Origin of the sequence: Streptomyces tardus (genome assembly GCF_018101125.2) — a bacterium.
Lineage (GTDB): Bacteria > Actinomycetota > Actinomycetes > Streptomycetales > Streptomycetaceae > Streptomyces > Streptomyces tardus.
In genome coordinates this window covers 1,636,235-1,693,905 of the sequence record NZ_JAELVF020000001.1, presented here as the reverse complement: position 1 = coordinate 1,693,905, position 57,671 = coordinate 1,636,235, and the positions used below count along the sequence as shown (strand labels likewise).

42 protein-coding genes, 5 pseudogenes and 1 riboswitch (2 of these 48 running past the window's edge) are annotated in these 57,671 nt (G+C 70.9%); of the genes and pseudogenes, 29 read left to right on the top strand and 18 right to left on the bottom strand.

Annotation, left to right across the window (positions count from 1 at the left end; genetic code table 11):
• The 6 genes and pseudogenes from JGS22_RS07270 to JGS22_RS07245 all read left to right on the top strand — a co-directional run.
• Positions 1–2,400, top strand: the 3' portion of a protein-coding gene (locus JGS22_RS07270) for a nitrate- and nitrite sensing domain-containing protein (protein ID WP_236073067.1). Its footprint begins 339 nt before the window's first position; 2,400 of the gene's 2,739 nt are visible here — the last part of the coding sequence; its start codon lies off the left edge, out of view; the stop codon is at positions 2,398–2,400.
• A complete protein-coding gene (locus JGS22_RS07265; protein ID WP_211041615.1) occupies positions 2,397–2,801 on the top strand; it encodes a roadblock/LC7 domain-containing protein in 405 nt (134 codons plus the stop codon). Before JGS22_RS07270 ends, JGS22_RS07265 begins: the two co-directional genes overlap by 4 nt.
• Before the next feature lie 125 nt (positions 2,802–2,926).
• The gene (locus JGS22_RS07260) at positions 2,927–4,141 is read left to right on the top strand and encodes an ABC transporter substrate-binding protein (protein ID WP_211041614.1); all 1,215 of its coding nucleotides are present in this window, start codon (positions 2,927–2,929) and stop codon (positions 4,139–4,141) included.
• Between the two features lies 1 nt (position 4,142).
• The gene (locus JGS22_RS07255; RefSeq protein WP_211041613.1) at positions 4,143–6,230 is read left to right on the top strand and encodes an ABC transporter permease; all 2,088 of its coding nucleotides are present in this window, start codon (positions 4,143–4,145) and stop codon (positions 6,228–6,230) included.
• Positions 6,227–7,054, top strand: coding sequence for an ABC transporter ATP-binding protein (locus JGS22_RS07250; RefSeq protein WP_211041612.1), 828 nt, complete (start codon positions 6,227–6,229; stop codon positions 7,052–7,054). The genes JGS22_RS07255 and JGS22_RS07250 overlap by 4 nt, the downstream gene beginning before the upstream one ends.
• An 8-nt stretch (positions 7,055–7,062) precedes the next feature.
• A pseudogene (locus JGS22_RS07245) lies at positions 7,063–7,749 on the top strand (ABC transporter ATP-binding protein); the annotation flags it as partial.
• Positions 7,750–7,958: 209 nt separating this feature from the next.
• On the opposite strand, the gene JGS22_RS07240 reads toward JGS22_RS07245, so the two are convergent.
• The 7 genes from JGS22_RS07240 to JGS22_RS07210 all read right to left on the bottom strand — a co-directional run bounded on the left by JGS22_RS07240 (position 7,959) and on the right by JGS22_RS07210 (position 16,586).
• Entirely contained in the window at positions 7,959–9,176 is a 1,218-nt protein-coding gene (locus JGS22_RS07240; protein ID WP_211041634.1) for an FAD-dependent monooxygenase, read from the bottom strand.
• Positions 9,177–9,405: 229 nt separating this feature from the next.
• Entirely contained in the window at positions 9,406–10,434 is a 1,029-nt protein-coding gene (locus JGS22_RS07235) for an alpha/beta hydrolase (protein ID WP_236073066.1), read from the bottom strand.
• A gap of 683 nt (positions 10,435–11,117) precedes the next feature.
• Complete coding sequence (locus JGS22_RS07230; RefSeq protein ID WP_211041633.1) at positions 11,118–11,756, bottom strand: SMI1/KNR4 family protein; 639 nt, start codon at positions 11,754–11,756, stop codon at positions 11,118–11,120.
• Between the two features lie 56 nt (positions 11,757–11,812).
• Positions 11,813–12,295 (bottom strand): hypothetical protein, encoded by a 483-nt coding sequence (locus JGS22_RS07225; RefSeq protein ID WP_211041632.1) that lies wholly within the window; start codon positions 12,293–12,295, stop codon positions 11,813–11,815.
• Positions 12,296–12,647: 352 nt separating this feature from the next.
• Positions 12,648–13,832, bottom strand: a complete 1,185-nt coding sequence (locus JGS22_RS07220) for a baeRF2 domain-containing protein (RefSeq protein ID WP_211041631.1) — start codon at positions 13,830–13,832, stop codon at positions 12,648–12,650.
• A gap of 79 nt (positions 13,833–13,911) precedes the next feature.
• Positions 13,912–15,855, bottom strand: coding sequence for a transketolase (locus JGS22_RS07215; protein ID WP_211041630.1), 1,944 nt, complete (start codon positions 15,853–15,855; stop codon positions 13,912–13,914).
• A gap of 179 nt (positions 15,856–16,034) precedes the next feature.
• A complete protein-coding gene (locus tag JGS22_RS07210; RefSeq protein WP_211041629.1) occupies positions 16,035–16,586 on the bottom strand; it encodes a type 1 glutamine amidotransferase domain-containing protein in 552 nt (183 codons plus the stop codon).
• Between the two features lie 643 nt (positions 16,587–17,229).
• On the opposite strand from JGS22_RS07210, the gene JGS22_RS07205 reads away from it, so the two are divergent.
• Both JGS22_RS07205 and JGS22_RS07200 read left to right on the top strand, forming a co-directional pair.
• The gene (locus JGS22_RS07205) at positions 17,230–19,227 is read left to right on the top strand and encodes an ABC transporter ATP-binding protein (RefSeq protein ID WP_211041628.1); all 1,998 of its coding nucleotides are present in this window, start codon (positions 17,230–17,232) and stop codon (positions 19,225–19,227) included.
• Positions 19,224–21,062, top strand: a pseudogene (locus tag JGS22_RS07200) (ABC transporter ATP-binding protein); the annotation flags it as partial. The gene JGS22_RS07205 and the pseudogene JGS22_RS07200, both read left to right, overlap by 4 nt.
• A 196-nt stretch (positions 21,063–21,258) precedes the next feature.
• Here the strand turns inward: JGS22_RS07200 and JGS22_RS07195 are convergent.
• The gene (locus tag JGS22_RS07195) at positions 21,259–21,972 is read right to left on the bottom strand and encodes an ABC transporter ATP-binding protein (protein WP_211041627.1); all 714 of its coding nucleotides are present in this window, start codon (positions 21,970–21,972) and stop codon (positions 21,259–21,261) included.
• Positions 21,969–23,066, bottom strand: coding sequence for an ABC transporter permease (locus JGS22_RS07190; protein WP_211041626.1), 1,098 nt, complete (start codon positions 23,064–23,066; stop codon positions 21,969–21,971). The genes JGS22_RS07195 and JGS22_RS07190 overlap by 4 nt, the downstream gene beginning before the upstream one ends.
• Before the next feature lie 293 nt (positions 23,067–23,359).
• On the opposite strand from JGS22_RS07190, the pseudogene JGS22_RS07185 reads away from it, so the two are divergent.
• The 3 genes and pseudogenes from JGS22_RS07185 to JGS22_RS07175 all read left to right on the top strand — a co-directional run.
• Positions 23,360–24,562, top strand: a pseudogene (locus tag JGS22_RS07185) (sensor histidine kinase); the annotation flags it as partial.
• Between the two features lie 214 nt (positions 24,563–24,776).
• Positions 24,777–25,445 (top strand): response regulator, encoded by a 669-nt coding sequence (locus JGS22_RS07180; RefSeq protein ID WP_211041624.1) that lies wholly within the window; start codon positions 24,777–24,779, stop codon positions 25,443–25,445.
• Between the two features lie 299 nt (positions 25,446–25,744).
• Positions 25,745–25,889, top strand: a riboswitch (cyclic di-AMP (ydaO/yuaA leader).
• 11 nt (positions 25,890–25,900) lie between these two features.
• Positions 25,901–26,944 carry a M23 family metallopeptidase gene (locus tag JGS22_RS07175; RefSeq protein ID WP_308405556.1) on the top strand — a complete coding sequence of 348 codons (1,044 nt, stop codon included), beginning with the start codon at positions 25,901–25,903 and terminating at the stop codon, positions 26,942–26,944.
• A 230-nt stretch (positions 26,945–27,174) separates the two neighbouring features.
• Here the strand turns inward: JGS22_RS07175 and JGS22_RS07170 are convergent, their stop codons facing one another.
• Positions 27,175–28,566, bottom strand: a complete 1,392-nt coding sequence (locus tag JGS22_RS07170; RefSeq protein WP_505011416.1) for a PucR family transcriptional regulator — start codon at positions 28,564–28,566, stop codon at positions 27,175–27,177.
• A gap of 96 nt (positions 28,567–28,662) precedes the next feature.
• On the opposite strand from JGS22_RS07170, the gene JGS22_RS07165 reads away from it, so the two are divergent.
• The 5 genes and pseudogenes from JGS22_RS07165 (at position 28,663) to JGS22_RS07145 (ending at position 34,672) form a co-directional block, all read left to right on the top strand.
• Complete coding sequence (locus tag JGS22_RS07165; protein ID WP_211041623.1) at positions 28,663–29,805, top strand: ferredoxin reductase; 1,143 nt, start codon at positions 28,663–28,665, stop codon at positions 29,803–29,805.
• Positions 29,806–29,934: 129 nt separating this feature from the next.
• A pseudogene (locus JGS22_RS07160) lies at positions 29,935–31,008 on the top strand (fatty acid desaturase family protein); the annotation flags it as partial.
• Positions 31,009–31,475: 467 nt separating this feature from the next.
• On the top strand, positions 31,476–32,456 hold the full coding sequence (locus tag JGS22_RS07155; RefSeq protein ID WP_211042626.1) for a PRC and DUF2382 domain-containing protein: 981 nt from the start codon (positions 31,476–31,478) through the stop codon (positions 32,454–32,456).
• A gap of 489 nt (positions 32,457–32,945) precedes the next feature.
• Positions 32,946–33,773: a DUF1707 SHOCT-like domain-containing protein gene (locus tag JGS22_RS07150; RefSeq protein ID WP_211042627.1), complete on the top strand. Its 828-nt coding sequence runs from the start codon at positions 32,946–32,948 to the stop codon at positions 33,771–33,773.
• A 92-nt stretch (positions 33,774–33,865) separates the two neighbouring features.
• The gene (locus JGS22_RS07145; protein ID WP_211042628.1) at positions 33,866–34,672 is read left to right on the top strand and encodes a hypothetical protein; all 807 of its coding nucleotides are present in this window, start codon (positions 33,866–33,868) and stop codon (positions 34,670–34,672) included.
• Between the two features lie 249 nt (positions 34,673–34,921).
• On the opposite strand, the gene JGS22_RS07140 is transcribed toward JGS22_RS07145, so the two are convergent.
• A complete protein-coding gene (locus JGS22_RS07140; protein ID WP_211042629.1) occupies positions 34,922–36,136 on the bottom strand; it encodes an NAD(P)/FAD-dependent oxidoreductase in 1,215 nt (404 codons plus the stop codon).
• Positions 36,137–36,281: 145 nt separating this feature from the next.
• On the opposite strand from JGS22_RS07140, the gene JGS22_RS07135 reads away from it, so the two are divergent.
• Positions 36,282–36,857 carry a helix-turn-helix domain-containing protein gene (locus JGS22_RS07135; RefSeq protein ID WP_211042630.1) on the top strand — a complete coding sequence of 192 codons (576 nt, stop codon included), beginning with the start codon at positions 36,282–36,284 and terminating at the stop codon, positions 36,855–36,857.
• Between the two features lie 236 nt (positions 36,858–37,093).
• Here JGS22_RS07135 and JGS22_RS07130 read toward each other — a convergent pair whose 3' ends face one another.
• The gene (locus JGS22_RS07130; RefSeq protein ID WP_372454201.1) at positions 37,094–37,561 is read right to left on the bottom strand and encodes a DUF6194 family protein; all 468 of its coding nucleotides are present in this window, start codon (positions 37,559–37,561) and stop codon (positions 37,094–37,096) included.
• An 80-nt stretch (positions 37,562–37,641) separates the two neighbouring features.
• On the opposite strand from JGS22_RS07130, the gene JGS22_RS07125 reads away from it, so the two are divergent.
• The 9 genes from JGS22_RS07125 to JGS22_RS07085 all read left to right on the top strand — a co-directional run bounded on the left by JGS22_RS07125 (position 37,642) and on the right by JGS22_RS07085 (position 47,929).
• Positions 37,642–38,487 carry a MerR family transcriptional regulator gene (locus JGS22_RS07125; protein ID WP_216814873.1) on the top strand — a complete coding sequence of 282 codons (846 nt, stop codon included), beginning with the start codon at positions 37,642–37,644 and terminating at the stop codon, positions 38,485–38,487.
• Between the two features lie 107 nt (positions 38,488–38,594).
• The gene (locus JGS22_RS07120; RefSeq protein WP_236073064.1) at positions 38,595–39,281 is read left to right on the top strand and encodes a Crp/Fnr family transcriptional regulator; all 687 of its coding nucleotides are present in this window, start codon (positions 38,595–38,597) and stop codon (positions 39,279–39,281) included.
• Between the two features lie 134 nt (positions 39,282–39,415).
• Positions 39,416–40,363 (top strand): hypothetical protein, encoded by a 948-nt coding sequence (locus tag JGS22_RS07115; protein ID WP_211042785.1) that lies wholly within the window; start codon positions 39,416–39,418, stop codon positions 40,361–40,363.
• Positions 40,360–42,549: a hypothetical protein gene (locus tag JGS22_RS07110; protein ID WP_308405554.1), complete on the top strand. Its 2,190-nt coding sequence runs from the start codon at positions 40,360–40,362 to the stop codon at positions 42,547–42,549. The genes JGS22_RS07115 and JGS22_RS07110 overlap by 4 nt, the downstream gene beginning before the upstream one ends.
• Positions 42,539–43,516, top strand: a complete 978-nt coding sequence (locus tag JGS22_RS07105; RefSeq protein WP_211042787.1) for a hypothetical protein — start codon at positions 42,539–42,541, stop codon at positions 43,514–43,516. The genes JGS22_RS07110 and JGS22_RS07105 overlap by 11 nt, the downstream gene beginning before the upstream one ends.
• Positions 43,517–43,677: 161 nt before the next feature.
• Positions 43,678–44,154, top strand: coding sequence for a Pycsar system effector family protein (locus JGS22_RS07100; RefSeq protein ID WP_211042790.1), 477 nt, complete (start codon positions 43,678–43,680; stop codon positions 44,152–44,154).
• Positions 44,155–44,639: 485 nt separating this feature from the next.
• The gene (locus JGS22_RS07095; RefSeq protein WP_211043833.1) at positions 44,640–45,728 is read left to right on the top strand and encodes an IS630 family transposase; all 1,089 of its coding nucleotides are present in this window, start codon (positions 44,640–44,642) and stop codon (positions 45,726–45,728) included.
• Between the two features lie 76 nt (positions 45,729–45,804).
• Positions 45,805–46,557 carry a hypothetical protein gene (locus JGS22_RS07090; protein ID WP_216814872.1) on the top strand — a complete coding sequence of 251 codons (753 nt, stop codon included), beginning with the start codon at positions 45,805–45,807 and terminating at the stop codon, positions 46,555–46,557.
• A gap of 109 nt (positions 46,558–46,666) precedes the next feature.
• The gene (locus tag JGS22_RS07085) at positions 46,667–47,929 is read left to right on the top strand and encodes a competence protein CoiA family protein (protein WP_236073063.1); all 1,263 of its coding nucleotides are present in this window, start codon (positions 46,667–46,669) and stop codon (positions 47,927–47,929) included.
• 398 nt (positions 47,930–48,327) lie between these two features.
• On the opposite strand, the gene JGS22_RS07080 is transcribed toward JGS22_RS07085, so the two are convergent.
• Entirely contained in the window at positions 48,328–49,683 is a 1,356-nt protein-coding gene (locus tag JGS22_RS07080) for a hypothetical protein (protein ID WP_211041384.1), read from the bottom strand.
• Between the two features lie 216 nt (positions 49,684–49,899).
• Between JGS22_RS07080 and JGS22_RS07075 the strand changes: the two genes are divergently transcribed.
• The gene (locus tag JGS22_RS07075; protein WP_211041385.1) at positions 49,900–50,742 is read left to right on the top strand and encodes a PE-PGRS family protein; all 843 of its coding nucleotides are present in this window, start codon (positions 49,900–49,902) and stop codon (positions 50,740–50,742) included.
• Here the strand turns inward: JGS22_RS07075 and JGS22_RS26115 are convergent.
• Complete coding sequence (locus JGS22_RS26115; RefSeq protein WP_236073061.1) at positions 50,672–51,508, bottom strand: hypothetical protein; 837 nt, start codon at positions 51,506–51,508, stop codon at positions 50,672–50,674. The genes JGS22_RS07075 and JGS22_RS26115 overlap by 71 nt on opposite strands.
• A 759-nt stretch (positions 51,509–52,267) precedes the next feature.
• Here JGS22_RS26115 and JGS22_RS07065 point away from each other — a divergent pair.
• Positions 52,268–52,460, top strand: a pseudogene (locus tag JGS22_RS07065) (IS3 family transposase); the annotation flags it as partial.
• A gap of 110 nt (positions 52,461–52,570) precedes the next feature.
• Here JGS22_RS07065 and JGS22_RS07060 read toward each other — a convergent pair.
• On the bottom strand, positions 52,571–52,927 hold the full coding sequence (locus JGS22_RS07060) for a hypothetical protein (RefSeq protein ID WP_211041386.1): 357 nt from the start codon (positions 52,925–52,927) through the stop codon (positions 52,571–52,573).
• Positions 52,928–53,714: 787 nt separating this feature from the next.
• Between JGS22_RS07060 and JGS22_RS07055 the strand changes: the two genes are divergently transcribed.
• Positions 53,715–55,097 (top strand): competence protein CoiA family protein, encoded by a 1,383-nt coding sequence (locus tag JGS22_RS07055; RefSeq protein WP_211041387.1) that lies wholly within the window; start codon positions 53,715–53,717, stop codon positions 55,095–55,097.
• Between the two features lie 254 nt (positions 55,098–55,351).
• Here JGS22_RS07055 and JGS22_RS07050 read toward each other — a convergent pair whose 3' ends face one another.
• The 3 genes from JGS22_RS07050 to JGS22_RS07040 all read right to left on the bottom strand — a co-directional run.
• Positions 55,352–56,551, bottom strand: a complete 1,200-nt coding sequence (locus JGS22_RS07050) for a serine hydrolase domain-containing protein (RefSeq protein ID WP_211041388.1) — start codon at positions 56,549–56,551, stop codon at positions 55,352–55,354.
• Positions 56,552–56,954: 403 nt separating this feature from the next.
• Positions 56,955–57,521, bottom strand: coding sequence for a class IV adenylate cyclase (locus JGS22_RS07045; protein WP_211041389.1), 567 nt, complete (start codon positions 57,519–57,521; stop codon positions 56,955–56,957).
• A gap of 25 nt (positions 57,522–57,546) precedes the next feature.
• Positions 57,547–57,671 carry the 3' portion of a radical SAM protein gene (locus JGS22_RS07040; protein ID WP_211041390.1) on the bottom strand. It continues 970 nt past the right edge of the window, so 125 of the gene's 1,095 nt are visible here — the last part of the coding sequence; its start codon lies off the right edge, out of view — the gene reads right to left on this strand; its stop codon occupies positions 57,547–57,549.

The window sequence follows — 57,671 nt, the reverse complement described above, 5'->3', positions numbered from 1 at the left end:
AACGCACTCAAGCAACTCCCCTCGCTGCGCGCGCAGGTGCGCTCGGGCAGCACGACCTTCTCCACGCTCGCCTTCGGCTACCGCATCGTCATCGCCGACCTGGTCGGCTACCGGGACGGCATCGCCCAGGCCGACGGTGTGGATTCCGACATCGCCGACCGCATCCGTGCCGCCGCCGCGATGTCGGCGGCGTCCGAGCACCTCGGACAGCAGCAGGTCACCGTGCTGCGTGCGCTGGACGCCGGTGGGTTCACCGACGCCTCCAAGCGCACCTTCGAGGGCACCCGGCTGGGCTACACCGAGACGACCGAGGAGCTCTTCGCCCTCGGCCTGCCGGAGTGGCGCTCCTCGCTGGAGCGGACCCTGTCGGGCTCGAAGGCCGCCCAGGCCCAGCGGCTGGAGGACTCGGTCGGACGCGCGCAGTCCAACGTGAGGCTCGAAGAGACCTCCAAGGACTGGTACGCGGCGACCACCGACCGTGCACAGCTGATGCGTTCGGTGGAGCGCGGCATCGACAAGTCCATCCACAAGACCGTGCGCGAGGAGCGCCAGTCGCTCCTGTGGATGGCCGTCGCCGAAGCCGTGCTGGTCGTGCTCGCCCTGATCGGCACCGTGATCTTCGCGCACCGGCTCGGACGCGTGATGATCCGTCGTCTGCGCGAGCTGCGGAACGCGGCGCACGACGTGGCGAACACCCATCTGCCGCGCATGATGCGCGAGTTGTCCCGTCCCGGCGCTGCCACCCGCGCGACTCCCGAGGAGATCGCCAGGGAGTCCAGCAGCCTGGTGGAGACCACCACGCACGACGAGATCGGCGAGGTGGGCGAGGCGTTCAACGCGGTCCACTACGAGGCCGTACGGCTCGCAGCCGAACAGGCGCACGCCCGCGCCGAGTTCGCCGAGACCCTGATCGGCGCGGCCCGCCGCGGCTCCCGGCTCACCAGCGTCATGGTGTCCGAGCTCGACACCGTCCAGCGCGACGAGTCCGACCCGGAGCGGATGCAGGTCCTCTTCGCCCTGGACCACCTGGCGATCCGAATGGAGCGCAACACCAACAACCTGCTGGTGATGGGTGGTTCGGGCCAGGGCCGGGTGCGTACCGAGAACGTCGCACTGCCCACGGTGCTGGTCGCCGCCGCACAGCAGGTCGAGAACTTCAAGCGGGTGACGCCCGGTTCGGTGGACGGCACGATCGTCGTCGCGGCCCGAGTGGTCCACGACCTCGCGCACATGCTGGCCGAACTCCTCGACAACGCGATCAAGTTCTCGCCGCCGGAGTCCAGGGTCGGCGTCGCCGCCTGGCGTCTGGCCGACCGTGCCGTGGTGCAGGTCGTGGACGAGGGCGTGGGGCTGAACGAGGACCGGCGCGTCGAGCTGAACGCCGACCTCGCGGACCCGCGCGGCGACGTGGGCGCGATCCAGTTCATGGGCGTGCACGTGGTCGCCAGGCTCGCGGCCCGGCACGGCATCGCGGTCGAACTGCGGGAGTCCTCGGGCCCCGGCACCATCGTCGAGGTGACACTGCCCGCGGGCGTGCTCGTCGAGGAGGGCGCCGAGGGCCTGGACGGGTCCGACATGGACGCGCTGCGCGCCGCCGGTTCGCCCCAGGCCACTCCGGTCGGCCGAGCGCCCGAGCGCCCGCAGCCCGACAACGGACGCGGCGCCGGCCCGGGTTCGGCGCGCGACGCCGGCCCGGTGCGCAACGCCGGCCCCGTGCACGACGCCGCCCCGGTACGGGACGTGCGCCGGGACCGGCCCGAGGAGCCGGTGCGCCACGATTCGCCCGCGGGGGCACCGCGTGCGGAGGACCGCGACTCCGACGAGGAGCGGGGCAGCGTCTTCGACCCGCCGGTGCGCGGTCGCGGTCGCGGTCGCGCCTTCGACCCGCCCCGAGGCCTGGCCCCGGAGCCCGGCGGCCCCGCCGGCCGGGACAGCGGTGCCGGCCGGGACAGCGGTGCCGGTCGGGACGGTCGCGAGCCGGGCCGCGACAGCGGCTTCGGCGACACCGGCGACGCGGGACAGCGCCTTGCGCCGTCCTGGGCGTCGGCCGCAGAGCCCGCCGCCGTACCTCCGCCCTCCGCGGAGCCCTCCGACACCACCACCCCCTCCGGCCTGCCCCTGCGCCGCAAGGGTGCGACCACGCATCAGACCCATCAGCCGCTGAGCAACGGCGCGGCCAACAACGGGCCGTCGGGCCGGCCGGGCACCGCGCCCGGCGCCGACAAGGCGCCCAGGAAGCGCGACTCACGGCAGGTCTCGGACGTCTTCGCCGCCTACACCAAGGGCATCAGCCGAAGCACCAACCGCCGTACCAGCGCGGGCGACTCCGCGAACCCCGCCACGTCGCAGCCCGGCACGCCAGGCAACGATGACCCACACACCCAACGGAGCTCCTCGTGAACACCACCTCCTCCGACCTGAGTTGGCTGCTGAGCGGCTTCGCCAGCCGTATCCCCGAGGTCACGACGGTCGTCGCGATCTCGGTGGACGGTCTGGCGCTGGCCTACACCGGGGTGGAGCGCGATGACGCGGACCGGCTCGCCGCCATCGCTTCGGGTGTCGTCAACCTGCTCTCCGGAGCAGCACAGTTGACGAACACCGATCCGGTGGAGCACAGTCTCACGGCCATGGACGGCGGCTACATGTTCTCCATGGCAGTCTCCAGCGGCGCGTCTCTGCTGGTCATGACCACCAGAGACGCCGACATCGGAGAGGTCAGCTACATGATGTCCGAGCTCATCAACCAGGTGGGCGACGCCCTGACCCCCGACAACCGCAATCTGCGCGCCGCGCAGCACTGACCCGCCTGCGCGCACCACCCCCGTATCAACACCGCGCGCGTCACACCGGCACCACCACCCCCCTCCGCTCCAACCGCACAGGCACGCCAAGGCGAGAAACCGCCCAACACCCCCGGGATGTCCCCATGTCCGCACAGCTGCCCCTCTCCCGACGCCAGGCCATCAGAGCCGCCGCCGCCACCGGTATCGCGGCCCTCGCGGTGCCCGCGCTCAGCGCGTGCGGCGGGAGCGCTGCCTCCGACGGGGACGGCAAGAAGCTGAAGATCGGCCTCCTCGTCTCGCTCTCCGGCACCTACAAGGAGGTGGGTACGGACATGCGCGACGGCTTCCAGCTCTACCTCGACCTGAACGACGGCAAGTTGGGCGGGCGCGAGATCGAGCTGATCATCGCGGACGAGGGCGACGGCCCGCCCACCGCGCTGCCGGCCGCGAACAAGCTGATCAAGAAGGACAAGGTCGACGTCCTCACCGGCATCGTGGGCGGCGGTTCCGTCAACGCCGTGCTGCCGCTGATCAACAAGCACAAGATCCCGCTGGTCGGCTCCAACGCGCGCCCCGAGGTCAAGGACGTGGAGCGGGTCTGGCACACCAGCTACCTCTCCGACGAGCCCGGCATCGCCATCGCGGAGTACATCAAGAAGGAGGTGGGCGGCCCGGTCTACGCGATCGGCCCGGACTACCAGGGTGGCCACGACGAACTCCGCGGCTTCACCGAGACGTTCGCCGAGGTCGACGGGGTGCTCGCCAACCCGGACGGCAAGACGACCTGGACGCCGTTCCCGGCGACCACCAACTTCACGCCGTACTTCGCCAAGATCGCGGCGACCGACGCCAAGGCCGTGTACTGCTTCTACGCGGGCAAGGCGGCGATCGACTTCGTCAAGCAGTACGCCCAGTCCGACATCGCCGACATCCCGCTGTACGCGGCCGGGTTCCTCACCGAGGGCAGCACGCTGCCGGCGCAGGGCAAGGCCGCCAAGGACATCTACTCGGTGCTCAACTACGCGGCCGACCTGGACAACGCGGCCAACCGGAAGTTCGCCGCCGCCTGGACCGCCGAGCACGACACCCAGCCCACCACGTTTGCGCTGGCCTCCTACGACGCCGCTTTCGTGCTGGACCGGGCGATCGCCGACGCCGCCAAGGAGGGCGAGGTGAACCCGGAGTCCATCAACAAGGCCATCGCCGCCCTCGGCAAGATCGACAGCCCGCGCGGCCCCTGGGAGTTCGGCGAGAAGCTGCACGCCCCCGTGCAGAAGTGGTACCTGCGACAGGTCCGCGAGGACGGCGACGCGCTCGCCAACGTGGTCATGCAGGAACTCGCCACTCTCGGGGAGTGAAGTGGGCCTGCTCGACGGGCAGTTCGTCCCCGCGCTCGACGGAGTGGCCTACGGGCTGCTGCTCTTCGTCGTAGCCGCGGGGCTCAGCCTCGCCTTCGGTACGGCGGGGGTGCTGAACCTCGCTCACGGCACCCTGTACGCGGCCGGCGCCTACACCGGCGCCGAGCTGAGCGACGGGACGTGGGGCGGACTGCTGCTCGGTCTACTGGTCGGTACGGCGGTGGCCTGCGCGGCCGGCGTACTGCTGTCGGTCGCCACGGCGCCACTGGCGCACCGGGGCCATCTGGCGCAGGCCCTGCTGACGTTCGGACTCTCCCTGATCGGCGGCACGCTGCTGATCGAGTTCTTCGGCGCAGACCAGGTGCCGGTCCGGGTGCCCGAGGCGCTGGACTCCTCGGTCACGCTGCTCGGCCACCGCTACCCGGCCTACCGGCTGTGCTTCATCGTGATGGCCGTCGCGCTGGCCGCCATCGGCACCTGGGTGCTCACTCGCACCCGTGCCGGTGCGGCGATCCGCGCGTCGGCCGACGACTCCGAGATGCTCGCCGCCACCGGGGTCAACCCCCGGCTGGTGCACACCGGGGTGCTCGCCGCGGCGGGCGCGCTGGCCGGTGCCGCCGGGGTGCTGGGGGCGCCGATCATCGGCCCCGGGCCCGGTACGGCCGAGACGGTGCTGATGCTGTCGCTGGTGGTCGTGGTCCTCGGCGGACTGCGCAACCTCTGGGCGATCGCCGGCGCTGCGATCGTCGTCGGGCAGGTACAGACGCTCGGCGTTTCGCTCGTCCCCGGGTGGGCGCCGTATCTGCTCTTCGGCGCGATGGCCGTGGTGCTGGTGGTCCGCTCGCGGCGGGCGACCGCCACGGGGACGGCCGGCTCCCAGGTGGGCGCCCGGACCGGCGCCGCCGACCCGATCGGTTGGCTGCGCGAGCAACTGCGGCTGTTCGTGGCACCGTTCGCCGCCCCGTTGGCGCAGCTCGGACGTCGGGTCGGGTCGAACACAGCGGCGGTCCCCGGCGCAGTGCGGCGGGGGCTGCCGCCGGCGGTACTGGTCGTGGCGCTGGCCGCGCTGCCCTGGATCGTCGACGCGTACGCCCTGTCCCTCGTCGGCTACGCGCTGGCGCTCGGACTGCTGGCGGTCAGCGTGACCGTGGTGACCGGGTACGCCGGCCTGCCCACGCTCGGCCAGACCGCCCCGTTCGCGGTGGGTGCCTACACCACGGCGGTGATCGCCGACGCGGGCTGGACCGTCGGACCGGTACAGATCGTTGTGGCCGCCTTCGCGGCGGGCCTCTTCTGCCTGGTGACCGGGCCCGCGGTGATCCGCGCCCGGGGAACCACGGTGCTGATGATCACGCTCGCCGTCGGTGAGCTGACGGTGGTCGCCATCGACCAGCTCAAGTCGATCACCGGCGGCACCGACGGACTCGTCGGCTTCCCCGGACCGCAACTGCTCCCGGGCAGCGCGGAGTTGATCGAGGAGATGGAGGTCTACCACTACGCCCTCGTGGTCGCCGTGATCGCCGTCGCCGTGACGATGCTGATGCTGCGCTCGCCCGCGGGCAGGCTGCTCATCGGCGTGCACGGTGCGGAGGAGCGGATGCGCGCCTCCGGCCACCCCGTCGACCGGTACCTGCTGCTGGCGTACGTCGGCGCGGGCGCCCTCGCGGGTGTCGGCGGCTCCCTGATGGCGCATGTGCGCCAGTACATCTCGCCGGCCGACGTCGGCTTCGAGATCGCTGCGTTCGCCCTGCTGGCGGCGGTGATCGGCGGCACCGTCTCGGTGCTGGGCGCGCTCTTCGGCGCCGCGCTGATCGTGCTCACCCGCGACTGGGTGGCCGCCTCCTGGCCCGGCTACGGGCCGCTGCTGCTCGGCGTGCTGTTCGTGCTGACCGTGTACCTGCTGCCGCGCGGCCTCGCGGGGCTGCGCGGCACGCCCCGCGAACGCGCCGGCGGCGGTACGGGCGGCGACGCGGACGGCGTCGCCGGGAACGGCACCGGCCCCGGTGGCGGTACGGACGACGGCGACGGTACGGACGACGGCGCCGGCGGCGCCGACGGCCTCAACTCGAAGGCGGAGGCGGTGAGATGAGCCCGTCGACACGGCCGCTGCTCTCCCTGGACCGGCTCACCCGCGCGTACGGCAGCCTGACGGCGGTCAACAACGTCAGCCTGGAACTGCCCGCGGGCGCGCGCCACGCGCTCATCGGGCCGAACGGCGCGGGCAAGACCACACTGCTCAATCTCGTGGCCGGCACCGACCGGCCGACTGCGGGCCGCATCAGCTGGGACGGAGAGGATCTGACCCGTACCGCGCCCGCCAGGCGCAGCCGTCTGGGCATCGGGCGCAGCTTCCAACACCCCATCGGCATCGGCGAGCTGTCGGCGCTGGAGAACGTGGTGCTGGCCTGCTGGCGGCACCATCCGGAACGCCGCGCGGCCTGGCGGCGGGCGGAGCGGCTGCGACGGCTGCGGGCCACCGCGCTGGAACAGCTGGACGCGGTCGGCCTCGCCGACGTGGCGCACCGCCCCGCGGGCGCGCTCTCGCACGGCCAGCGGCGGATGCTCGACCTGGCCGCGGCCCTCGCGGGCAGGCCCCGGCTGCTGCTGCTCGACGAGCCGGCCGCCGGGCTGACCGACCGCGACATCGAGCGGCTGCTGGAGGTGCTCGGGCGGCTGCCCGAGGACGTGGCGTTCGTGCTGATCGAGCACCACATCGATGTGGTCGCCCAACTGGTCGACACGGTCAGCGTGTTGGTCGAGGGGACGATGCTGCGCTCCGGCCCGACCCGCGAGGTGCTGAGCCACCCCGACGTACGCACCGCCTACCTCGGCACCACTGCGGACGACGTCGACCCGGGCGGCCCGGAAACGAACACCGGTGGCGAGCGCGTCGCCGACGAAGGGCGCAGGTGAACCGCCGCATGCTTCGCATCAACGGACTCACCGCCGGATACCACGGCAGTACGGTTCTGCACGGTCTGGACCTCACGGTTCCGGAGGGGACCGTGCACGCCCTCGTCGGCCACAACGGGGCGGGCAAGACCACCGCGGTCCACACCGTCGCCGGTCTGATCACCCCGCGCACCGGCCACATCGCGCTGGACGGCGTGGAGTTGACCGGCCGGCCCGCACACCGCATCGCCCGGGCGGGCGTCGGGCTCGTCCCGCAGGGCCGGCGGGTCTTCGCCGGACTGACCGTCGCCGAGCACCTGCGGCTCTCCCACCGGCCGCCGCCGCGCGGCGACCGCGACGGGCGGGCGCTGTGGGACCGGGACAGGGTCCTGGAACTGCTGCCGCGCCTGGCGGAACGGCGCGGAAACCGCGGCGCCGACCTCTCCGGCGGCGAACAGCAGATGCTCGCCCTCGCCCGCGCGCTGCTCGGCTCGCCCCGGGTGCTGCTGCTGGACGAGCCCACCGAGGGCCTCGCCCCGGTGGTGGTCGACCAGATCAACACCCTGATCGGCGCCCTGGCCGACGAGGGCATGGCGATCCTGCTGGTCTCACCGAGTCCGACGGTCGCCGCGCTGCGCGCCGACACCGTCACCGTCCTCACCTCGGGCCGCCTCACCGCCCGGCTGGAGGGCTCCGAGGTGCGCGCCGATCCGTCACCGTCCTCACCTCGGGCCGCCTCACCGCCGACGGCGGCTCGCGCGTCAACTGGGTCCTCTACACCGCGCCGCCGCGTGTTCAGCCGTGCACATCGGGAGTACGGAACTGTGCGTACGCCCGACACGGGGCGTACGCACAGTTCCGTACTCCCGATGTGCACGGCTGAACACGCGGCGGCGCGGGGCCCGTTGGCCGGGCCCCGTGCCGGTCAGCCGCGGCGCAGAGCGTGGCCGCCGAAGCCGCTACGGCCGTCCGGGGTGCGGTTCTGCTTCTGCCACCAGCTCTGGAACTGTTCCTCGTCCAGCGCGGCCCACTCCGGGGTCTCCTCGACCTGCGCGCGGCCGAGCCTGCGGGCCTGCGCGACCATCGCCGTGCCGATCTCGGTACGGCCGTGGTCGTAGGCGGCCATCGCGGCGTCCCAGCCGGTCGCCTCGCGCCACGCCGACTCCAGCGCTGCCGCGTCCTGGAGCGCCTTGACGCTGCCGCCGCCGATGTGCGGGCGGGCCACGGTGGCGGCGTCGCCGGCCAGGCAGAGGCGGCCCTGCGCGTAGCCGGGAACCTCCAGGTCGTAGATGGGCTGGAGGATCGTCGAGTCGGGCGGGGTGCCGAGGATGCTCTCGGCCCAGTACGGCGGGAAGTGCTTTGCGACCAACTGCCGCAGATGGGTGGTGAGTTGTGAGCTGAGGCGGCCGGGGGCCAGCGAGGTCGGCTCGTCGAGGTTCAGCTCCTCGGCGAGCTCCTCGGGCGGCGCGGTGTAGAGGACCCAGTTGACGCGCGAGCCGCCGTCGGCGGTGAGGATGCGGTAGATGACGCAGTGGCCGCCGGGGAAGACCACGGTCCGGGCCTCGCCGTCGTCCGGCCAGGAGCCGCCGACGTCGCTGCCCGCGCCGCGCCAGCCGACGTAACCGGCGTACAGCGGAGTGAGGTGCGGGAACATCGCCTCGCGCACCACCGAGCGGTAGCCGTCCGCGCCGACCACGGCGTCGTGCCGCTCCTCGCCGCCGCCGGCCAGACGTACGGTCACCCCGTCCGGGTCCTGGCTCACCGAGGCGACCGCGGCGCGGCTGCGGTAGTCGACGCCCTCGGGCACCCGGCGCCGCAACTCCTGCCAGAGCGAACCCCAGTTGTACGCCCGGAAGGGGAAGGGCTGGGTCGCCAGGCCGCGACCGAGCTCGGCGTCCCCGTCGCGCACGGTCCACACCCGGCGGTCCAGCTGCTTGTACGGCATCTCGGGCGTCACGTACCCGGCCTCGTGGAGCTCGCGGTAGCGGTCGTCGTGCAGGGAGATCCCGACGCCGCGGTCCCGCAGCTCACCACCGGCACGCTCGTAGACGGTGACGCTCTCCGCGCCGGCCCGTACGGCTGCGAGCGTCGCGGCGCAGCCCGCGATGCTGCCGCCGATGACGGCGACTCTGCTTCCCTGCATGGTCCTGTGCTCCCGGTGTCGACGACATCCGACAGCGTAGGTCATGGCCCCGGGCCGAACAGGGCCCCTGCGGAGGCCCGTTGGGCGCCCGCCGGGGCTGCTGCGGATCGGGCCGCGGGATCGGGCCGGGAGCCCCGTGCGCGGCGCCTCGCGGGCCCGGCGCGGGGGCCGCGGGGGCGCCGCCCGGCCCGGACGGCGCCCCCGCGGTGTTCGTCGCGTCGGCTGTCCGTCAGCCCGCCTTGCGCAGCCGCCCGATGATCCCGTCGAGGTCGCGCCGGAAGAAGTCGCCCCGGATGACGTGGCCGCCGCCCACCGCGTGCGACTCGTGTGCGATGCCCGCGCCGTCGAGCGCACCCTTGAAGTCGTTCTGGGTGGTCAGCACGGCGCGTTCGGTGATCTGGTCGAAGGGGTCGAACGGCGCCGGGCTGTCGCCCGCGATCATGAAGACGCGCTTGCCCCGGTAGCGCTCGACGTTCTCCATCGGGTTGTCGGCGCTCACCCTGGCCTGGTCCCACGGCACGCCGTAGACCGTGCCGCCGGCCAGCTCCACGGCGGCGGAGCTGGCGTTCGCCCAGTGGGTGACGAGGTCGCCGGAGCCGCGCAGGTTCGCCGGGCCGGAGTGGGCGCTGACCGAGGCGAAGTGGCCGTAGTACTTGGCGGCGTACTTGAGCGCGCCGAAGCCGCCCATGGAGAACCCGGAGACGGCTCGGCCGTCGAACTCCGCGTACGTACGGAAGTTGGCGTCGATCCACGGCAGCAGCTGCGCCATGTGGAACGTCTCCCAGTTGCGCGGACCCGCGTTGCTGTGGACCGGGTTGCAGTACCAGCCGGCCGGGCCGCCGTCCGGCATGACGATGATGATCTCCTTGCGGGCCGCGAGTTCGCGGATGCCCGCCCGGTCCCAGGAGATGAAGTCCTGGCCCACACCGCCGCCGTGGAAGAGGTAGAGCACCGGGTACCTGCGGCCGTTGTCGCGGTAGCCGTCCGGAACCAGGACGTTGACGTGGGGGTTCCAGCCGATCGCGTCGGTCTCGAAGCGGTAGAACCACATGTGCGAGTTGTCTTCGTTGGCCTCGATGACCTTCAGCCCGGCCGCGTTCGTGACGGTGGACTTCTGCTTCGCCGCTGAGCCCTTCCGCTCCTCTCCGGCGTTCGCCGAGCCGGCGGTGAGCAGTCCGCCCGCGGTGACGGCCAGTCCTGCGGTGAGCCCTCCGGCGGCCTTCAGCAGGCCTCTGCGGCTGGGACGGTGAACACTCAACTTGAGCTCCTTGTTGGGGGGTTGTCGGCTCGGTCGCTCGTCGTCGCGGCTTGAAGCCTGGCGCAGGCGAGCAGAGACAGGAAGTCAACAAGCACCGAAAGAGCAGGAGCGTTGACTTATGTCACCGGGCTTCTGACCTGCAACGGGAGTGCTTTCGCGGCCAACTGGACGGTACCGCGCGCTGGTTGTACAGACAAGAGTGTTCGCCGATAGGTCCGTGGTCGGCATCCCGGATGCAGGGACCATGTTTTCCCCTCGGGGTCGGCGGGATCGGGTCCGGGGAGGCCGGACCGGGGGTGGGGCTCGTGCTGCTGGTGGTCGTGACGGTGGGAGCGGCCGGCGCGGTGCTGCCCACCGTGGACAGCGCTGTGAGCGGCGCGTCAGCGGATGGCCGGCCCACGAGTTCGGCGTACGGAATACGCCCTGCGCCGGGTCGCGCTGTAGCGCTTTCGGCGGATGGCGGCGCGCGGCACCGTCGTTGACGGTGCGGAGAGGGAGGGACGCACGGCGTTGCGGTGCTGCGTGCGGCCGAACAGGGCTGCTGCGCGGGCGGGTTCGCGGGCCCGCGCTTCGGTGCCGGGAGCAACGGGAGGGGCGATCCGCCCGCGGCCCGCTCAACGCTGCGAAGCGGCCGTCGCCCCTCGCCTCACCCCTGACGCGGGCGTGGAAGTTGACGAACCAACTCAGTCCTGAGCTTCGTCCGCATCCTCTTCCATGCTCTCGAACCCGGAGCGGAAGAGCGCGAAGAAGCTGGGGTACCTGGTGGAGTCGCCGTACTTCGGCGCGACCTCGTGGGCGGCCCACTCGCCGTCCGGTCCGACGTCGGTCGGGTCGAGCAACCAGAAGTCCTCTCCCCGGGCGATCTCGATGCACCGGCGGAACAACTGAACTTCGTCCTCGTTGCCGGGTATGGACGCGTAGGTCTCGGTCATGCGTCCACCGAGCCCGCTGTCCCGCATCCAGACGACGCCGCCGCACGGATGGACGCGGTCCACGCAGTCGTCGAGGCGCGTCCATCCGTCGCTTGCCAGAAAGAACCCCCGCAGACTCGGCGGGAACCGCACTCCGAGCCGCTCCTCGGCGGCGACCAGAGATTCCTCCGTGGCCGGGGCCCCGCCCAGCCACGGCTCGATTCGCTCCCCGCGGTCCAGAGCCTCCAGCTGATCGTCGTCCAGAAGCTCGCCCAACTCCTCCTCGTCGGCGCAGACCTGCACGTACAGCTCGCTGTATCGCTCCAGAAAGAGACGCCACTCCTCCGGCGCGGTCAGCACACCGGCAACTTCGGCCTCTTCAGGGCCAGTTGACTCACTCATGCCGATCATGGTGCCAGGCGGTGACGACAGTGCCGAAGGCTCCCGACCGTACGGCGCGCGCCCGATCAGGGTGCGGCGACGTCGTCGTGGATGGCGACCTTGAACTGGGCGTGCACCACCCGCCTCGAACTGCTCGCCGTGTGGCCCACCCTGAGGCCCAGCGGGGTGTGCGGGTGGACGAAGATCTGGTGCGATTTGGTGAAGCACTGCATGCCGGGCGAGGGGCGGCGGTGGTCGGTGGCCGTGGAGTCGGCCCTGCCGTTGATGCCGAGCGGATCGCGGATGAACTGGTCGCGCAGCTCCGAGTAGTTGCCCGCCTCCCAGTGGATGTTCGCCGTCAGGGTGGCCCAGCCGCCGACCTTGGGCCAGATCAGTCCGGACCGCTGGTCGGGGTGGGAGGAGACCTTGCCGTCGGGCTGTTGTGCGGGGTGCATGTTCCACACGTCGTACGACTCGTACTCGCCGTAGGGGAAGCGCAGCAGATGGTAGCCGCCGCCGGACGGAATGACCTGCGATCTGTCGCTGATCAGTGAGCAGACATAGAGCACGCGGGCCGCCTCTCCACGGTAATGCTCCGGGTGTGCGTGCGGGAGCGTCTCGCCCCGCGTGACCAGAGTGCAACGCGCGGCGGCGGCTGGGTACTGCCAACTCGTAACAATCCGCGTTCTGTTGACAACTCCCGGCAGCGATCCGCCCGCACCGGGGAGGTTCAGCGGCACGCCCGGCGCCGCACGCCCCGGCGCCGCACGCCCCGGCACCGCACGCCACGCCACGGCACGCCACGCCCCGGCACCGCACGCCCGGGCGCAGGTGCGGCACGGCGAAGAGCGGCGCCGGGGCCGACGGAGGGTCGGACCCGGCGCCGCTCTACGGGCACGTGCCCGGAGGGGCCGGTGCGCCTCAGCCGGTGGCCGGCTCTGGCTGGGACCAGCGCAGCACGGCGCCGATTCCGCCGACCGGGACCTCCTCGTCCACCGCCTGGGCGACCGGTTCGCCCTCGGGCGAGACCTCCGAGTCCGGCCGCGGCTCGTCCACCACGACCGCCGTTCCGCCGGTGGCGGCGACGGCACGCAGCAGCGCGTCGTCGGCCCTCGCGGAGCTGGGCTCGGGGTCGCCGAGGTACTTGGTCTCCGAACGCCGCAGGGCGATCTGGTCCGGCTCCTCGCCGACCCACACCTCGGTGTTGGTGTCCGGTCCGCCCGGCCGCAGCAGCAGCGTCTCGATGCGGTGCTCACGGGCCGCCTCCAGCAGCGAGGCGACGTCCTCGACGGCGGCCTCCGCGGTGTTGGCGCCCCTGGCTCGGCCGACCCGGAAGCGTTCCAGCACGCGTGCCCCGTGCCGGTGCTCCTGCTCGGCGAGCAGCTCGGCGATCTCCTCCTCCAGCAGGTCGGTGCCGGAACCGGCGGCACGTCCGCCGCGGTCGGTCTGAGTGGTCAACGGCCGCAGGGCGACCGGGAGTTTGTCCAACACGGCGGCGCGCTGGCGGTCCTCCCCGACCAGCAGGACCGCGTCAGGGTGCGTCCGGGCCGCGACCCTGGTGAGCCGGTCGGCGACGGTGGCGGCGTTCTTCTCCCAGGTGTTCTCCACGGCCTCCTGGAAGTGGCTCTCGGACGGGTCGCCGCTCGAGGTGCGGCTGAGCGGCCAGTCCAGGCCCTGTGCCTGGCCCAGCTCCTCGGAGCCCTCGGCGCTGCGCAGTTCGAAGTCCGCGCCCTCCCGGTCGACGTACGCGACCAGGCAGCGCCGCTCCTCGCCGAGGTGCTCCACCAGCGGTGAGAGGTGCGGCAGTGGGCTCCACTGCGCCTCGGGCAGCGGCGGCGCGGCCCGCAGCGGGGTGGCGAGGCGCACCTCGCCGTCCGCGGCGAACACCGCGCGGCCCTCCTCCTCCGGGACCGGAGTGCGCAGCTCCTCGTAGACCGCCTCCTGGGTGCGCTCGTCGGCGCCCTGGCGCGAGAGCTGGTGCCTGACCTCGCGGGCGGCCAGCTCCTGCTGGTCGGCGGAGTCGGGCCCGGCTCCGGCACCGGCGACGTACGCGGACGCCCAGGGGCCGGGATGGTGAAGTACAGGGCTGAGAAAGGCGAGTTCCATGGTCTCCTCCGTTTTTCTCGGTCGGTGAAAAGTGCTTCGAAGGTCGGCCGAGGGCGCGACGCGGCGGTGGTCCGTGGCGTCAGTCGGAGGCGATCAACTCCCGTGCGGCGCCGGCGATCGCCTCCGCGTCGATGCCGGCGTCGTGCAGCTGCTCGTCGGGTGTCGCCGAGCCCGGCAGCTCGCGGACGGCGAGCCGGCGGAGCCGGGGCAGGGCGTGGCGGCCGTCGGTGAAGGCGTCCAACACCGCGTCCCCCAGGCCGCCTTCGGGGTGGTGGTCCTCGACGGTCAGCAGCCGTCCGGTGCGTGCGGCGGCCTCGCGGAGCGTGGCCGTGTCGACCGGCTTGACCGAGTAGAGGTCGACGACCCGGGCCGCGATGCCGTCTGCGGCGAGCGCTTCGGCCGCCAGCAGCGCCTCCGGCACGGTGACCCCGGCGGCGACCAGAGTCACCTCGTCGATGTCGCTGGAGCGCAGCACCTTGCTGCCGCCGATGGGGAAGCGCTCCTCCGGGTCGTAGATCACCGGCGTCGCGCCGCGGAGGGTGCGCAGATAGCGCACGCCGCCGAGCCAGTCGCTCTCGGCCATGGTGGCGACCAACCGGGCCGTCTGGTGAGCGTCGCAGGGGTGGAGCACGGTGGAGCCGTGCACGGCCCGGAAGGCGGCCAGATCCTCCAGCGCCATCTGGGACGGGCCGTCCTCGCCGATCGCCACACCGGCGTGCGAACCGACCAGGTTGATCCGTGCCCGGCTGACGGCGGCCATCCGCACGAACTCGTAGCCGCGCTCCAGGAACGCGCCGAAGGAGGAGGCGTACGGCACCCAGCCGCGGGTCTGCATCCCCACCGCGGCGGCGACCAGCTGCTGTTCGGCGATGTAGCACTCGAAGAACCGCTCGGGGTGCGCCTCGGCGAAGGCCCGGGTGCGGGTCGAGTCGCCGACCTCCCCGTCGAGCACCACCACTTCGGGGTGCGCCTCGCCGACGGCCACCAGCGCCTCGCCGAACGCGTCCCTGGTGGCGACCCGTGCGCCGCGCTCGTAGACCGGCAAACGCGGTGCGGAGCCGTCCGGTTCGGCGTCGCCGGAGGCCGCCGGGGCGGCCTGGGCGGGCGGCGCGTCGGGGGTGCGCACCGTTACGCGCAGGTTCCGTCGTCCGCCGAGTTCGGCGACCGCGGAGTGCGCGTCCGGCAGCGGCTTGCCGTGCTTGCCCTCCCGGTCGGCGACCGCGGCCACGCCCTGCCCCTTGACGGTGCGGGCCAGGATCGCCGTCGGCCGGTCGGTGACGGCGACGGCCTCGCGGTACGCGGCGTCCACCGCGTCCGGGTCGTGGCCGTCGACCTGCACCGTGTGCCAGTCGTGCGCCTCGAGCCGGCGCGCGTAGGCGTCCAGGTCCCAGCCGTAGCGGGTCGGGCCGCGCTGCCCGAGCCGGTTGACATCGACGATCAGGGTCAGCCGGTCCAACCGGTCGTACCCGGCCTGTTCCAGCGCCTCGGTCACCGAGCCCTCGGCCATTTCGCTGTCGCCGCACACCACCCAGGTGCGGTACGGCTGTTCGGCCAGCCGCGCCTCGGCCAGCGCCATGCCCACCGCGATCGGCAGCCCCTGGCCGAGCGAGCCGGTGGCCACGTCCACCCACGGCAGCCGCGGCGTCGGATGGCCCTCCAGCCTGCTGTGCCGTTTGCGGAACGTCAGCAGCTCCTCGTCGGTGATGGCGCCCACCGCCTTGTACGCGGCGTACAGCAGCGGCGAGGCGTGTCCCTTGGAGAGGACGAGGTGGTCGTTGCCCGGATGCTGCGGCTCGCTGAAGTCGTACCGCAGCTGCCGGGCGATGAGCACAGCCATCAGCTCGGCCGCGGACATCGAGGACGTCGGATGGCCGGAACCGGCCTCGGCCGCGGCGCGCACCGAATCGACGCGCAACTGCTGGGCCAGTTCGTGGAGATCGAGGTCCGGGGCGTCGGCGGGCGCTCCTCCGGGGGCGTCCGCGGTGCCGTTGTCGGCGGCTCGGGGTCGTGTGCTGTGGGTCATCGCCTGGTCACTCCAGACCGTTGCTCGACGTCGATGTCTCGCCCTCGGGGCGTCCGCGTCCGGGCCGGTTCGCACGCACCGGCCGCTTCCCTGCGTGGCGGCGGCCCGGAGGCCGGGCGGCCCTCCTCGCGCGTCCGTCCTCGTGCGTCCGTCCTCGCGCGTCCGTGCGGCTCTCCTCGCTACGCCGCCGCGCCCGCCTGGGCGCTGAACTCCTGGAGAGCCGCCGCGTTGAACGCGGGCAGGTCGTCCGGTTTCCGGCTGGTCACCAGGGGGTTGGGCCCGTCGGTGCAGACCTTGACCTCCTCGTCGACCCAGGTGCCGCCCGCGTTGCGGATGTCGGTCCGAAGACTGGGCCAGGAGGTGAGGGTGCGGGCCCGTACGACGTCTGCCTCGATCAGCGTCCACGGGGCGTGGCAGATCGCCGCGATCGGCTTCCCGAGATCGCGGAACGCCTTGACGAAGGCGACCGCCTCGCCGTCCAGCCGCAGCGCGTCCGGGTTCGCGACTCCGCCGGGCAGTACCAGCCCGTCGAACTCGGTCACCGAGGCCCGGTCGACGGTGAGGTCGACCGGAAAGGTGTCGGCGGCGGTCAGATGGTGGAACGCCTGGATCTCGCCCGCCTGCGGCGCGAGCAGGACGGTCTCGCCGCCCGCGTCGCGCACGGCCTGCCACGGCTCCGTGAGCTCGACCTGTTCCACGCCTTCATTCGCCACCAGGAATGCGATGCGCATGTGTGTGCTCCTTCCCACCTCCGCCTCCGCGTTGCCGCGGTGGGCGGGCGGTGCGATGTCGCTCGCGCCGGCGGGGGCCCGTGGCCCCGTCCGCCGTCGCCCGTGCACTGCCGGTCCGGTACGCCGGTGTCCGGCTCTGTGGGTGACCGGCTCCGTGACGTCCGGTTCTGTGCGACCGGCTCCGGGGGCCGGTTCTGTAGCCGGCTCCGTTGACCGGTTCCGTACGTACGGCGCCGGTTCGGTACGGCCGGTGCCGCCGTGTGGGCCGCGGATCTCGCTGCGGCTCTGGGGCCGCTGCTCCGGGGCGCGTACCGCGGTTGCCGGCACTCACTCCATCGTGCCGGGCGCCGGGCCGACCGGCATGTTCTGTATGAGGGACCGCCGGCGGAGGACGCCGCGAAATCCCTTGAACTGCCGGTCCTGCCCGAGCCCGCGCCGGGTTATGCGTCGAAACGCCTACGGATCCGGACCGGTCGCCGACGGATGGGGCGGAAGCGCCCGGCGGCCGTGCGGCGCGCGGATAATCGGTGTCGTGCCGCGCCGCTCGCTCGCTACCCTCGGGCCGAACCCCTCCTCCGCAGCCGTTCGCGCAGCGCACGCGCCTGCGTTGCCCCCGCGCCCCGGAACGGAACCCCACCCGCTGATGGCTGACAACCGCCCCGCCGCCTGGCCGCGCCCGGACCGGATCGGCAAGCGCTGGCGACCGCTGCCGGACGCGGCCCCCGAGCCCGAGGTGCTGGGGCCCGCCCGCTACCTGGGGTGGCTGGTGCGTCGGCAGTGGCCGCGGGTGCTGTACGCCGCCGTGCTCAGCAGCGCCTGGATGACCACGCTGATGCTGCCGCCCTACATCGTCGCCCGCGGCGTCGACGACGGTCTGCGCGGGGACGACTTCGGCGCCGTCGTGCGGTGGTCGGCCGTTCTGCTGCTGAGCGGCGCGGTCAGCGCGGTGCTGGGCATCGCGCGGCACCGCACCATGACGTTCGCGCGGATGTACGCGGGCTTCCACACGGTCGAGCTGCTCACCCGCCGCACGCTGCGGCTCGGCTCCGCCTTCGCGCGTCAGTCCAGCACCGGTGATCTGGTCACGGTCAGCGGCTCCGACGTGCAGCGCATGGGCCACGCGCTCACCCTCGCCGGGCCCGGCGTCGGCGCGGTGTTCGCCTACGGGGTCGTGACCGTGCTGCTGCTGCACATCTCGCCCTCGCTCGCGGCGCTCGTGCTGCTCGGTGTACCCGTGATCGCGCTGTCCACCGGCCCGTTGCTGGGCCGGCTGCAACGGGCCGAGACCGAGTACCGGGAGCAGCAGGGCGCGCTGACCGGGCGTGCGGTGGACCTCGCGGCCGGGCTGCGGGTGCTGGCGGGCATCGGCGGGCGGGAGCTGTTCGCCGAGCGCTACCGAGCCGCCTCCCGCCGACTGCTCACCGAGGGGTACCGGGTGGGGGCGGTCAACAGCTGGATCGCCGCGCTGATGATCGCGCTGCCGAGCGTCTTCCTCGCGGTGGTCACCTGGTTCGCCGCGCGCAAGGCCGTCGCCGGCGAGATCTCGCTCGGCGAACTCATCGCGGTCTACGGGTACATGGCGCTGCTCATCGTGCCGGTCTTCTTCCTCGTCGAGGGCACCGACCAGCTGGTCCGCGCGCTGGTCTCGGCCGGCCGCGTCGTACGCATCCTGCGGGCACGACCGCCGCAGGACGAAGGCCGCGAAGCGGTGCCGCCGCGGAGCCTGCGGCCCGAGCTGCACGACCCGCAGTCCGGGCTCACGGTGCCGCACGGCAGCTTCGTCGGCCTGGTCGCCGCCCGGCCCGCGGTGGGCGAACGGGCGACGGAGCGGCTGGGCCGGTACGGCGAGACCTCGGTGACCTGGGGAGGCGTACCGCTGACCGCGCTGCCGCTGGCCGATGTCCGCGCGCAGGTGCTGGTCGCGCAGAACGAGGCGCAGCTCTTCGCCGGTTCGCTGCGCGAGACCGTCAGCCCCGGGCCGCGTTTCGACCGGCGGCAGTACGGCGCACCCGACGACCGGGCGGTGCTGGCGGCGCTCCGGGCGGCTGCCGCCGATGACGTGGTGGAGGCCATGCCCGACGGGCTGGACTCACGGGTCGAGCCGCAGGGACGCAACCTCTCCGGCGGTCAGCGGCAGCGGCTGCGGCTCGTCCGGGCAGTGCTGGCCGACCCGGAGGTGCTGCTCCTGGTCGAGCCGACCTCGGCGGTGGACGCGCACACCGAGGCGCTGGTCGCCGCCGGCCTGCGCACCGCGCGCGAGGGCCGCACCACAGTGGTCGTCACCACCTCGCCGCTGCTGCTCGACCGCACCGACCTGGTCTGCCTGCTCGACGAGGACGGCCGACTCGCGGCCACCGGTACCCACGCCGAACTGCTGGCACGTCGTGCCGACTACCGCGGGCTGGTCCTGCGCGGCACGACCGACGAGGAGACCTCCGGCGGGCGGGCTGTGCGGGCGGGCGGGGAGACGTGGGCCGGTGCGGGGCATCCCGGCGAAGGTCAACTGCCGTACGGGCGAGGGCAGTTCGACGCACCGGACCCGGACCAGGAGCCGCGACCGTCCGGCGGGCGGCAACTCGCGGGCGAGCGGGGCCCGTTCGACGGTCGTGACGACAACGAGGTGGAAGGGGCGGGCGGTTGAGCTCTCCGACCAGGGACCGACTGCCGATCGCCGACCGCGCGGCCGTACGCGCCGCACTGCGCGCGCTGGTGCGCGGCGACCGTCGCGCCGTCGCCGCCGTACTCGTGTTCAACGCGCTCGCCGCCGGAGCCGGGCTGGCGCTGCCCATGCTGCTCGGCACGCTGGTCGACACCGTCGACTCCGGCGGCGGCACCGGCACCGTGGACCGGCTGGCACTGGCGCTGCTCGGCTGCGCGCTCGCCCAACTCCTGCTCACCCGCTGGGCGTTCCGCTCCGGTTACCGGTTCGGCGAGCGCACCGTCGCCCGACTGCGCGAGGGGTTCGTCGACCGCACGCTGCGACTGCGGGCGCCCGTGGTCGAACGCGCCGGCACCGGCGACCTGACCACCCGCAGCACCACCGACGTGGCCCAGGTCGGCCAGACGCTGCGGGACGCGCTGCCCGAGGTCTTCCTCGCGGTGACCGAGGTGACCGTCCTCTTCGTCCTGCTCTTCTTCCTGCACCCGCTGCTGGGGCTCTGCGGCGCACTCGGTCTGCCCCTGGTCGTCGCCGTCACCCGCTGGTACCTGCGCCGCGCCCGGGCCGCCTACCTCGCCGAGGGTGCGGCCAACTCCGAGGTCGCCGAGAGCCTGGCGGCCACCGCGGAGGGCGCCCGTACGGCCGAGGCGCTGGACCTCGGCGCCCGGCGCCGGCAGGACAGCGACGCCTGTGTGCGGGAGGCGTACCGGGCGCGCACCCACACGCTCAATCTGCGCTCCGTCTTCTTCCCGGTCGCCGACCTCGCGCACGCCGTGCCGATGGCGGCGATGCTGCTGGTCGGCGGCGCACTGGTGCTGGAGGGCTGGACGAGTCTCGGCGCGGTCGTCGCCGCCTGCCTGTACGCGGTGCGGGTGGTCGAACCGCTCGACACGATTCTGATGCAGCTGGAGTCGATGCAGAGCGGCTCGGCCTCGCTGGCGCGCATCAAAGGCGTCGAGCAACTCCCGGACGGGGGAGGGGAGTCGGGCGCCCGGGCGGTGGGCGGTTCGACGGTGGGCGGCTCGGATGCGGGCGCCGGGTCGGCCGCCGGTGCGGGCGCTTCCCCCGGGGGAAGCGGGCGTTCGCGGCTGCCGGAGTCGGATCTGCTGGAGGTGCACGGGCTGCGGTTCGCCTACCACCCGGGGCGCGAGGTGCTGCGCGGGGTGGATCTGACCGTGCGTCCGGGCGAACGGCTCGCTGTCGTCGGCCCGTCGGGCTCCGGCAAGTCCACGCTGGCCCGGCTGCTGGCCGGACTCGCCGAGGCGGACGCCGGCTCGGTGACGATCGGCGGCGTACCGGTGACGGAGCTGGAACCGGCCGAGCGGCAGCGGCGCATCGTCCTGGTCACCCAGGAGTACCACGTCTTCCGGGAGACTCTGCGCTTCAATCTCGCACTCGCCGCTCCCGACGCGGACGACGCGGCACTGCTGAGGGCGCTGCGGGCGGTGGACGCGCGTTGGACCGAGGAGCTCGCGGACGGCCTGGACGCCGCGCTCGGCCCCGGCGGGATGACGCCCGACGCGGCGCAGGCCCAGCAACTCGCCCTGGCACGCGTGGTGTTGGCCGATCCGCACACCGTCATCCTGGACGAGGCGACGGCCATGCTGGACCCGACGACCGCCCGCCAGACCGAGCGTTCCTTCGCGGCGGTGCTGACCGGCCGTACCGTCATCGCGATCGCACACCGCCTCCAGACCGCGCACGACGCGGACCGGGTGGCGGTGATGGAGGCCGGCGAGGTCGTCGAACTGGGCGCGCACCGGGCGCTGTTGGCCGCCGACGGCCCGTACGCCTCGCTCTGGCGCTCCTGGCACGGCACCGGCACGGGCGGCACGGGCGGCACGGCCACGGGCGCGAGCACCGGCACCGGCACCGGCACCGGCACCGGCACGGGCGACGGCGCGGGAACGGGCGACGGCGCGGGAACGGGCGACGGCACCGGCGCCGACGCCCGTGCCGGTGCCGCCGCCCGCCCGCAGGGCTGAGCGACCCGCGTCCCGTCCGGGGCGGTGGCTACCGCGCCGCCGTCCCGGCCCCGGACGCCGCCCCGGCCGCCCGTGTCGTCGAGAGGCTGCCGTCGCGCACCTCCACCACCTCGTCGGCGTCGGCGAGTTGGGACCGGTCGTGGGTGACGAGCACCGTCGCCGTACCGCGTTCACGGGTGAGCCGGGTCAGCAGCCCGACGACCGCCGCGCCGCGTTCGTGGTCCAGCGCGCTGGTCGGCTCGTCGACCAGCAGCACGTCCGGCGCGTTCATCAACGCCCTGGCGATGTTGACCCGTTGGCGCTGCCCGCCGGACAACTGGTGCGGTCTGCGGTCCGCCTGCGCGGTGAGGTCCACCGCCTCCAGCAGCCCCGCCGCGCGCTCGCGCACCCCGCGCCCGGTCTCGCCGTTCAGGTGCGCCATCACCCGCAGCTGTTCGGCGACGGTCAACGCCGGGAGCAGGTTGGGTTGTTGGAAGACGATGCCGATACGGGTGCGGCGCAGCTCGGCGAGCGCACGACGGGTCCAGCCGGTGGTGTCCCCGCCCGCGACCCGTACTCGTCCGCTGTCCGGTGCGACGAGGGTCGCGGCGACGGCCAGCAGGCTGGACTTCCCCGATCCGGACGGCCCGACGACCGCCGTGATCCGCCCCGCCGGGACGTGCAGGTTCACCGAGTCCAGCGCGGTCAGCCGGCCCGTGCCGTCCGGGTAGGTCAGCGTGACGTCGTTCAGTTCCAGGCTCATCGGGCACTCCCCAGAGCGATCAGCGGGTCCACGGAGACGACGCGGCGGATCGCCAGCGCCGCACCCAGCAGCCCCAGTACGGTCATCACGGTCGAGGGCACCAGTACGGTCGCGGGGTCGAGGACGAACGGGACGCTGCCCTCCACCGCCGCGCCGGCCAGCGCCGCCAGCCCGGTGCCCAGGCCCACGCCGCCCACCAGCAGCAGCGCCGCCTGTCCGAGCGCGTCGCGCAGGACGTACGCGGTGGACGCCCCGAGCGCCTTCAGCACGGCCACGTCCGCGCTGCGCTGAATGGTCCAGACGGTGAAGAACGCACCGATGACCAGCGCGGAGATGGCGAAGAGGAAGCCGCGCATCAGCTGGAGCGAACTGTTCTCCGCCCGGTAGGAACCGATCGCCTCCAGGGAGCCCTCCAGCGTCACCGTGCGGGTGCCGAGCCGTCGGTCGGCGTCCCGGACGGCGTCGTCGTCCCCGCCTCGCAGCGCCACCACACCGGCGTGCGCCTCCTCCGGCGCGCCGTCGCTCGCGGCGGGCGGACCGCCCAGGCTCTGCCACACCGGCAGCGGGGTCCACACCACCGGGGTGTGGCTGTACATCGCGTCGCCCTTCACCGCGCCGACGCGCAGCTCGCGCTCCCCCAGACGGAAGGTGTCCCCCTCGTGCAGCCCGCCCAGCTCCTCGGCGGCGCGGACGGAGAGGACCGCGTGGCGGTCGTCCAGCCGACCCGGGGGAGCGAGCGAAGAGCCCTCGGGCACTCCGAAGGCCGCCAGCGAACGCGCCGTGTCGCCGGAACGCGCCCTGGTCATCGCCACCCCGAGCGGCTCCGCGCGCTCCACGCCGGAGACCTCCGCCCAGGCGCGCCACGTGCTCTCGGGAACCGTCGAGTCGGTGAAGGAGAGGTCCTCGCCGTCGGCGGGCGCCGCGAAACTGATCCGGTCCGCGGACAGCCCGGTGACGGCGGAGGTGTTCTCCCGCCCAAGGCCGGCGGTCAGCCCGGACAACAGCCCGACCAGCAGTGCGATCAGCACGATGACGCTGCCCATGAGCGCGAAGCGCCCTCTGGCGTGCAGCAGGTCTCTCCTGGCGACGAACACGTCTCCTCCTCTCCCGGCGAACCGGATCTCGACGTGTCCACCCTCGGCCTCCCGGGCCGCCCCGGGCATCGGGCGGCGGTACGGTCCCCGGGCGCGTGAAGGTGCACGGCGCCGCAGCCGAAAGACGCAGCTCGGCCGACCGGAGGGACCATGCGCCGTTACACCTTTCGATCGATGCGCCGCCGCCGACGGCTGTCTACGCTGGACGTTCCGTGAACGCTCCACACTCCGCCCCAGCCCCAGCCCCAGCCGCGGCCTCCGGGCCGGCGCGCCGCGCGCCCGTTCCGCGTGCGCTGCGCGGCTGCCTCCATCTGCTGGTCGCGCTGCTCCTGGCCCTCACCGCCGTACGGGCGCTCACCGACGCCTCGTCGACCCGCGCGGACTCCTGGCTGGTGGTGCTGGCCGCCGCCACGACCGGCGGGCTCTACGCACTCGGGCCGCTCGCGGGAAGCCGCGGCGGGTCCGCGGCGGCGATCCTCTGGTGGCCCGCGGCGGTGACGGCCGCCTGGCTCGTCCTGCTGGCCTGCGCCCAGGACGGCGTGTGGATGGCCTTCCCGCTCTTCTTTCTCCAGCTGCATCTGCTCGCACCGCGGTACGCCCTGCCGGCCGTCGCCGCGACCACTGCCGCGGCCGTCGCCGGCTTCGGCTGGCACACCCACACCCTGAGCGTGGGAACGGTCGTGGGCCCGGTGCTCGGCGCGGCCGTCGCCGTCGCCTTCGTGTTCGGCTACCGGGCACTGCACCACGAGAGCGAGCAACGACAGCGTCTGATCGAGGAACTCACCGCCACCCGCGGGGAGTTGGCCGCGGCGGAACGGGCCGCGGGCGTGTCCGCCGAGCGCGAGCGGCTGGCTCGGGAGATCCACGACACGCTCGCCCAGGGCCTGTCCAGCATCCAGCTGCTGCTGCGGGCCGCGGAACGAGCGCTGCCCGCCGACCCCGGTGCCGCCGCGGGGCACGTGCAGCACGCCCGCGTCACCGCGGTGCAGAACCTCACCGAGGCCCGCCGCTTCGTGCACGAGCTGAGCCCTCCCGATCTCGAAGGCAGCTCGCTGACCGCCGCGCTGGAGCGGCTCTGCGTACGCGCCGACGCCACCGGCGAGCCGGCCGTGGGGTTCTCCACCTCGGGCACGCCGCTGCCGCTGGCCACTGCCGCCGAGGCGGCCGTACTGCGCATCGCCCAGTCCGCGCTCGGGAACGCGCTGCGGCACGCGGACGCGCGGCAGGTGCGGATGACGCTCAGCTGGATGCCCGATCCGGACCGCCCCGAGGTGGTGCTCGACGTGGTGGACGACGGCCGGGGCTTCCTGCCCGACGCACTGCCCCGGCCCGGCACCTCGCCGGACGGCGGCGGGTTCGGCGTCGCGGCCATGCGGGCCAGGGCGCGGGCGTCCGGCGGCGATCTGGTGGTGGAGTCCGCCCCCGGAGCCGGCACAGCCGTCGCCGCCACCCTCCCCGCCCTCGGCACCCGACCGACGACACCGGGCCGGGCACCGGGCGGCGAAGGGCCCGGCGGTCAGGGTTCCGGTGATCAGACGTCCGGGAGCCAGGTGTCCGGGAGCCAGGTGTCCGGAGCGCCGGCGTCCGGGGATCGGGGCCCCGCGGAACAGCAGGGCGCGCACCGCGCGGGACGGGGACAGCGGCGCCGGGCGGAGCAGGCGCGACGGGTGCGACGGGAGCGGCGGGAGCCGCAGGAGGGGGAGACCTCGGATGGATGAGCGGACGACCGGCCGTGCGGCAGGGACGGAGGCGCCGTCCGTACGGCTGCTGCTGGCCGACGACCACCCGGTCGTACGGGCCGGGCTGCGCGCGGTGCTGGAGACCGAGCCCGGTTTCCGGGTGGTCGCCGAGGCGTCCTCCGCCGAGGAGGCCGTACGGCTGGCCGGCGAGCTGGCGCCCGACGTCGTTCTGATGGACCTGCAGTTCGGCGAGCGGATGCTCGGCTCGGAGGCCACCGAACGGATCGCCTCGGTGCCCGGCGGCCCGCGCGTGCTGATCCTCACCACGTACGACACGGACACCGACATCCTGAACGCGATCGAGGCCGGCGCGACCGGGTACCTCCTCAAGGACGCCCCGCCCGAGGAGCTGGCGGCGGCGGTGCGCTCGGCGGCGGCGGGGCGCACCGCGCTTGCGCCCGCGGTGGCCTCGCGGCTGGTCGGCCGGATGAGGCAGCGGGAAGCCGCGCTGTCCCGGCGGGAGACCGAAGTGCTGAGCCTGGTCGCCGAAGGGCTGTCCAACCAGCAGATCAGCAAACAACTCTTTCTCAGCCAGGCGACCGTGAAGTCGCATCTCGCGCATATCTACACCAAGTTGGGTGTGGACTCGCGCACCTCCGCGGTTGCCGCCGCGACCTCGCAGGGCATCATCCGCCGCTGACAGCAGGCGAGTTGGGCGAACGGGCACCGCCGACGGTCACGTTCCGTAGTGAGTGTTCCGGCGACGCGTCACGGCTTGATCAAGATCAACGCATGCACCAACAAACTTTTACTCAGTCAAATGCCCGAATGCTCCCGGTCACACATCTAAAGTCCGGCACCAGTACGGGTGTTGTTCCCGGCAGGGCTTGGAATCCGCGGCCCGGAGCTATTAACGTTCGATAACGCAGCGCGGTCACCACTGCCGTCACCCAGGCGGCGCCGTGCGCCTTGGCCGAATCCCGGCCGTGTGTCACACCGTCACAAGCACCACCGACACACACAAGGGAACCGGGGAACCACCTACTTGGGGTGAATCGGGCAGCTTCCAGGCGGAAGCCGCTCGTAGGAGACCTTCCTGCTCCGAACCCGTCAGCTAACCCGGTAGGCGAGAAGGAAGGAAAGGAGAGCGCCCAAGTGGCGTCCAGCAGGTCTGCCCCCGAGGCATCGCGTACCGCCGCCCAGCAGTACGAAGCCTTCGGCCCCGAAGCCGGTGACTCGTGGGACGAGTGGAACCCCACCGCCGAGTCCATACGCCCCGTACGCGGTCGGCACCGCGTCGCCAAGCAGCGCGGCGGAATGGGCCGCAGCGGCGCCGTTCTCGGCGTCGGCATGGTCGCCGCCATCGGCGCGGGCGGTATGGCCACCGCCCAGGACAAGCCCAAGGCCCCAGTGTCCGTACCGGATCTGGGGTCTCTCGCCGAGAAGCTCCCGGACGCCTCCGAGCTGCCCGGAATCGGCGGCATGGTCGCCGACAAGGAGCCCGACACCGAGACGCTCGCCGCCCCGCTGACCCAGGCCGGCCTCAGCAGTGAGGACAGCGCCGCCGGTCAGACCGACGCGGGCGAGGCGCTGCGCGCCCGTATCCTCCAGCAGGCCGACCAGCAGCAGGCCGCCGCTGACGCGCAGGTGCGCGAGGAGGCCGCGAACGCAGCCGCCTCCGCCGCCGCGGAGAAGGCGTCCGAGGCCGCCGACGCGGAGCGCAAGGCCGAGGCCGAGCGCAAGCGCAAGGCCGAGGAGGAGCGCAAGCGCAAGGCGGAGGAGGAGCGGCTGCGCAAGCTCGCCGCCAGCTACACCCTGCCGCTCGCGGGCTTCCAGCTGACCTCCGGATTCGGCGACTCCGGCTCGATGTGGTCCAGCAACCACACCGGCCAGGACTTCGCCGCCCCCAGCGGCACCCCGGTCAAGGCCGTCCACACGGGCACCGTCAAGGAAGCGGGCTGGGCCGGTTCGTACGGCTACCGCATCGTGCTGGAGCTCGATGACGGCACCGAGATCTGGTACTGCCATCTCTCCTCGATGACCAAGACCGGCGGCCAGGTCACCACCGGCGACACCATCGGCCGGGTCGGCTCGACCGGCAACTCCTCCGGCCCGCACCTCCACATGGAGGTACGGCCCGGCGGCGGCGACGCGGTCGACCCGCTCTCCTGGCTGCGCGGCAAGGGCCAGAACATCTGACAGCGGTTCCACGGCCCGGCGCGCGACCCGCGCCGGGCTCCGCTCCAGAAGGAGCCCCGAACTCCCGCCGCCCCCGCGCCGGTCGGCGCACGGGCCGGCCAGTACGGCAGGTGTGCCGTACCCCCACGCGGCGCACCTGCGCACACCGCCCGCGGCCCTGGTGAACACCCCCGTGCACCAGGGCCGTCGGCGTGCCCGGACCCGCTCCGCGCTCCGGCGGCGCCGGGAGGTCAGTCGCCCGGCGGGGTGGTGTGCCAGGGCAGCGGTCCGGGGTGGCGTCCGCCCACGGTCAGCGTGAGCTCCAGCAGTCTGCTCGGGTCGCCCAGCGTGTCGCCGTACAACTCCCGCAGCTGGCCCATCCGGTAGCGCACCGTCTGCGGATGCACGCACAGGGCCGCCGCGATCTCCTCCCGCCGGCCCTGGTGCAGCAGCCACGCCCGCAGGGTCTCGTGCAGCCGGTCGGCCGCGGCCGGACGCAGCGTGGCCAGCGGCGCCAGCGTGCGGCTGCGCAGATCGTGCAGCGCCTCGGGGTCGGCGTGGAGGACCAGCTCGGCCAGGTGGTCCTCGCTGTCCACCGGAGTGCTGCGGCCCGGCGTCGGCTGCTTGCGGTCGGACGACTCCGACGACGGCGCCAACTGTCGTACGCGCCGGGCCCGTTCGTAGGAGGCCGCGGCGCGGGTCCACTCCCTGGCAGGGCCGGCCACCGCGTCGCAGTTGCCCAGCGCGCGCAGCAGTGCGCGCCGTCCCGCCCCTTCCGCGTCCGGTACGAGGAGTACGGCCAGCCCGTCGGCGGCCAACTCCGCGATGTCGTCGGCGGCCGAGAGCGTACGGGCGTCGAGCGCGGTCAGCGCCCCGGACGCCTGGGCGCGGGGGAGGAGTACCGCGGTCAGGGTGCGTGGCGGGTCCCAGGCGGCGGACTCCGCGGCGGACTGCAACTGCTGCTGCGTCGCCCCGGTCAGCAGAGCGGAGGCGAGCAGCTCGCGGGAACGCTGCCGGGCCCGGCCGAGCTGCGCCAGCTGTGCCGCGTGCCCGGCCATGCTCGCCGCCGACAGCTCGTCGATGTAGGCGAAGACCAGTTCCGCGAAGCGTGCCAGCATCGGCGCCGGGATTCCCCCGGCCACCGCGGCGGTGGACAGTTCGCGCCACGAGACGCGGGCGCCCACCCGGTAGGCGGCGAGCAGCGCCTCCATGCTCCGGCCGCTGCGGGCCTCGCCGCGCCCCAGCCCGTACGCGGCGTCGACGACCGGGCTCAGCGGGGTGGCCGGATCGCCGCTCAGCGGCTGGGAGGCGAGGTCGAGGAAGGCGCCGAGGGCGAGGCGTACGGCGTTGTCGATGTTCGCGCCCATCTTGCCGCTGAGGTCGTTGGCGTAGCCGGGCACGCCGACGATGATCGCGTCGACCGCCCGGCGCGACACCTCGGGCAGATGGGCACGGAGCATCTCGGTCAGCTCGGGGCTGAGCCGAAGTCCCTCGTCGCCGAGCGCCGCGGCCCGGGCCCCGTCCGGCTCCTCGGCGGGGACGGGAGTCGGCGCGGGCGTGGGTACGGGCGCGGGTGTCGCCGCGCCGGCCGGAGCGGTGCCTTGCTGCTCCGGAGTTCCGTCGAAGCCGTCTGCTGCCGCCATGCGTCCCCCCGAATTGTTCGTGTGTCACAAAATGATGCCATCGATTCACGTACCAGAGACAGGACTTTACGCCCCAGGGTGCATGAACCTGGAGGCATGTCACGTACCGAAGGACGCTCCTCGAGCCGGGGGCAGAGCCCCGCCCGTGTGGCCGGCTGGCTCAGGGGCCGGGCGCTGTCGCTCGCCGAGACGGTGACGACACCGCTGCTCCCGGACGACTACCTGGACCTGGTCAACCCGCTGCGCGCGGGCGCCCGGCTGCGCGGACGCGTTCTGGACGTCCGCAAGGAGACCGCGGACTCCGCCTCGCTGCTGATCCGGCCCGGACGCGACTGGCTCGGCCACACCCCCGGCCAGTACGTCCGGCTGGGGATCGACGTCGAGGGCGTACGGCTGTGGCGGGCGTACTCGGTGACCTCGCTCGCCGCCCCGCCCGACGGGGACGACCGGGGCCGCCCCGGGCCCGCGCCCTTCACCATCACCGTCAAGGCGATGGCGGACGGTGTCGTCAGCAACCATCTGGTGCATCGCACCCAGCCCGGCGCGATCGTCCAACTCGACCAGCCCTGCGGCGACTTCGTCCTTTCGGACCCGCTGCCGGCCAAGGCCCTCTTCCTCACCGCGGGCAGCGGCGTCACCCCGGTGATGGGGATGCTCCGCAACCACGGCCATGCGCTGCGCGACGCCGTCGTGGTGCACTCCGCGCCCACCCGGGACGAGGTGATCTTCGGCCGCGAGCTGCGCCGGATGGCCGCGGACGGCCGTATCCGGCTGCTGGAGCGGCACACCGACGCGCAGGGCCTGCTGACCGCCGACGACCTGCTCGCGCTCGTGCCCGACCTCGACGAGCGGGAGACCTGGGCCTGCGGGCCGACCGGGCTGCTGGACACCGCCGCCGGGCTCTGGGAGAGCAGGGGCGCGGCCGACCGGCTGCACACCGAGCGCTTCCGCCCCACGGTCCTGACCACGGGCGAGGGCGGCACGGTGAGCTTCACCCGTTCCGGGGTGAACGCGGAGGCGCCCGGCAACACCCCGCTGCTCGAAGTCGGCGAGGAGGCAGGGGTGTTGATGCCCTCCGGCTGCCGCATGGGCATCTGCTACGGCTGCGTCACCCCGTTGCGCCAGGGCAGTGTCCGTGATCTGCGCGACGGCAGCGTCGTGACCGCCGTCCCCGGCGACGACGTACTGGTGCAGACGTGTGTGTCGGCCGCGGCCGGCGCCTGCGAGCTGGACCGTTGACCGCACCGCGCCCCGTACGCGTCCCGTATCCGCACCGCGCCCGTACGCGTCCCGCACGTTCCGCGGGCGTGAGCACCCGCGCTCCGCACCCGCCAGCCCACCGCCCGCCGACACCGTGAGGCCCACCCCATGACCGCCCTGCAGAACAAAGAGCACAACCCCGTCGCCCACCTGACCGACGAGGACGTCGAGCAGCTCGGCGTCGAACTCGACGCCATCCGCGCGGAGGTGCTCGCCACCCGCGGCGAGCACGACGCCGCGTACATCAGGAAGGTGATCGCCGCCCAGCGCGCCCTGGAGGTGGCCAGCCGCGGGCTGCTGCTGTTCAGCGGACGCCGCTCGGCGTGGTGGATCGGTACGGCCGGCCTGTCGGTGGCCAAGATCCTCGAGAACATGGAGATCGGCCACAACATCATGCACGGCCAGTGGGACTGGATGCGCGACCCCGCGATCCACTCCACCACCTGGGAGTGGGACAACGCCTCGCCCGCCGACCTGTGGAAGCACTCCCACAACGAGCTGCACCACACGTACACCAACGTCATCGGCCGCGACAACGATCTCGGCTACGGCATCATGCGCGTCGACGAGGACCAGAAGTGGAGCACGTTCCACCTCGGCCAGCCGGTCTGGAACGTGCTCAACGCGATGGTCTTCGAGTACTCCATCGCCGCCTACGACCTGGAGATCGGCCGCTACCTCGCCGGCCGCACCGAGAAGGCCGAGTTCCGCGCCAAGGCCAAGTCGGTCCTGCACAAGATCCGTCGCCAGGCCACCAAGGACTACGTGGTCCACCCGGTCCTCTCCGGCCGCAACGCGCGCACCACGCTCACCGCGAACCTGACCGCCAACCTCGTCCGCAACGTGTGGACGCACTCGGTGATCATGTGCGGGCACTTCCCCGAAGGCGTCGAAACCTTCACCAAGCACTCGATCGAGGGCGAGACCCGCGGGCAGTGGTATCTGCGGCAGATGCTCGGCTCGGCCAACATCAGCGGCAGCCCCGCCCTGCACCTGATGACCGGCAACCTCTCCCACCAGATCGAGCACCACCTCTTCCCGGACCTGCCGAGCAACCGGTACCAGGAGGTCGCCCCCAAGGTCCGCGCGGTCTGCGAGAAGTACGGACTGCCCTACCGCACGGGTTCGTTCCCCAAGCAGCTCGGCTCGGTCTGGAAGAAGGTCTGCCGGCTCGCGCTGCCGCCCGCCGGCACCTCCCTCCGCGGCTCCTCGCGGTCCTCGTCGAAGGGCAGGACCGACTCCGCCGCGCCGGCGAGCGCGGCCAAGCCCGCCACCGGCCCGCGCACCGCGGTCGGCTCCGGCGTACGGCGGGCCGCCGGAATCTCCGCGGGGCAGCGCGTGCGTACGCCCCCGCGAGCACGGAATCGGCGGTACGGGTGCGTGTGCGGCGGCTGCTCCGACCCGTTGCACGGACTCGTCGCGGACGACCCGTCGAGCCCGGGTCTCTGCCGGACCCGGTGCGTATCGCCAGCGCACAGCCCTGTTGCGGCCTCCGCGGGCCCGCGCTGTTCCTGCGTCACCCGCTGCGAGAGCAGCTGGGTGATTCCTCCCGGTTTGCGGGTTTGGATGTCACGGTGCGCAATGGGAAGTGGCGTGTCTCTTCGTCGGGGAAGGTTCCCCGCGGCGCGCGTGACGTGGAGGGCACATCTATGGCTTCCGATGACAGCGCAGGCCGGCTGACTTCTGACGAGATCAGTGGGCTGAACGTGTACGCGACCGACGGCTCGAAGCTCGGCTCCGTCGCGCAGGTCTACATCGACGACGTATCGGACGAACCCGCATGGGTGACGGTCAAGACCGGGCTCTTCGGCACGAAGGAAAGCTTCATCCCGCTGGCCGGTGCTCGTCGTGAGGGTGCAGACCTGCACATCCTCTACGACAGCGAGCGGGTGAAGGAGGCTCCGCGCATGGACGCGGACCAGCACCTGGACCCCTCCCAGGAGGGCGAGCTCTACCGGCACTACGGTCTGACGGCCTCCGGCGGCGGCCGGAACGCCGAAGGGACCGGTGGGCGCGGCGACATGGACGGTCGCAACGCCGGAATGGCCGGTACCGGAACGGCTGCCGCGGCAGGCGGTATGGGCACCAGGCCCGGCAAGGGCGACCGGAAGGGCATGGCGGACGACACCACCATGGCCGGCCGGCCCCGCGCGGACGCCACCGACGCCGACCTCCGCGGTCCTTCGTCCGAGGACACCCGGGCCGGCATGGGCGACGGCTACATGACCCTCTCCGAGGAGCAGATTCGCGTCAGCACCAACACCGAGGAACGCGAGATCGGGCGGGCCCGACTGCGGAAGTACATCGTCACCGAGCACGTGACGACCACGATCCCGGTCAGCCACGAGGAGGTACGGCTCGTCCGCGAGCCCATCTCCGAGTCCGACCGCGGTCGGGGTGTCGGGCGCATCGAGGAGGAGGAACTGGAGGTCACGCTCCACGAGGAGCGTCCGAGCGTGCGCAAGGAGGCCGTCGCCGTCGAACGGGTCCGCCTGGAGACGGAGAAGGTCACCGAGCAGCAGGAGATCTCCGCCGACGTCCGCAAGGAGCAGGTGGAGTACGACCCCGGACGCAAGGACGGGAAGGAGATGCCGGGCGAGGGCAAGGGCGGCAAGGGCCGCCACTCCTGATCCCGACGCCGCGGCCCGCAGGGGCCGCGGAACCGGAACGCACCGGCCCCGGTGCGCCCGGCTCCCCGGCGAGAAGCAGGCGGGGTACGGCGCCACCCGGCGGGGAAACTCGCCGGGTGGCGCCCCGTCGTGCGCCCGAACCCCGTCGTGCGCCCGGCCGGGGCGGGCACCGGCCGGACCCGGACGGTGGGCGGCCCGGGTGGTGCACCGTCCGGGTGGTGCACGGCCCCGTGGTGCGCGTACGAGCCGTGCCGAGCCGTACGGGGTGCGGCCGGCGTGCGGACGGCGGGTGTCGGCGCTGTCGGGCGCGGCGCCGACTGCCGTGTCGCGGGGCGGTGTCGGGGGAAAGGTGCGAGGCGGCGGACGAGGCCGGTTGCCGGTCCGCGGGGACGTACGGGTCGGGCCCCGGGAGCGGGGTGGGCACCTTCAGGGTCGATCTCAGGGACAACCCTGGTGTGCCCGGCGGTTCTTCGGGAAGATAATCCGAGCATGGGTGAGTACAGCGCAGGAAGTGCGCCGGACGGGTCGCGGAACCACCACCCCGTGGGGGGAAGGTTTCCGCCCGAGCTGAGCCATGTGCGGCTTTCGGACGCCGAACGGGACGCCATCGCCACGGAGTTGGGCGCCGCCGTCGCCGAGGGGCGACTGACGCCGGACGAGCACGTGGAGCGGCTGGACGTGCTGTTCGCCGCCAAGACGCAGGGCGAGCTGGAGCCGTTGCTCGCCGATCTCCCGTCCCCGCACGCCCGGTTCGGCCCGCGGCCCTCCGGGCCGGTGCCGGCCGCCGGGTTCGGCCCGCCGCCCGGCCCGCACGATCCGAACCGACCGCTGCACGGCGCCGAGCGCCTGGTCGACGCCCGGCCGAGCAGCCTGCACGCGAACACCTCGATGTCCTCGGTGGTGCGCAGCGGCAACTGGGTCGTACCCGGCCGCTACCCCGCCACGAGCTTCTGCGGCTCGGTCACCCTGGACCTGCGCGAGGCACGCTTCCTCTCCCGGGAGACGTCCATCAAGGCGGACACCTACTGCGGTTCGGTGGAGATCGTGGTCCCCGACGACGTGGTCGTCCGCGTCGACGGTACGGCGATCATGGGCTCGTACGGGTTGGACGGGGACCGCCCGCGCATCGACGATCCGTACGCCCCCGTCGTCAACATCACCGGTTACGCGTTCATGGGCGCCGTCTGGGCGATCTACCGGCCGCGCGCCCACCAGGCCCGGCCCCGCCGCTGGTGGCAGCGGGCGATGGGAGCGCCCGAGCAGCAGGTCGAGCAGGGCCTGTACCTGACCAAGGGGCAGAAGCAGCTGGGGTACTGACCCGCCTCGGGTCCGACGGCCGGCCGCCCCCTGTTTCCCGGGGCGCGCCGGGCTTACGGCCGCCTTAGGTACGGGCCGTAGGGTGACGCCATATGGCTACCGACAACGCGAAGAACCGCGACACCCACGACCCGAAGACCGCCGACGGGGAGCAGGCGGCCACCGACCCGGTCGCCGATGCCAAGGCCGCCGACGCCAAGCTCGACGAGGCCAGGGCGACCGATGTCGCCGAGCCCGCGGACAGCGTCGACGCCGGAGCGAAGACCGTCGACGTCGATACGAAGTCCGACAGCGCGGCGGGCGCCACTCCGGCTGCCGCAACCGCCACCCGTACCTCGCGCACCGACGCGGAGACCGACGGCAAGAGCGACGTGCGCCCGAAAGGCAGCGGTTCCGACGACTCCGAGGCGTCCGACTCCGACGAGGACGATTCCGACGAACACGACTCCGACGAACACGGCTCCGGGGACGCCGTGGACCGGGCCGGCTCCGCGAGCGCGGGATTCGGCTCCGGCGCGGCGGCGATGGTCAGTGCCGGACTCGGCCTGACCGCACTGGTGGGCAGCCCGGTCAGCGAGATGCTCCGCTCCCGCGAGGAGCTGGTCGGGCAGATCGAGAGCGGCGGCCAGGGCAGCGCGGATCAGCAGATCGACGTGCTGTACAGCTCCCCCTGGCATCTGGCAGCTCTCGTCAACGGCGTCTTCGCGCTGCTCGCGGTGATTCTCGGCGGAGTGCTCCTGGCCGCGATCTCCTCGCGCGCCGACACCCGCTCGTGGGTGAAGTCCGTCGCGCTGGCCGGCATCGTTCTCGGTGTCCTCGGGCTCTTCATGGCCCTCGGCATGTACTTCGACCTCTTCGCCGGCACTCCCACCGTTCCGGCCGCCCCGCAGGGCAGTTGACGCACCCGCGCCACCCACGGCGCGCACCCCGCCGCTTCGGTTTCGGTCGGGCGCCGGGCCTCCGCGCCCGGCGCCCGACGCTTCGAGTCGGCCCGCCTGTCGTCCGTCGCCTGTCGCAGGTCGCCCGTCGTTTCCGGCCTGCCGTCGCGGTGTCCCGGCGTTCCGGCGTTCCCGTCCGGCGGCCCGGGGCCACAGGCCGTCGGCCCGGCTGCGGCCGTTTCGGCTTGGGGCGGCGGGTGGTTGACGTTCTCACCCGGTCGTGACGGTGGCCGACCGGACGAACGCGGCCTCGGTCTCGGCGGTGGCGAGATGGGCGTTGATGTGGGCGCCGGCCAGAGCCCCCGCGGCGGCGGACTGGCCTACCTGAGCGGTCGGGTCGGCGACGTTCCCCGCCGCCCACACGCCCGGCACCCCGGTCGTACCGGCGAGCCCGGTGACGACCCTGCGGCCCATCCCGCCCGGCAGCTCCTCCATCGGGAGACGGAGCGCGTCCAGGCCGTCGGTCCGGGCGACCATCGTGCTCGCGACCGCCAGCACCCGCCGGGCCGCGAACTCGCCGCCGGCCAACCGCACTCCGGCGACGCCGCTGTCCGCGGTCCTGCCGGCCCCGGTTCCGTCGGCCGGTTCGTCACTGTCCGCGGCTTTGCGGTCCGTGGCGCTGCCGTGCGCGTCGCTGCTGCTCGCGCCGCTGTCGTCCGCGGCGCGTACGACCTCGGTCACCGGGGCGTCGACGATGCGGATGCCGCGGGCGGCGAAGCGCGCGCGGGTGTCCTCGTCCAGCTCGGTGCCGCGGGTGAAGTAGACGAGATCGTCGGTCAGTTGGCGGAACAGCAGCGCGTGGTGGGCCGAGGCGGGGCCGACGGCGAGGATACCGATGGGTGCGTCCCGCACCTCCCAGCCGTGGCAGTACGGGCAGTGCACCACCCCGTGCCCCCAGTGCTCCGCCAGGCCCGGGATCTCCGGCAACCCGTCCCGTACGCCGGTGGCCACGAGCAGACGGCGCGCGGTGAGGGCGCGACCGTCGGCCAGCGTCACCGTGAACAGCGGGTCATCCTCCGGGAACGCCGCCGAACGTCGTGCCGCGACGGAGGCCCGCTCCTCTGCGGCGGGGCCCACCGGTACGGCGGAGGCGACGGTGCCGTGCGCCACCAGCCCGCCGTATCGGCGCACCTCGGCCCTGCCGCGGCGCAGGAGTTCGGCCGGTGGTGTGCCGTCCAGCGCGAAGAGCCCGTGGACGCCTTCGGCGGGAGCGTTGCGCGGAGCACCGCTGTCCAGCACGAGGACCGAGCGGCGCGAACGGGCAAGCATCAGCGCGCCGTTCAGCCCCGCCGCGCCGCCGCCGATCACCACCGCGTCGAGCGTTCCGTCGGGGATCGCGTCGCCCGCGTCGTCGGGGTCGACGGCCCGGTCGGGGGCGGGGTGTTCCGCGGTGCCGGTGTTGTTCCCGGTGTCTGCGCTGCTCATCTGCTTCGCCTCCTGCGGAGTTGCTCCGGCGGCCGGGTACAGGTCTCGGTACCGGTGGCCGGTCGGTGCGGGTGCCGTCGGTGGTGCGACACCTCTTCTTCTTGCACGCTAGCCAGGTTTGCGATGCGCGCATAATATATTGCGCATGACGCAAGAGGATGGCGATCTCGACGGCCTCGTACGCAAACGGGTCCGTGCCCTGCGGCTGGCGCGGGGCTGGTCGCTGGAGGAGCTGGCACGACGCGCCCACCTGAGCCAGTCCACCCTCAGCCGCATCGAGAACGGCGGTCGGCGGCTGGCCCTGGACAGCCTGGTCACCCTGGCCCGCGCGCTGGACACCACCCTGGATCAGCTCGTCGAGAGCGCCTCGGACGACGTCGTCATCAGCCCCGTCGTCGACGCCGCGCACGGTGCGATGCTCTGGCCGGTGCGCAGCGACCCCGGCGTCACCGTGGTGCGCCGCCGACTGACCGAACCGCCCGCCGAGAACCCGGCGCGCATGTACGCCCACCCCGGACGGGAGTGGCTGGTCGTCCTGTCCGGCACCGCCGTACTGCTGCTGGGGAACCGGCGCCTGCGGATCGAGACCAACCAGGCCGCCGAGTTCCCCACCATGCTGCCGCACGCCATCGGAGCCGAGGGCGGCCAACCGTGCGAGATCCTCGGCATCTTCGACCGCGACGCCCACCGCGACCACACACGCCGCCACGAAGGCGACTGAACACCCGACCGGCGACACCGGTAGCGCGGCCGGTCGGTCGGGGGAGAGCGCGGCCGGCGGCGCGACCGTACGCGGGTGGCCCGGTGCGCGGCTGAGCGCGCGAGAAGACGCCGGCTCGTGCCGCCGGTGACGCTCGTGCCGGCGGCCACTCGGCCCGGCGAGGTGCAACCCCCGCCGCCTCGCGGGCCGTTGATGCCTCTCGTCCCGCTCGCCCCCGGCCCGTGTCGTCGTGCGAACTACCGGCCTGTGCCCCTGCGTTCCGCTCGACGCCGCGCGGCATCGTGCGCCGTGCGCAGCAGGGTCAGCGCCGACTCGTACGTGCGCGCCCCGGGGTTGACGATCGACACCCACCCCTGCGCCCGGTACACCGGGTGCGCGAAGACGACATCGGTGGCGGTGAAGTGCGCGGGCGCCGCGTCGGTGCGCGGACTCTCGCCGGTGAGTTCCGTGAACAGCTCGGCGCCGACGTGGATGTTCAGCCGTCGCCGGTCGGCGAGGTCGAGGTCGTTGGTGGTGTCACCGGGAAGGTTCTTGGTGACGACGGTCGCGTACGACTGTTCGCGCTGCGGGACGCGGCCGTCCGGCGCCCAGTAGAAGAAGTGGTCGCCCAGCGCGATCTCGGGATACCCGTCGCCCGCCACGGGAGCGAGTTCCAGAACTCCGGGAAACGTGCGGACACTTTCGAGGATTCGGTCCATGCTCATGGTTCAAGCGTGGACTTGAAGTGCCTGTGGAGGGTTGGATGAACCGACCGGACGCCGAGCCGGCAGCACCGAGGAAGTGGATGAGCACGTCGGCCGTGGCCGCCGCCTCCGGCTACTCGGTGCAGCAGGTGCGAAACCTGGAGGCGTGCGGCGTGCTCCCCGCCGCACCCCGTGCGGAGAACGGCTACCGGCACTTCGCTGTCGTACACCTGAAAACCCTCCACGCGTACCGTGCTCTTGCCCTGGCGGTCGGCCCTGTCGTGGCCCGGACGGCGATGCGCCGGCTCCGCGACCTGCCGTACGACCGGGGCGCCGCGTTGCTCTGCGCGTTCCACACCGGGCTCAACGAAGAACGCGAGCAGGCTCTCGCGGCCCGCCGCGCCCTGGAGACCATCAACGCCGAACGAGCGGACGACACCGACCCCGCAGCCGACACCGACCCCGCGCACGACACCGACCCCGCGCACGAGACCGGCCCCGCGCACGACACCGACCCCGCGCACGGCGGAGACGACTCCATGACCATCACGGAGCTGTCGCAGGCGCTCGGGGTCAGGCCATCCACGCTCCGCTTCTGGGAGTCGGCAGGACTGGTCGCGCCGCAACGGATCGCCACTCGCGCCGGCAGCGCCCGCCGCTACCACCTGCCCGCGATCCGGGAGGCCCGTATCACCGCGGCCCTGCGCGCCGGTGGCTACCGGGTCCCGGACGTACGTCGCGCCCTCACCGCGGTTCGCGACCTCCACGACGTACGCGACCCGCTCGCCGCACTCGACGCCCGACTGGACGCCATCGCCCACCGCTCCCTCACCCTCCTCCGCGCCGGCGCGGAGGAGGGTGAGGGAGCGGTGGGCGATGGCGTCCAGTCGGGCGTCGAGTGCGGCGAGCGGGTCGCGTACGTCGTGGAGGTCGCGAACCGCGGGTGAGGGCGAGTGGGCATGTCCTTCGGCAGGGCAACAGAGAGTCAGTGGGGAGCGACGGATCGTGCAACTGCCTTCTGTTCAGACGCTGTTGCTCCTCCTAGGGTCGCCGCATGAGCGATGTGTCAGCTGGAGTGCCGGAGCAGGCGAGCCCGACGCTGCGTCGCCTCGTGGGCGACGAGGTCTGGAGCGATCTGTTGGAGCAGTCGTATCCTCGGCGACACTCCGTTGGCGACACCCTGCTGCGACAGGGCGACCCCGGTACACATGTGCTCGCGCTGTGCGCGGGAGTGGTCAAGGTGACCCGGCGGGAGCAGAGCGGCGATCTCGCGCTCCTGGCGTTCCGAGGCCCCGGCGAGCTGCTGGGCGAAGTAGCGGTGTTGGACGACGATGTGCGTTCGGCCAGTATCGAGGCGATCTCGCACTGCTCGGTCGCCGTGCTGAGCAAGAAGGACTTCCTGCGGTTCGTCACGGAGCGCGATCTGTTTCCGGTGCTGGTGCGTTACGCGCTCGCCAGGCTGCGGGAGTCCGACCGCGCCCGCGGCGGTGGTGATCCCGCGGCCCGGCTCGCTGCCTCTCTGGTGAGTCTGGCCGACATCTCGGGTCGTTCGGCCACTGCGCCCGGACAGCGCCTGGAGCTGGCCCTGACACGAGAGGAGCTGGCGCAGCATCTGCGGGTGTCGCGCAACACGGTCACCGCGTGTCTGTCCGAGCTCGATCACGTACGGACCGGACGGATGCGTGTCTTCATCGACGATCTGCCCGCGTTGCGACGAGCGGCCGTGAAGCTCGACGGGTGAGGTCGGCACTCTCAAGCCGTGGTTCCCGGTGGTGTGACGGTCGTCACTGTTCTTCTGCACCGAGTGAGCACAACGTGACACCGCGTCCCGCGAAGCTCGTTGAAACAAGCCCGTAGGGAAGTGAAGGAGTCCCGATGTCGCAGTCGCACCAGCCGCCGTCTCTGTCCGAAACCCCCACCGTGTCCCACACCCGGAGTCAGCACCTCCCGCCGTACCGGGGGATCGTGGCCGTGGACGCGAAGGACTTCACCGGTTATCCGGCCAGCGAGCACGGACGTATCAGCGAGACCATTCCGCAGTTGCTGCAGCTGGCTTTCGAGCGCGCCGGCATCTCGGAGGTCTGGAAGCAGCAGAGATTTCCCTCGTCCACGGGCGACGGGTATGTCTTCGGGTTCGATCCGGCGTGGATGCCGTTCGTGATCCACCCCTGGCTGCACACCCTCCAGGAAGTGCTCACTGAGTTCACCGTGCACTCCACCTGGGCCGTACGCATCCGACTCCGGGTGAGCCTTCACATCGGACCGCTGCCCGATGCGGGAGGGGAGTACGACGGCAACGGCACACCGCGCAACGACACCCATCGGCTGCTCGACTCGCGCCCGGTCAAAGCGATGCTGGCGGCTTCCAACGAGAGCATTACCCACGTCGCCGCGATCCTCTCCGACCGCTGCTACCAGGACGCGGTGGCCGGTGGGTACACCGGCCGGCACCCCGACCACTTCATCGAGGTGCCGGCGAGGGTCGACGGCAAGCAGTTCGCCCAGCAGGCGTGGCTCTACGTGCCCGCACCTTCGGGCAACCTCTACGACCGCCACATTCTGGGCGACCAGGTGGTCGAGGACGAGGGAGCGCAGCGACAGACCGACCGGGACGAGAGGCGAACGCCGCAGCGCAGGTCCGGGCATCGGTCGGTGAGGATCAGCGCTTCCCGGGGCAACGTCAACCAGGGGACAGTGCACGGCGATCAGAGCGTCAGCAACATCGACGTGAACGGCGACTACGTCGGCGGAAGCAAAGCCGGCACCGTCCACGGGAATCTGGGTGACGTCGTCCATGGCGACAAGAACGAGGGCCGCCGGTGAGCGCGAAGGAACTCTCAGCCGGTACGACACCCGAGGACGGCGAGCCACCCCGGGCAGAGTCCGAACACCCGGATGACGAGGAAGAAGCCGAGGCCGAGGACGTCGGCGGTTTCGCGGGCGCCGCAGGCATGCCCTTCGTCCAGTACGTGAACGCCCCGTATGCGAACCTCAACACCGGTTCCGTGTACGGAGACCAGAACGCGCAGAACATCGGAGCTGCGGGCAACGCGGGAGGCCGACGTGTGGAGGCACACGAGGGCTCCATCCCCGCCCAGGAGATTCTTGAGGCCAAAGCAGGCTTCGCGGAACCCGACTGGTTTCCCGCCGCGCTGAAAGAACTCGACACCGGCCTTCTGTTCTTGGCCGGGAGCCCCGGCACCGGTCGCCGAACGGCTGCGCTGAATCTGTTGTTTCAACACAGCAGCGGCAGTATGGACCTGCGCGCACTCGACAGCGATGTGGACCTGCCTTCGTGGCGGCCCACCCAGGCCGAGGCGCGCGGCTATCTCGTGTACGGCCTCTTGGCCAAGCGCCCTCTCACCTCTCCGGTGATAGCCAACTTGCTCGACCGGCTGACCGAAGTGCACGCGCGCATGGTGATCCTGCTCCCCGACGACCCCGAGTTGGCGCGCACCCTCTCGCGGGAACTCCACATCACCCCCGTGCGGTGCAGGCCACCGCAGCCCGGAGCCGTGTTCGACGCGCGCCTGCGATCCGCCGTGCCGAATCCCGCCGAACGTGACCGACTGCTGGCGCGGCTCGAGCCGGGCATGCTGGACGAGTTGCTGGCTCCGGACCTGGTTCCCTCGCAGGTCGTGGAGCTGGTCGAGGCGGTCAGCCGAGCAGGCGACACGGGGCCGGGCTTCACTGATCTCCGCGACCGGCTGAGCTTCCTCGCGGCCGGTGAAGCGCCGGAACTGATCAAGCAACTCCGGGACGACTCCGACGGACTTGCCTTCCTCCTGGCAGCGTGTGTCTTCGAAGGGCTCGACCACCGCATCGTTCAGGAGGAGGCGGAACGCCTTCTTCTCCTGGCAGACGGCAGCCTGGACTCGCTGCTTCCGGAGAGTGGGAGCAGCGACGGCGAGCGCGGCCCGGCCACGAGCGGGCCGAGGCCCAACCCGAAGTTCCTCCTGCGCCGTTCGCTCGACGAGCTGTTGCGGATGGTGCGAGCAGACTGTGCGCCCACGGAGATCCGTACCGCCTCCGGATACCTCTACAGCGTGGAGCCTGTGCGGTTCACCCGGCACCGGCAGGCTGAGGAGGTGCTGCGCCATGTGTGGCGACAGTACGGTCATCTGTCGAGTCTGCTGGCGGACTGGATGGGCAGGGTCTCCGGCAACGAGCGCGAGCTGGCGGAGCCGGCCGGCCGGGTCCTGGGCATGGCCGCCGGTTGGGGAGGCGGCCGAAGAGCGCTCAGCCACATCAGCAAGCTGGCCAACTCCGACAGCGCCACCACCCGTGCCATTGCCGCGTACGCGTTGAGCATGGCGGCAGCGGACCCGATTCTTGCGAGCGAGGTCAAGCATCGCCTCCGTGGGTGGAGTTACAGTGCCGGCCCTCAGCTGCGTTCCACGGTCGCTCATGTCTGCGGCACCGATTTCGGGGCTTCCCGCCCGGATCGGGCAATCCGCCTGTTGAGGTCCGCCTATCGCGGACGCGACGGTGAGGAGGCTGCCGTCGGCGTGAAGGTTCGAGGTTCGCTGTGCGCGCTGTCCGGAGCCGGGCGCCAGCCAACTGTCGTGCGCCGTCTCGCTGAGTGGGTCGACACCGGCGGCCGTGAAGCGGAGCTGGCGCTCTGGACCTTTCCTCAGCTCTTGTGGGAGCCCGCGTGGCTACAGGAACAGCTGGTCGGCGTCAGCGAATTCACCGAGAAGATCATTGAACTGGTCCACCGTGTACTCAATGACGACGAGCATTTCGAGGCCACCCGATCCGCGCTGCTCAACTGGTGCCGTATGGCCTACGGGTACGAGCAGCAGACGACAGCCGTCGAGACCCTGCTCACCGCGCTCGCCCAAGGCATGGCCCGCGGCGAGCTGCGGTTGTTCGTCGAGATCGATCGGTACGACGCCGAGGAGTTGGCCGGCCGACACATCGCACGCCACGCGCTGGACCGTTGGCGAAACGGCGAGTCGCCGGAGCACGGCTCCGCAACTCCCCACGGAGGACCGCATGACCACTGAGACCACCAAGCCTCTCTACAGCCGTGCTGTGCACGCCCCGTGGCGGGAAATTCTGCGGCAACGCTGGTCCGGTCGACAGGACCGTGCCCTGGTGCTGCGCGATTCTGCCGGTGTCCATCACCTCGCGGGGCCCGGGCGGGGGCACCGGTCGGCGCCCCGAGCGGTGGCTTTCGAAGCGACCGAGGCTGTGGCGGAGCCGGTCGGCGCCGCCACAGACAGGATGCGGTTGCGGGGCTACGACGCCGCGTTCCACGTCCGACTCGACGAGCAGCCGGCGACCCGCCCCGTCGCAGTACCGACGCGCTACGGGACCGAGTCGATGGACGTTCATGTGTTGTGGTGGGCCCACGACCCGGTTCAGGTTGTGCGCTCGAACACCACGCATGGCTGGCTCGTGGTGCGCCGAGCGCTCGGCAGACGCCTCCGGCACCTTTGGAGGGAGCACGCCGCGAGCGGGCAGGCATTCGGCGTGCCCGCGATGATGCAGAACCTGGCTGCGCCGGACGAGCTGCCGGAATGCGGCCTCAGCTACCGGGTGGCGGACATCTCAGCCCGGGAGGACGACAGCGAACTCATGCTGGGCGAGCCGAGCACTGCCGGCCTGCCGTACTCCTGGACGGACAAGAGTCGCGAGGAGTACGAGTTCTGCAAGCAGGCAGTGTGGGACGGCCCGGTGTCACTCGTGGCCCTCTGGCTGGTCCGTCATCCGGAGCAGGTGAGCCAGGTACTCGACTGGACGGTGGGCCACGCCGACCTGATCCGGGGAGAGACCAGCTGGCAGGACGAAGTAGCCGGACTGCTGGGCGCGTTGACGTCGCAGGAACGCAAGGAACTCAGCGAACTGCTGCGCGACCGGCTCGGCTCCCTCGGCCGACGGGTGCCCGAACAACAGGGCTCGGGAACGAACAGTGAACGGAACCGGGTCAACGGCTGGGCCGGCGGCACGGTCAAAGGGCAGCCGGCGTGACGCGGACACGCACGGGTGGGGGTCCGGTGAGAGGGTTTCGCCGGATCCCCACAGGGCGGCCGAGCCCGTCCTCGCTCTCTCGTGTCCGGCTGCGACGCAGGGCCTCCCGCCGCCGTCCGGCGGTTCCGCGCCGCGCTGAACAGAGCCGGCAGACCATCGCCGTGCTGGAGCGCTTCGCGGCTGCCAACAGCGCGGAGCTCACCAGGGCGGACACCAAGGCCGCTGTGCTTCTCGGCTTCACCGGAGCGATCCTCGGCGTGTTCGTCACCATCACCGGCGGTGCTGACGGCAGGCAGGCTCCGAGCCACTGGTGGCCGGACCTGCTGTGGTGCACGGCTGTCGTCAGCGCACTGTCGGCCGTCGTTTGTTTCGTGCTCGCGATCGCGCCGCGTCGTCGTGAGAGAAGGCCAAGGACCGAAGCCGCGCCCGAGTACTTCGAACACATCGGGCCGGACCTGGACTGCGAGCGGCTGAATCCTGTTTTCCAACGGGTCGGGCGGGACCCGGCCGGTCCGCTGCTGTCCTCTCTGATCAGGACCAGCGCGATCGTGCGCGCCAAGTATCGCTGGATCGAGGTGGGTTCGGTGCTGCTCCTCACCGCGCTTCCGCAGTTCACCCTCGTTCTGCGGCCCACCTGATGAAACGGACGACCCGTAGTCCGGTCGTCCGGAGCGCCGACCGGAGCATGCCGGTTCACCGAGCCCGCCCGACCTCTCGTACGGGTGGCCCGTTGCGCAGTCGCCCGACGGGGGCGCCCTTGACGTACCGAAAGCCGACGCCTGTTACCCCACCGGCTCGCAGGTTGTCGCGCCTTTACGGACTTTTCACTCGACGGGGGGACGGGTTTCTGAGGAAACCCTGACGAGGGCGTGCTGCACATCATGATTCTCGTGGTCCGTTCGCCAGATCGAGGGGAAATGATGCGCGATATCTTCACTCTCATCACTCAACGAATTCTGCGCGACTGCGGAAGCGAGCCCTTCTGTGCGCACATCGGAGATGTCCAGTCGTGCTCAATCAAGAGCCATCCCACGTACCTGGTGCTGCGTGAGAAATCTCAGCTCGGCCGATCGAAGTCTAGTGTTCTGAGTCGGTAGTTCTTTGGCGGTTGTAGGGTTGGGGCATGCCGGGCCCGAAGCCGTTGTCATTGGAGTTGTCCGAGCGTGAACGCCGTGTACTGCGGGGCTGGTTGCGCAAGCGGACCGCGGGGCAGGCCTTGGTGCTGCGCGCGAGGATCGTGCTGGCGTGCGCCGAGGGTCGCCCGAACGCGCGGGTCGCGCAGGAGCTCGGTATCTCGCGGGAGACGGTGCGCAAGTGGCGGTCCAGGTTCGCTGCCGACCGGCTTGAGGGGCTAATCGACGCTCCGCGTTCCGGTGCCCCGCGCCAGATCACGGACGAGCAGGTCGAGTCTCTGGTCGCCCGGACTCTTGACCAGGCACCGCCTTCGGGAGATTCGCACTGGTCGACGCGGTCGATGGCCCAGGCTGCGGGTATGTCGCAGTCGGCCGTGTCCCGGATCTGGCGGGCGTTCGGCCTCAAGCCGCACATTGTGCAGACCTGGAAGCTGTCCACCGACCCGCAGTTCGTGACCAAGGTCCGTGACGTGGTCGGCATCTACCTGTCCCCGCCGGCGAACGCCCTGGTCCTGGCCGTGGACGAGAAGTCACAGATCCAGGCCCTGGACCGAACTCAGCCCGTGCTGCCGCTGACACCGGGTACGCCGGCGCGGATGACGCACGACTACGTCCGGCACGGCACCACCAGCCTGTTCGCCGCCCTGGACATCGCCTCCGGCTCGGTCATAGCCCAGCACTACCGGCGCCATCGCCAACAGGAGTTCCTCCGCTTCCTGAAGACCATCGACGCCGCCGTACCCAAGGACCTGGACCTTCACCTGGTCTTGGACAACTACGCCACCCACAAGACCGAAGCGGTCAAGAAGTGGCTGCTGCGACACCCCCGCTTCCATCTGCACTTCACCCCCACCTCCGCCTCCTGGCTCAACCTCGTCGAGCGCTGGTTCGCCGAGCTGACCTGCCGCAAACTCCGCCGCTCGGCCCACCGCAGCGTCATCGAACTCGAACGAGACATCCGCGGCTGGATCAACGAGTGGAACAAGAACCCCAAACCGTTCGTGTGGACCAAGACCGCAGACGAGATCCTCAAAACCCTCGCCGCATACTGCACACGAACTACCGACTCAGGACACTAGGGCGAGTATGCGCCTGTGGGAGTCGGTGGGAACTCTCGCCAGAGAAGGCGACCAGCGAGAGCGGGAGAAGTGGTTGATGGTGCTGCTCGACTTGCTGACGCCGTACTTCTCCGGATGGTCCAGGCAGCTCGCGCGTGAGTCGCACCATGATGTCGCTGACATCAGATCCGCAATGATGGAAGGCGCTCTGGAAGCTTGGCATTCCAAGGCAGTCGGCACGCCCGCCGGCGAACTCCTGAATGCCATGATGCGACGGGCGTTTACCGGTGCACGTGCCCAGGTGAGCGCTGGTAGCTCGGAAACCTGTGCGTTGGAAACGGAGTACTTGGTGGAGGATGCCGTATTTGGAGACGGCTTCGCGCTGCACGCATCGTCCATCGTTGATGCCGGTGCGGTGAGAGATCCGGACGCCGATGAGCGGATTCGAGGTGAGCGCACAGGTGCCCTGCTGCGGCGGATGGGGGCCATGGAGTCCGTGAGAGATCTTCACGAAAGGCTCCGCAGTGGTCGGCGAAATGAAATGGACGCCCCCATCGTTAATCCGGCGCAAATGGGGCGCTCGTGGGTGGATGGTGCAAACCTCTACTATAGGCTGTCTGATCTCTTGCCGCAGTATATTGAATTCAAGGCGGCGGCCAATGCTGTTGGTATTTCAGAATCGCAGGCTTCGAAGATGGCGCGGAAGGGTTCCCTTCCGTTTCGGTGTCTGTGGATTGGAAACAGTCGGGTCGTCGCGGTGAGGTCGCTCATGGGTGCCTTGGATGTGCAGGACTCAATTGTGCATCCCGATGACGTGGAGAACGGTGCTTTCCATGTTGGTGAAGGATAGGGATCGCCCGCTGGGTGCTCCATGCAAGTTGGCGGCATGACCGATGTGCAGAGGGAGCGGACTCGGAGGCACCCTGTTGTGCGTCGGCCTTCGTCCCTACGGTTGTGAGATGGCAAATGGGGTGTGGCACACCGGATATGACATAGAGATCAATCTGTCCCTGTCCGACCTCGGTCACCCGGGTCTTCCCGATCTGCTCCAGGAGATCACCACCAGTGTCTCCGAGCGTGACCCGCAATTGCTCGAATGTCTGGCGCACCATGAGAAGCGCGAGTGCCTGTCCGAGTCGGGCGGCAAGTCGCCCTGGATGTTCATTCGCCGAGGGCGCGTGGGTGGCCGGCGGCCTCTCGTGGCCTCGCACCTGCCGATCACGCACAAGGCGACGCCGGCGGAGAGCGCCCAGCACAAGGCCACCAAGGAACGGATCGTCGAAACCGCTGGTCGGTACGGGTTGCAAGCCGAAGCCGAGGTCCCCGTGGCCAACCGTCGGAGCGTCTCGGACGCCGTCGTCACCGGCCCCAGAGATCTCAAGATCGGTTGGGAGGTCCAGTATCACCACCTCAGCCCCAGCAGTGTGCGTCGGCGCTCGGCCAATGCCGTGGAGCACGACATCACCCCGCTTTGGGTGGCAAAGGACCGTGCCGCCTCTCTGATCGACCGGGCACCGTGGGTGCGGGTTGACGACATGCCGTGGATGGAGATCGCCGATGGCAAAGAGATGGTAATCCGCGGTGGGTACCGGCACCTTGAGGTCTGGAAGTGCGTTCCGAGCAGCGAGCGTCACTGCCTCGTCAGCGAGGGGGCCAGCCACTGTGGCGCTATTCATGCGGAATGGTTTGTGCCGGCACTCTGCCTGCCGCAGCGAAAGCACATCCGTATCGAGGACATGATCCTGCAGAGCGCTACGGGCGAGAGTGTCCCGGTCTATGTGCCCAGCAGAGGGGACGGGCGAGCCGGGCGGCACATGTGGGTTTCAGTCGAGGACTGCTCGCTGTGGCAGGAGCTCATCGGGGAGAAAACTCCTCTGCCGGCGGCTCCGGTCGAGGAGACGGACGACGTGATCACCTTCGCCGAGCAGGAAGTTGACCGCACCTGCCGGGCTGGAGAGGAGGGCCGGTTCGTCAGCGACGGCCGGCTCGTCCGCGACTTCGATCAGCCAACCGGTGGCTTCACTCTGCCCCGCATGCCGGTTCAGCGCTCCCCCGAGCCGACGCGCATCACTGCTGCAGAACGCGCCGCCGCTTCCGCCGCTTTGGGTTGTCCGCCTTGGGAGCTCGGCCCGTGCGCCGGCTGCAGCCGGCTGCAGCGGCGTTACGGGCGGAACACCGCCATGTACTGCAGCGTGTGCCGAGCCGTCCTCAACGGGCGGTAGCCGCAACGGCAGCCAAGACTGAGACCGCACAACAACGAAGGTCCCGTTCGCTTGCGCGAGCGGGACCTTCGTTAACAGCCCGGTGAGGCTGTGGCGGAGGATACGAGATTCGAACTCGTGAGGGGGTGAACCCAACACGCTTTCCAAATGTTCGTCTAGGGGTCCGGCAGAGGTCGTAGGCATCCTGACCTGCAGCGAAGCCCTCGGTGCGACCGCGATCGGACGGGGCTGGACCGGGGTGAATGAGACCAGGACTGAGACCATCGAGAGCCGTGCCGAGGAGGACGTCCAGCCGCACGGTCCCTGTTCACCAGCGCTTGCGCGATCGCGCACCTCAGCCTGACCGGCGCCGGCGCGGAGCAGGAGAAGCGGAGCAGGAGAATTGGCACGCTCCTGGGTCACTCGTCGCAGAGGCGGATGGCCAGCACTGTCCCGTCGGCTCGGATCGACACCGTGTTCCAGTCCTTCGATGTGCTGCGCTGCGGCCACTGTCCTCGCAGGCTGTGGACCTGGCGACGGTACTCGTTGACGCGCCCGTGGTGGAGATGCGTGTAGAGCCCTCTTTCGAGCCCGGAGAACGCTTCTACCCGGGTTCCGTTGAGGCGGTAGATGTGATCCGTGCCGACGAAGTCGATGTCGTGGATGCGGTGCTCCGCGTCTCGCAGCCTGTCTGTACCGGCATGGGTGTCGTGGTTGAAGTGTCGTCGCCCTTGTTCTTTGGTCAGGTACCGAGCGGTGGGTTTGCCCCCGCCGGTGAAGGCGGTGAGTGCGGCTGCTTCCGTCCGGGCCAGCACGACGCTGAACCAGGCGAAGGACTTGGGCAGTACCTGGAACCCGGGAATCGTGGTCCTGTCGCCTTCGGCGGGCAGCACGACATCGGGCATGAACTCTTGCTGCGTGAGTTCGAGGTCGAGGTCGACTCCCGGTTTCTCGCCGGACGGGCGGAGCAGAGTCGTGCCGGGAGCTTCCAGAACGTGCAGGGCGAGGCTCTCCTTGGCCGGGATCTCGGTGCCTATGAGGAGGTAGGGGACCGTGCCGTAGGGCCCGATGTGGACTGACTCCACATGGGCACTGGCGGTGCTGAGCTGCTTGTACACCTGGTGAACGCTGCTGTGGGTCCCCTTCGAGGACACCAGGAAGATCTTGGACGGCTCTCCGGGCTGCCAGGCTTCGACAAAGAAGTGGGGGCGTCGCTGCAACGGTTCCGGGCGAGGCCCGGTTCCGGTGCTGCGCAGGGTCCACGCAGCCTTCAGGGCGATGTCCGCCGGGATCACGGAAACCGAGTGGTCGGGGTACCGGGACCTGACTATGTGCTCGGCCAGCAGCGAGGCGAAGCCGGTGCCGATCTCTCCGGACTGCGTGGCCTTGTAGAAGCGCAGGAGCTCGCGCCCCTCGGACGACAGCTGCAGGAATCGACCCCGGTCCGCTTGCAGTGCCTGGCTGTAGCGCAGGCTGCCCCAGTGCTCGGCGAGTCCTCGGCCGGCTCCCTGGCGGGCCGCAGCAGCGCCGAGGCCGATGGCGTGTAGGACTTGCCACGGGGTGAGCGACAGTGATCGCGGCGCTTTCCGAACGGCCCTGTAGTCGGTTCGCCTGCGCAGCGGGCCCCGCCCGTCTTCCAGGCGCTTGTCGTCTTCGTCTGAAGCCGCCTTGTTGACCTCGGCAGCGAGTCCGTGAGACGACCGGACCTGAATGTTGGAGGTGGTGCTCAGCTCGTCCAGGATCTCGGTGACGGTTTTGGTTCCGTCCTCGTTCACCGGCGCCTCCTCTGTCGTTGCCATGTGGTGTGAGCCGTTGGACGCTAGAAAGGTGCCGGGGAGCGCAACAAGTACGCACGAGGGGCGCACAACCGGATTCGGCCATGTCCTCCGCTTGAACGCGAGCAGAGACCTTCTGCGATCAGAAGGCGATCCTGTGGCTGCTCTTTTCCAATGAGGCAGCGATGGGAACAACGGAGCTGGCTCAATAGACCCATGGAGATGGGTGAGCACTGGGCGTACCGAGCGCGGCCGAAGGAGCTGGGCAGCACGGTTCGCCGGGTCGAGATCGTGCGTGTGGGCGAGCGTGGCAGGACTGGTTGGATCCACGTCCGGTTCCTCGAAGGCGACGATGCGGGGCTGCAGGAGTGGGTCAACCCCAGCTGTCTTGTGGCGGGCTGGCAGGACGTTGAGGCGTTTCGCAAGGACGATGCGAGCGAGCTCGCACTGGCCGAGGCATCGCGGGAGGTGCGGGGGACCGCAGACTTCGAGGCTGCCCGGCTGATCCTTGGATTCGTCCGTCCGAAGAGCAAACTCCGCCTACGCCGCGGGGTCTCGGACGCGGGGATCCTGGAGCTGAGCCGCCTCGACGAGGGGGCCCGGCTTGTCGGGATGGAAGCAACGGACCTGCGAGGTGACCCAATGGTCTACGAGAATCGCGACGGTCTGTGTCTGGCCGGGTGGCCGGTCACTGAGCGCATCGCGCGTCACGTGGCCGGCCGTCGCGCTGACGACATCCTTCCGGAGGTGGACCGCAAACAGCAGGCCGTCGAGCAGGAGCGCACCCAGTCTTCCTGGTACTCCTACAGCCGCCGGGACGACCGCAAGCTGGACGCGGAAGCGGCCGTTCTGCGGACCGTCCGGGAGTGGTGCGGCCAGGACAAGGCCGAGCGCTACGACGAGCTGATCGCCCTGCGGGAAGAGGTCGTCCGGCTCGGAAAACTCGTGGAGAGGTCAGTGAAAGCCCTACGCGACCGCGGACACGGCGTCATCGCCTCCACCATTGAGCGCGACCTCGGGGTCCATATCTCCAGCCTTGGGCCAGACGTTCGTCGGTAAAGTTGCGCCGCCGCTCTGGCTCCGGCTGGGGCGGTTCGGCTTCCGCCTTGGGCTCTTCCTTTTTCGGTGGTTTCTCCTTCTCCGGCCGCTGTGGATGCCATCCGTCGAGGAACGGCCGTAGCTGGTCGCCCGTGGGCTCCGCATGGAGGTTGTGTGCAGTAAGGCCCCTGCCTGCCACGGTCGGGTCGAGCCTGTTCGCCTCTGCCTTTCCCCACGCGGACCATTCGCGGATCCGCTCGGCTTCGTGGGGGTCGTCCGAGACGGATGCGGCCTCGTCGAGCGCGGTGCAGAAGGACCGCATCTCCCCTGCGGCTCGCCACTGCGCCAGGGCGGTTCCGAACCGATCAACCCGCGCGGCATCCACTGCCTTGATCGTCGCGACGCTGATCGCCGCTTCCCACTCCCGCCGCGTGCGTTCCTTCTCCTCCGCCTCCTGCCGACGGCGCTCCTCCTGTTCCTTGGCTTCCCGCCGACGACGTTCCTCCTCCTGCCGCTCTCGCTCCTCACGCTGACGCTGCTGCTCCGCCTCACGCGCCAGCCGAGCCTTTTCCTCCGCCTCCGCGTTCGCCTTCAGCGCCCGGAAGACGGAGTCGATCTGGTCCTCCAACGGCTTCTTGGCGGTGTCGGACCACGCCTTCTTCCAGCCGTGGTAGCCGTAACCCGAGTCCTGGCTCAGTGCCAGTTCCAGTTCGCCGGACGGCTCGAGCCGGTGCGCAGGGTTGACCCGCTGCCAGTCGTACGTGCGCCGGCCCGGCTGCGTGGGCACGTACCTCGACGTCGGTGATCACACGGCTGCGGGCCAGGCGGATCCGGTTCCACTCCGTGTCGTCCTCGCCCGTCACCCGGAGTAGGCCGAGGAAGAAGTCTCCCTTGGCCCGCCCGCTGTACTTCAGGTGGTAGCCCTCCGGCGCGCACTGCCGCGCGGCGTCGAACGCCCGGCGATAGCGGGCGCGTTCTTCGGCGCTCGGATCCGGGATCCGAAGGAACCGATCGGCCTTTTGCACCTCCGCGATCAACGCCGTACCGATCTCCGCCGCCGACGGGCGTGCGGGCTTCGCGGGACGCGTCGGCTTCGCATCAGGTCGGTGCGCCGCCCGCCGGCGGGAGGGCGCAGGAGCCTTCGGCTCGGCATCCTTGGGTTTCGGCTCGGCGGCTACAGGCCGCTTCTTGCGCGGGGCTGGTTCAGGCCGGTCCGGGTGGTGGCCGTGTTCCAGGTAGAAGCGGCCGGCATCGGTGATCTCTGCCTGCCATTTCCCACTGCGTTTGGGCATGGTGATGAGACCCCGCTCCTTGAGGGCGCGGGCGGTGAGGGCGAGTTCCGGGCTCGCGGAGGTGACGGGATTCGTTCCCTCTCCGATGCGGGTGAGTAGGGACAGTTGTCGATCGTTGAGCGGCGACCATCGGTACATGAGAACCGTCGTACCGGTCCCGACGAGTGCTTACACCCGGAATGGCGATGTTCCTGGATCCTGGCACTCGGCCGTTTTCACTCCCCGGGGCGTCCTCGCGACGCACCGCTGACACCGTCGAGAGCTTCTTCGCGCTGCTGCAGAAGAACGTCCTCGGCCGCCAAGTCTGCGCAACACGGCAGGAGTTGAGGATCGCCATCGTCACTCGAACGCACCTACCACCGCTGGCGCAGGCAGAGACGCCTGGCCAGATTGGCCCCCATCGAGTACGAGACCATCATGACCCGGCCCGCAGCACTCGCTGCATAAACCCCGCTGTCACTCGATCACGAAGCAGTCCACCCACGGGTCGGTGCACGGACGAGATCGGTTGTCGTCAACAAAGCGAGGACTCCGACGGCTGTAGTCGTTCACTCTGGTCAACCGCCCGAAGAGCCCTGGGTGCCTCCGAGCTCCTTGGTGGTGGCGGCGATCTGCTGCTCTGTTCTGGCTGCGGCCTTGCGCTGACGCGCCAGTTTCGCCTCAGCTGCCCGAAGCTCGGCAGCTAAGCGCTCCCGTCGGACCTCTCCGGCAGGGTCTTCTGTGGGGCCGACATGCACGGCTTCGACCACGCCTCGCCGCTCTCTGCAGGTCGGGCACGGCACAACGGATGTCGAGAAGCTCCGGCGGTCGCGGTGCTGGGTAAGGCGAACGGTGTGGTCGCAAGTGAGTGTGAGGTCCCAGTCATCGAGATCGCGCTTGTTGGTCTCGTGGCCTAAAAGGATCTCCTTGATCACCTTCGCCTGCTCCTCACTCAGGGGAGGAGGTGGGCAGCACTGGCCGCAGTGTTGGGTGCGGGATGCGCTCACCGTCCAGCGCACCGCTCGACACTTGCCGTGGCGCTCCTTATATCGGGTCTCCTCCGCGTCGTGCTCAGCCCGCTCTTCAGACGTCATACGCAGCAGTGGTGGCCAGCCGCCGAGGCCATCGAGAATCGGCTCGCCGCAGCCGCGGCAGGGATGGCTGCTTTGAACTCCACACGGCTCAGATACGTGCCTTCCCGTTGCCACTGCTCGCGCGTCGCCTCCCGGCGCCGGTCGTCATCCTCCGCCTGCAGCGCCTCCCTGCGGTTCCTCGCTCGGGAGCGCTCTTGCCGCTGCTCCTCCGTCAGTTTGCCCACATTGACCTCCGCCACTTGCTCGCGGAATCAGTGTGAGCCAGAGGATGCGCAGACTCGTCGCCTTGACCGTCCTACGCTTCTGCTTGCCTGGACATGACTGATCGGGCAAGACAATTGACCTGAAGTGCATTTCTGGTGGGCACGTATCGGCCGACTGAGGCCGACAAGACTGCTGTCCACGTAGGGGACCGGTCTCGTAGTGGGGCCGATGGCGGCAACTCATGGGCGGTGGCCGGGATGCTTCCCAGGCTGTGACCGCAGATGTTGAGTCACGCTCTGGGGGTACGAACCATTGCCTGGTGCCAGCAGGGAGCGGACGAAAAGAGGGGCTGTCAGCGCCAGCTGCTATCTGTTGTCATATCAGATAGCCCGGATATGCGCCGGATCGCCAGGAGAAGCGATTCATGCCCTTCACCGCGTTACACCCCGATGCCGGACGACTCGACACCACCCAGCTCGATCTTGGGTGCGCGATGGACTGGACCCAGATCCACAAGTCGCGTCCCCGCGCCCCGCTCACCTGTCCGGAATGCTCCTGGGGCGTCCATGCCAAGGTCTCCCGACACGGCGTGCGGTTCTTCTGCCACGACCCGGGACGGCCGCCATCGTGCGAGCTGTCGAACGAATCGTGGGAACACCACATGCTCAAGCTGGAGTTGGCAGGCGCCATCCGCGCAGCCGGGTGGTATGCCGAATTGGAGGTCCCGGCCGAGGACGGCTCATGGCGGGCGGACGTAATGGCGTCCGCGCCAGACGGCACGCAGCGCATGGCCTGGGAGGCACAGCTGTCCCCGATAACGGTGGAGGACATCCGGGCCCGCACCGCCCGCTATCGGGCCGAGAAGATCGCGGTGTGCTGGGTCAGCCCGCATAAGAGGCCGCCGCAGTGGATGGGCGCCGTGCCAGGCATACGGGTGCGGGCACCAGAGGCCGAGGGCGCCTGGGTGGTGGACGACGGGGTAGCTGGGTTCGACTACCCCGCCGGCGGTTGGACGTTCCGAGAAGAAGAGCTGCAGACATTCGTCCGGTGGGTATTGCGCGGGCAGCTCTCTCCCTGCCGAACTCTGCGGCGCTACCGACGAGTTGCCCGTGTGGTCGACGATAGGCGCTGGGTGTACCTGCGGGACTTGTGGTGGACCTCCCAGCGTTCGGCGCGCGCCCAGACCGAACATGAGGAGATGCGCCTACGCCAGGAGAAGGCGAAGCAAGCGCGCGAAGCCCGCAAGAAACAGAAGGAGGCGGAGGCCGAGCGACGCCGCAAAGAGCTGGAAGAAGCGGATCGAATCCGCCGCGCAGAGGAGGCCGCGCTCCGACGGAAGGAACAGGAGGGCCACAACCGCGGTCTCCTGGAGCGGATGCGCGAGCGGTGGGCCGAGAAGGAAGCACTCCGCGCCCGCGAGCAGGCCGAGCAGGAAGAGAAAGAGCGGCAGGCCCTGGAAATAGGGAGGGCATGGTGGGGTCGGCTGTCGCGGCGGCAGATCGAGGAGCTGTTCGCTGCTGTCGCCGAACTGGCCTGGCGGGAGGAACAGTTGCGAGTGGAGATCCCAGATAACCCAAGCCTGGCGGCGCACTTTGCCTACGGCGTGCCGGTGTACTCCCGAAGGCGTTACCACGCGCTTTACGGCATCGTGCGCCCGTGCCCCAACCTTGTGCCGCTCTCACCGCAGCTGTCCTACCACCGAGCTTTCGTCCGCAACGCCCAGGAGGTGCAGGAGTTCGGTGAGGCGCTTGTCGGCCGCATCACACACCTCGGCCTACCCGATCACGAGCAGCTGACCATGGACTGAGACTGAGGGGCATGTCGTCTCACCTGGCAACCCGATCCAGCCATGGCGTGACGGTGCGAGCTCAAAAGGCGACCGTAGTGGCCTGAATGGGGCCAGATTCCCGAGGGAGCGAAGTTCCCCCGCTGTCGGAGTCGCCCGACAAAGTTCTGGATCACTGTCAGCGCCAGGGACACGGAGGGGCACCGAAACCGCGATCACGAACGGCCACGCGCGTGGCAGGTAGCCTCGCAGTAACCGGCGTGCAGTGGATTCCGTCAGTGAGATATCGAGGTCCCGCTGGGCCACAGCAGAGACTTGCGCACTGCACCGACCAGCGACGCCGCGCGTATGTCGTCGGTGCCACCGACGATGTGATTAATGACGTATCCGAACGCGACCCCGAGCTCTGGGTCGGCGAAGGCGAGGGAGCCTCCCCGGCCCGTGTGGCCGAAGGAGTTGGGGCCGATCATGGGGTCGCCCTTGGTCGGCAGCATGTAGCCGGAGCTGAATCGGCTCTGCGTGACGACTACTTGGTCGAGCCCGGCGGACTGTTCCTTGGTCGCCGAGGCGAGGACGTCCGGCGTCAGGAGGCGTACGCCGTCCACCTCGCCGATCACGGCCGCGTACAAGCGGGCCAGGCTGCGGGCGGTGCCGATGCCGTTGGAGGCCGGGAGTTCCGCAGCGTGTACGTCGGGGGAGTTGAAGTCGATGGCAGCCGGTTCCGTGACCTGGAAGGCCCTGTTGCTGAGGGAGTTGGGGTCGCGCCAGGCGGCCACCTGGTCGCGAAGTTCTGCCGGGATCTGGTCTTCGGGCAAGGCGGTGAGGTCGACATCTGGCTGCCGGTACGACATGCGGCTGACGCGGTCGCGTTCGCTCACCGGCAGGCCGACGTGGAAGTCCAGGCCCAACGGTTCGGCGATCTCCTCGGCTATGTAGCGGCCGGGGGTGCGGCCGGATACCCGGCGGATGATCTCGCCGACCAGCCAGCCCCATGTCCGTCCGTGGTAGCCGTGTGCCGTGCCCGGGGTCCACAGGGGGCGCTGTGCGGCCAGGGCCTTGGTCATCGGGTGCCAGGCCAACGCATCGGCCAGCGGCACTGGTTGGTCCACCGCCACCAGACCCGCCTGGTGTGAGAGCAGCCACCGCACCGGGATGTCCGCCTTGCCGTTGGCGGCGAACTCGGGCCAGTACACGGCGACGGGTGCGTCCAGGTCGAGGGCGCCTCGCTGGGCGAGGAGATGCACTGCGGTGGCGGTGACGCCTTTGGTCGCCGAGTAGACGAGTTGCAGGGTGTCCCGTTTCCACGGACGACCGGTCTCGGCGTCTGCGGTGCCGCCCCACAGGTCCACCACGGGACGGCCGTGGTGGTACACGCAGACCGCCGCGCCGATGTCGCCGTGATGGTCGAAGTTGGCCGCGAACGCCTCGCGCACCGGCTCGAACCCGGGCACGACTTCGCCGTTGATCGTCGTCATGCCGTCATCCTGGCACTCCAGTCACCCACTCCGGAGGCCCGTCCGGAGGACGGCATCTGATCAAGCTGCGGCGGGCAGCGCCTGGATCCTCTCGCGGAATTCTCGGACGGCGGCCGTGGCGGTCTTGTGGTGGGGGAACACCGCAACCCACCGGCAACCGTCCGGATCACCCTCGGGCGCAATACCGGTCGCGTGCAGAACACGCCGGGCGATCGTCGCCCACTCAACATCGGTGAAGATCCTCGGGCGCCGCGCGCACCGAGCAGTGCCACACTTGCCCCTCCGGCGCGCGGTCGGCGGCCTGCGCCTTCGGGGGCATACCGCGGTCGCAGTACGGCTGTACGAGACCGCCGTGAGGCTCGGCCTTGGGATAGCGGACGTTTGTAAGCCCAGGAGCAGGGACCTACGCAGATGCCTCCTCGTGCCCTTCGAACAGGAGAGTCGATTCGGCGAGAATGTTTCGGTTCAGCTCGCTCATGTAGATGAGGTCGATGCTGCCGTAGCGGGCCTGTTCGTAGTCGAAGCCAAGGTCCGCGACGGCCTTGCGGACTGCGTCTTCGGAGGGACCTTCGATCTCGATGAACGTGGGCAGGGCGGGCCAGGTGTCGAGGTCGTACTTGATGTCGCCGAGCTGCCATTCCTCGCGGTAGTTCTGCTGGTACCGGACCTGGCGGAGCCCAGTGGCCTTGAGGAGCTCGGCGGTCTTGTCGAGATCGTCAACCTCGATCTCGACCTCGGTGGTGCCGTTGATGGTGGTGGCGTCGCTGACCTGCTTGAGGGTGAGAGTGGTCTTGCCGCCTTCGTCGCGCAAACGCAGCCATTGTTCGCCCTGGACAGCGTCGTTCTCGAAGATCAGCCGGGTGAACATGGTCCTGTCGAAGACGAGTTGGGCGCCGGAGGTACGGAGCTGGTCGCGGACGGCGTCGACATCGATGTTGAGGAACTTGGCCTCGTACTCATTCTGGGGCATCGCTGGTGGACTCCTAGCGCGGTTCTTACTTGGTCAGGTCGTGGAAATCGCTCTCGCGAAGGTGGGCGACCTCAGCGCACGCCTCTCCCGCGACGAACTCTTCCACGGGCAGGCAGAGGTCCATGCGCTGTATGCATACTCCGACGTGGA

Bases quoted from the DNA above. Each gene is read 5' to 3' on its own strand.
- JGS22_RS07260 (WP_211041614.1), top strand. From the start codon at position 2,927: ATGTCCGCACAGCTGCCCCTCTCCCGACGCCAGGCCATCAGAGCCGCC.
- JGS22_RS07250 (WP_211041612.1), top strand. From the start codon at position 6,227: ATGAGCCCGTCGACACGGCCGCTGCTCTCCCTGGACCGGCTCACCCGC.
- JGS22_RS07240 (WP_211041634.1), bottom strand. From the start codon at position 9,176: ATGCAGGGAAGCAGAGTCGCCGTCATCGGCGGCAGCATCGCGGGCTGC.
- JGS22_RS07230 (WP_211041633.1), bottom strand. From the start codon at position 11,756: ATGATCGGCATGAGTGAGTCAACTGGCCCTGAAGAGGCCGAAGTTGCC.
- JGS22_RS07220 (WP_211041631.1), bottom strand. From the start codon at position 13,832: ATGGAACTCGCCTTTCTCAGCCCTGTACTTCACCATCCCGGCCCCTGG.
- JGS22_RS07215 (WP_211041630.1), bottom strand. From the start codon at position 15,855: ATGACCCACAGCACACGACCCCGAGCCGCCGACAACGGCACCGCGGAC.
- JGS22_RS07210 (WP_211041629.1), bottom strand. From the start codon at position 16,586: ATGCGCATCGCATTCCTGGTGGCGAATGAAGGCGTGGAACAGGTCGAG.
- JGS22_RS07205 (WP_211041628.1), top strand. From the start codon at position 17,230: ATGGCTGACAACCGCCCCGCCGCCTGGCCGCGCCCGGACCGGATCGGC.
- JGS22_RS07195 (WP_211041627.1), bottom strand. From the start codon at position 21,972: ATGAGCCTGGAACTGAACGACGTCACGCTGACCTACCCGGACGGCACG.
- JGS22_RS07180 (WP_211041624.1), top strand. From the start codon at position 24,777: ATGGATGAGCGGACGACCGGCCGTGCGGCAGGGACGGAGGCGCCGTCC.
- JGS22_RS07170 (WP_505011416.1), bottom strand. From the start codon at position 28,566: ATGGCGGCAGCAGACGGCTTCGACGGAACTCCGGAGCAGCAAGGCACC.
- JGS22_RS07165 (WP_211041623.1), top strand. From the start codon at position 28,663: ATGTCACGTACCGAAGGACGCTCCTCGAGCCGGGGGCAGAGCCCCGCC.
- JGS22_RS07155 (WP_211042626.1), top strand. From the start codon at position 31,476: ATGGCTTCCGATGACAGCGCAGGCCGGCTGACTTCTGACGAGATCAGT.
- JGS22_RS07150 (WP_211042627.1), top strand. From the start codon at position 32,946: ATGGGTGAGTACAGCGCAGGAAGTGCGCCGGACGGGTCGCGGAACCAC.
- JGS22_RS07145 (WP_211042628.1), top strand. From the start codon at position 33,866: ATGGCTACCGACAACGCGAAGAACCGCGACACCCACGACCCGAAGACC.
- JGS22_RS07140 (WP_211042629.1), bottom strand. From the start codon at position 36,136: ATGAGCAGCGCAGACACCGGGAACAACACCGGCACCGCGGAACACCCC.
- JGS22_RS07135 (WP_211042630.1), top strand. From the start codon at position 36,282: ATGACGCAAGAGGATGGCGATCTCGACGGCCTCGTACGCAAACGGGTC.
- JGS22_RS07130 (WP_372454201.1), bottom strand. From the start codon at position 37,561: ATGAGCATGGACCGAATCCTCGAAAGTGTCCGCACGTTTCCCGGAGTT.
- JGS22_RS07125 (WP_216814873.1), top strand. From the start codon at position 37,642: ATGAGCACGTCGGCCGTGGCCGCCGCCTCCGGCTACTCGGTGCAGCAG.
- JGS22_RS07120 (WP_236073064.1), top strand. From the start codon at position 38,595: ATGAGCGATGTGTCAGCTGGAGTGCCGGAGCAGGCGAGCCCGACGCTG.
- JGS22_RS07115 (WP_211042785.1), top strand. From the start codon at position 39,416: ATGTCGCAGTCGCACCAGCCGCCGTCTCTGTCCGAAACCCCCACCGTG.
- JGS22_RS07105 (WP_211042787.1), top strand. From the start codon at position 42,539: ATGACCACTGAGACCACCAAGCCTCTCTACAGCCGTGCTGTGCACGCC.
- JGS22_RS07095 (WP_211043833.1), top strand. From the start codon at position 44,640: ATGCCGGGCCCGAAGCCGTTGTCATTGGAGTTGTCCGAGCGTGAACGC.
- JGS22_RS07090 (WP_216814872.1), top strand. From the start codon at position 45,805: ATGGTGCTGCTCGACTTGCTGACGCCGTACTTCTCCGGATGGTCCAGG.
- JGS22_RS07085 (WP_236073063.1), top strand. From the start codon at position 46,667: ATGGCAAATGGGGTGTGGCACACCGGATATGACATAGAGATCAATCTG.
- JGS22_RS07075 (WP_211041385.1), top strand. From the start codon at position 49,900: ATGGAGATGGGTGAGCACTGGGCGTACCGAGCGCGGCCGAAGGAGCTG.
- JGS22_RS07055 (WP_211041387.1), top strand. From the start codon at position 53,715: ATGCCCTTCACCGCGTTACACCCCGATGCCGGACGACTCGACACCACC.
- JGS22_RS07050 (WP_211041388.1), bottom strand. From the start codon at position 56,551: ATGACGACGATCAACGGCGAAGTCGTGCCCGGGTTCGAGCCGGTGCGC.
- JGS22_RS07045 (WP_211041389.1), bottom strand. From the start codon at position 57,521: ATGCCCCAGAATGAGTACGAGGCCAAGTTCCTCAACATCGATGTCGAC.